Genomic DNA, 57,671 nt, shown 5'->3' on the forward strand with positions numbered 1-57,671 from the left:
TGAAACTATAACACGCCGATGATAGTCTAGCATTCGCTAGGTGAAAGTAGGTAGTCGCCATCTTTTTCCATTTAAAGCCCCTCTAAGTAATTCTTAGCGGGGCTTTCTTCGTTTTTAAGACTCTTAAACTATTGTTTGTGTTTGCTTTTTAATATAAAATTAAGTTTGGTGTTTAATAAAAGGATATTTTAAATGAGTAATTATAAGAGTATGGATGAGTCCACTACAAGTGATATTGAGAATGTTTTAGAAGGTTTAAATAAGTATTGTGACTCAGACTATTTAGTTGAGACATATTCAAATCTTTTATTGAAGTTGAAAGACTCAAAAGAAGGCTTTCCAATAAATAGGTTTGAGCATTCTTTACAGTCAGCAACATTAGCTTATAAAGATGGAAGGGAGTTGGATTATGTTATTTCAGCTCTTTTACATGATGTTGGTGAGATATTTGACCCTTTTAATCATGATCATATTATAGCTGAGCTTTTAAGAAATTATATTTCAGATAAATGTTATTTTATATTAAAATATCATACGATTTTTCAAGGTTATAATTATTGGGATAAGGTTGGCTTAAACAAGAATCTTAGAGATGAATTTAAAGATAATGAGTATTATGATGATGCTGTTGATTTTATAGCGAAATATGATGATAAAGCATTTAGTTCTACTTATGAAAATATGACTCTTGATGAATTTAAGCCATTGATGAAAAAGTTTTTTATGCTGAAGCATAAAAATGCAAATATATTTAATGTTAATCAATAGAATTAAATAAATCTTATTTTAAATTTTTATATATTCAGATGTATATTAGATAGCTAGTCACTAATAGTAATATGTATGCTAAAGGGAATAAATATCTAAAAATATTATCTATTTTAATTGCTAGCTGTTTTTTATTGTTGCGTGTTAATCTTGAAACTATTAGGCTTTCTAAAATTGTTGAAAATAGTATTATGAAAGAGATTAATAAGAAGCTATCAGTAAAAGTAAAATAATCTATTCTAGGCATTTCTCCTTCAACTAGGAATTGATAAGCAATTACAGATAGTATACCTATAAAAGAAATGTTTAGGCGATCTGATAGAGCTTCTTTATCCATCCAAAATATTGCCCACATCCCTAAGACTAGTAAGGTTAGAGGTAGTAATACTTTCCACAATATATTGCTGGGTTTGCGGTCTAGGCTAATCTCTAGGATTAGCCTAGAGATTTCTTTTGCAGGACCATAATATTCTTTTATTGGTTTATCTATGGTTAGTTTATAGTCTTTGAGGCTCCATTCAGCAATATTAATATTGGGATTATTTTTCACATATTCTTTAACCATCATTTTTGCATTAGGACTAACAGATAGCTGAACTTCATCAATATCATATCCAAAAGGGATCATGTATATTTTTAATTTCTGCTTATCAAAAGGAAACTTTTCTAATTTCATAGGAGTTTCTAGTGTGAGAGAACGATGCTCTTTTAATATAATGTGGCCATTGTAGTTTACTTTTAATTGTATAGCTTTAATTTGAGGGCTGCCTATTTCATTAATTATTGAAACTTGAGGTCGCCATCCTTGAAATACTTCAGCAAGTTGAAACTCACCTTGATAAAGTTTATAGTTAGCATTTTCTTTTTGCGGATCAAATTTTAAGCGAGGATCGTTCCATTCATATTTAAATATTGCATCAATCTGTAATTGTTCATTTAGCTCATCAACGTTTATTATGTCAGTAACAAATGCTGTAGTCTGTATATTTGTAGGGCTTGAAGGCAATGTGTTTGCATATATTTTGATAAAGCAGGCATTACTACTTAGGACAAGGAAAAATATTAGCTTTTTAAACATTGAATTCATTGTAAAAATTTTTTAGTCTTTTATAAGATTTTACTTAATCAGTATAGATTCATCAAATTTTAAGATTGTTTTGTATAGATTATATTATTTAGAAAGATAATTATAAATTAAGATTATAGATTGCGACTAGTCTCTCCTATGTATAGCTGTCTTGGTCTTCCTATTTTTTGTGAAGGATCATCAACCATCTCTATCCATTGAGAAATCCATCCTGAAGTTCTTGCTAATGCAAAGATAGCTGTAAACATCTCTTCAGGGATACCCATAGCTTTTAGAATGATACCTGAATAGAAGTCTACGTTAGGGAAAAGTTTTCTCTCTATAAAATATTCATCACTTAATGCTATTTGCTCTAGCTCTTTAGCAATTGCTAATAGAGGATTTTCACTATCTCCTAGCTTAGCTAGGATTTCTTCACAATTTTCTTTCATTGCGGTAGCTCTAGGATCCATGTTTTTATAAACTCTATGTCCAAAGCCCATCAGTCTAAATGAATCATCTTTATCTTTAGCTTTAGCAACAAATTTTTCAATATTATTTACAGAGCCAATTTCTGATAACATTTTAAGTACAGCTTCATTTGCTCCTCCATGTGCAGGACCCCAAAGAGCTGTGATTCCAGCGATAATGGCTGCATATGGCGAGTTACCTGTAGAACCAGATAATCTTACTGTAGATGTAGAAGCATTTTGTTCATGATCAGCATGTAAAATAAAGATAGTATCCATAGCTTTTACTTGTAAAGGATCTGGTGTGTAACTTTTATCCTTAGCAAACATCATGTATAAGAAATTTTCCGTATAGCTTAAGCTTTTTCTAGGTTTTAAAAACTTTAAGCCTTTGTTATGTCTATAGGCTATAGCTGCAATAGTAGCTATTTTTGCAATAATCTCTTTTGCGGTATCTTCATGAGTTTCTTTTTGCCCTGTATGGATATGTTCAGCTGCTAAAACATTTACCCCTGCTATCAGCGATGACATAGGGTGAGCAGTCTTAGGAAGAGCTGTTATAGAATCTTTGATATGTTCACAAACAGGCATTTTTTCTACAATTTCTTTGGAGAAGGCCCTGGATTCAGCATCTGTAGGAATGACATCATATATAAGAGCATGGCAAAGATTCATGTAGCTAGATTTTTGAGTCCATTCTTGTATAGGATATCCTCTATGTAAAAGAACACCTTCATCTCCGTCAATATAGGTTATAGTTGATTTACAAGCAGCTGTAGACATAAAGCCAGGATCGTAAGTAAATACACCATGCTTTACAAGTGATGAAACATCAATACAATCATTTCCTAAACTTGGAGAATAAACAGGTAAATCAATTTCAATATTTTTGTCAGAATATTTAAGAGTAGCGAACTTAGACATTATATTAAAGCCTCCAGATATTAATTAAAAAATTTAAATACAATTAAAAATCATAGGTGTTTTACAAAAAAGACGCTCCCTAACTAGTTAAATAGCTAGCATCTAATAAAATAATAAGCTAAGAGAGTTATTTTTGCAAATAAAAAGAATTTTTATCGTTGTTTAAATATGTTAAAAATAGGTATAAAAGATGTATTAAGTTTGAATTTCATTTTGCAAAAATATATCATTACAACGGTTATATACTATCAAAAATTATTTATATATAAGTTGCTTCGGAGGACAAAGAAGTGAAAAGTATTAGAAATATTGGCTTAATGTCTATAATATCCTATAAATTTCCGATAACGGCGATAAGTTCTATCTTGCATCGTATAACAGGAGTGGTTTTATTAATAGCGACTCCCTTATTAGTTATAGGGTTAGGATATTCTTTAGCAGGACCTCATGGTTATGATGATGTTACGAGTTTAGTTACTTCTACATGGGTAAGTTTCTTTTTCTGGGTGTTTTTATCATCTATAACTTATCATATATTCGCTGGTGTAAGGCACATGATTATGGATATGGGTTTTGGAGAAGGTATGGGTGTTGCTAAAGCTACATCGCTTTTAACATTAGTTTTAGGAATTTTGTTTGCAGTTCTTTGGGGGTGTTATTTATGGCTGTAATATCATTAACGTCAACTGGGCTTAAAGACTTCTTTGTACAAAGAGTTACAGCAGTAATTATAGCTCTTTATTTTGCATTTGTTTTAATAAAAGCAGTTATACTATCTTATCATGGCGAGCTTAATTATGAGAGTTGGCATGATTTGTTTATAGGCGGCTCAGCTATATCGTTTTTTAAAGTGGCTACACTTATAACTTACTTAGCAATGTTCTTACATGCATGGGTGGGTATATGGATTATCTGTGGAGACTACGTTAAGTGCGCTTGGATATCAGCGACAATAATGCTTAGTTTTATACTAGTGTATGTCGGATGTTTCTTTTGGTTATTTGCTATTTTATTTTTTTATTAAGAGGTTGGTTTTATGAGTATAGCTAAACAAGAGTTTGATGCTATTGTGGTTGGAGCGGGAGGTGCAGGTCTTCGAGCTGCGTTTCAATTATCTCAATCTGGATTCAAAACAGCGGTTGTATCAAAGGTTTTTCCTACAAGATCTCATACTGTTGCGGCACAGGGTGGTATTGCAGCAGCTTTAGGTAATATTAAATTTGATGATGATTTACCTTCAGATGATTGGAAATGGCATATGTATGATACTGTGAAGGGTTCTGATTATCTTGGAGATCAAGATGCTATTGAGTATATGTGTGAACATGCGCCACAATCTATTATAGAGTTAGAGCATATGGGTATGCCTTTTTCTCGTTTGGAAGATGGTAAAATTTATCAAAGAGCTTTTGGTGGAATGTCTAGAAACTACGATCCAGCGAATCAAGCAAAAAGAACTTGTGCAGCATCTGATAGAACGGGACATGCTCTTTTGCATACGCTTTATCAAGGTAATTTAGCTCATGATACAAACTTCTATACTGAATGGTATGCGGTTGATTTGGTGAAGGCTGATGATGGTGGCATCGCTGGTGTTATAGCTCTTTGCATAGAGACTGGGGAAACAGTTTTTCTGCAAGCAAAAATTACAATTTTAGCAACTGGTGGAGCTGGACGTATTTATGAGTCTAGTACAAATGCTTATATCAATACTGGTGATGGTTTAGGTCTTGCCTTAAGAGCAGATATACCTCTTCAAGATATGGAGTTTTGGCAATTTCACCCAACAGGTATTGCAGGCGCTGGTGTGCTTGTTACAGAAGGTTGTCGTGGAGAAGGCGGGATTCTTAGAAATAAAGATGGTGAGAGGTTTATGGAGAGATATGCTCCAATGGCTAAAGATCTTGCTTGCCGCGATGTCGTTTCTCGTGCTTCTCAACAAGAAATTATGGAAGGAAGAGGAGATACTTTCAGTGGTTCTAGCTGTGTGTGGCTAGATCTTACTCACTTAGGTGAGGATGTTATTGATGAGAGATTACCAACAGTTAGAGAGCTGGCTAGAACATTTGCTGGTGTTGATCCTGTTGAGAAACCTATTCCTGTTGTGCCAACATGTCATTATCAAATGGGTGGCGTGCCAACAAATAAGCATGGTCAAGTTATAACTCAAGTCGATGGAGAAGATAAAGTTATTGGTGGATTATATGCTGTTGGTGAGTGTGCGTCTGTATCTGTTCATGGTGCAAATAGGTTAGGAAGTAACTCATTACTTGATCTTGTTGTGTTTGGTAGAGCTGCAGGTATGCATGCTGAGGAAAGTTTAAAGCACGGCATGAAGCGTAAAGATGCTTCAGAAGAGAATATACAGAAAGCGTTAGAAAGATTAAATAGATGGGACTCTTCTGAACAGAGAGGTTGTAAAGAAAAAATAGTTGATCTTAGAAAAGAATTGCAACAAATAATGCAAAAATATTTTTCTGTATTTAGACAAGAAAGTACTATGAAAGAAGGTTTAGAAGAACTTCTTAAGTTAAGAGAAAGATTAGAAAATGCTGTATTAGAAGATAATAGTAGAATCTTCAATATGACAAGAATTGAAGCTTTAGAGCTTGATAATCTAATGTTAACAGCAGTTGCAACAGCTAAATTAGCTTTAGAAAGAAAAGAGTCTCGTGGAGCTCACTCAAGAGTGGATTATCCAAATAGAGATGATGAAAATTGGATGAAACATACTTTATACTTCCTCGATGGGGATAAAACTTCTTCAAGAAGCGTTAATATGTCGCCTACAAAAGTTAAAGCATTCCAACCAGCTGAACGTAAATACTAATAAGGGATTTTTATCATGGAAGTAAAATTTAAAATTTATAGATACAATCCAGAAGTAGATACAAAGCCATATTACGATGACTATACAGTTAAAGTAGAAAATGAAGGGGTAAAAGTATTAACTGCTTTGGAATTAATTAAAGAGCAAGATCCTACTTTAGCGATGAGAAGATCTTGTCGTGAGGGTGTTTGCGGTTCTGATGGAATGAATATAAATGGTAAAAACCGTTTGGCTTGTGTTACATCTATAGGAGAGCTTAGGCAGCCTATTAAAGTAAATCCTTTACCAGGTCTTCCTGTTGTTAGAGATTTAATTGTAGATATGAAACAGTTCTACAAGAATTATGAAAAAGTTAAACCTTATTTAATTAATGATGATGAAGCTCCTATAAAAGAGAGATTACAATCTCCAGAAGAGAGAGCTAAATTAGATGGTTTATATGAATGTATTCTTTGTGCATGTTGTACTACCTCTTGCCCATCTTTCTGGTGGAATCCTGATAAATTTATTGGACCATCAGGATTGTTGCAAGCATATAGATTTATAGCAGATTCAAGAGATACTGCGACTGATGAGAGACTAGAGGCTCTTAAAGATCCATTTAGCTTGTTCAGATGTAGAACTATTATGAACTGTGTTACTGTTTGCCCTAAAGGCTTAAATCCTACTGAAGCTATTGGTAAGATCAGATCAGCTATGCTTAAGAAGAGTGTGTAAAAAAGCAAAAAATGGAAAATCATAAGTTATGACAAAAAAACACAATGATTTTGAAGAATGGTTAGAAAGTACTCAGTTTTCTGGAGGAAATCTAGAATACCTTGAGTCGATATATGATGACTATTTAAAAGGCAATCATGATGGAATAGATCCAGAATGGTTGTCTTTTTTTGATTCAGTGGCTGAAAATACAGATACAGTACATGCTGATATTGTTGATGAATTTAAGTATCTTGCTCAAAATAGAGCTGGTTCAGTCGTTGCTTCTGGAAGTGGTGATATAGAGTTTAAAATTAAGAACTTAGTAGGTGCATATAGGTCTCATGCTTATAAATCAGCAAAGATAGATCCTCTGAAGCTATTTAAATTACCACAAGATCCTGAGCTTAGCTTAACATATCACGGATTAACAGATTCTGATTTACAAGAAGAAGTCAATTTAGGGGTTTTAACAAATAATCAGTCAAAAAAATTACAAGATGTTGTAAATAAACTTAAAGCTATTTATGAAACAAATATTGGTTTTGAGTTTATGTATATAAATAATAAAGAAGAAAAAAAATGGCTACAAGATAAGATTGAGTCACAATCTCTTTTAACTAAAGAAGAAAAAAAATGGACTTTAGAACAATTAGTCGCTGCTGAAGGTTTAGAAAAATACCTTGCTTTAAGGTATGTCGGTCAAAAAAGATTCGGTTTAGAGGGTGGGGAATCTATGATTCCTTCTCTTCAATATGTTATAGAGAAATCTATCGCTAAATATTCTACTAATTTCATTCAGTTAGGGATGGCACATAGAGGCCGTTTAAATGTTTTAGTAAACGTGCTTGGTAAAAATCCAAAGGACTTATTTGAGGAATTTGAGGGTAAGCAAAGCGAAAAGAGTTTATCTGGTGATGTTAAATACCATATGGGATATTCTAATTATCGTGGAGTTGATGGTAAAGAAGCTAAGATTGCATTAGCATTTAATCCATCTCATTTAGAAGCTGTAGATCCTGTTGTGGAAGGAGCTGCTAGAGCTATCCAAGATAAGCTTGATGATAAAAATGCGCTTAACAGAGTTTTACCTATACTTATCCACGGAGACTCAGCATTCTGTGGTCAAGGTGTTGTTATGGAAACCTTTGGACTTTCTTTAACAGAGTATTATGGCACTGGTGGTACAATTCACATAGTTGTAAATAACCAAGTTGGCTTTACGACAAGTAGTAAATTCGGAGTTAATAGAAGTAGCATATACTCAACTGACGTTGCTAAAATGATAGATGCTCCAATTTTCCATGTTAATGGAGATGATCCTGAAGCGGTTGTAAGAGTTTCTGAAATTGCTTTAGAGTACAGGATGAAATTTAACAAAGATGTTGTTATAGATATAGTCTGTTATCGTAGAAATGGTCATAATGAAACAGATGAGCCATCAGGAACTCAGCCTGAGATGTATGAGGTTATCAAAAAACTTCCATCAACTTTGACAGTTTATTCTAAGCAATTAGAAGCAGAAGGTGTTGTAACAGCAGAGCAGTTAAATGATCTTAATGCAAAATATCGTTCTAAGTTAGATAAGGGTGAGTCTACAGTAGAGGTATTAACTAAATCTTCAATATGTAACAAGTTGGGTGTTTGTGATTGGAAACCTTATATAAAAGGTAAGCCTCAAGGTGACTATAGCTATGATATTATTCCAGAGACAAAGTTACAAGAATTAGCTTTAGAGATGTGTAAAGCTCCTGATGAAATAAAAATGCAGAACCAAGTTAAAAAGGCTATTACTGATAGAGAGAAAATGGCTAATGGTGAGCTTGCTATCAATTGGGGTTTTGCAGAAATGTTAGCTTATGCGACTCTTTTAGATAAGGGACATGATATAAGAATATCTGGTGAAGATAGTGGAAGGGGTACTTTCTCACATAGACATGCTGTCCTTAAAAATATGGATGTAGCTAATAAGCTAAAAGAATATATTCCATTAGAGCATATTAATGAGAATTCAAGATTTGATGTTATAGATTCAACATTATCAGAATATGCGGTTCTTGGTTTTGAATATGGCTATAGTTGCTATAGTCCTGAGTCTTTAGTTATTTGGGAAGCTCAATTTGGAGATTTCGTAAATACTGCTCAAGTAGTGATAGATCAATTCTTAGTTTCTGCAGAAGAGAAGTGGGGTATATTATCAGGACTTACTTTGCTTTTACCTCATGGACAAGAAGGTGCCGGAGCTGAACATTCATCTGCAAGATTAGAAAGATTTTTAAACTCTTGTGCAAATAATAATATGCAAGTTTGTACACCGACTACACCTGCTCAGATTTATCATTTGTTGAGAAGACAAGTTATTAGACCATTGAGAAAACCACTTATAGTGATGACACCAAAGAGTTTATTAAGAAATCCTTTAGCGGTGTCAACTATGGAAGAGCTATCAAAAGGTCAGTTTCAGGTAGTTATTGATGATAAGAGTGTACAGGCAGATAAAGTTAAAAAACTTATTATTTGTAATGGTAAAGTATATTATGATTTGATGTTGAAAAAAGAAGATAAACATCAGGATACTGCTGTTGTAAGGATTGAAGAGCTTTATCCTTTCCCTAAAAAAGAATTATCAAAAATACTAGCTAAATATAATAAAGCAACTGATGTTGTGTGGCTTCAAGAAGAACCTGCAAATAAAGGGGCTTGGTATAATATAAGACACTCTTTAGAAGAGTTGGTTAGTGATAAACAGAAATTAAGATACGTCGGTAGAGATAGATCTTCAGCTCCAGCTGTAGGTTATCATGCACGATATGTACAACAACAAGAAGAGATTATTAAAAAAGCTCTAGATATAAAATAAGAAGATTAAAAATAACTAGGAGTAGTTAGCAATGGTAGAATTAAAAGTTCCTATGTTTCCTGAGTCTGTTGCCGATGGTACTTTGTCTGAATGGCATAAACAGGAAGGTGATTTTGTTAATGAGGGTGATATTGTAGCAGAGATAGAAACTGATAAAGTTGTTTTAGAAGTTCCTGCTGTTGCAAGTGGTGTTTTAACAGGAGTTAAAAAACAGGCTGGCGATATAGTTCTTTCAGAAGAGAGTTTAGCTTTTATATCTGAAGATGGTAAAGCGCCATCTGCAGAGTCAAAGCCAGAAGAATCTGAAGCACCTAAAGCTAAATCTGGTGCAGAGATAGATGTGAAAGCTCCTGTGTTTCCTGAGTCTGTTGCCGATGGTACAGTTTCTGAATGGCATAAGAAAGAAGGTGAGTCTGTTGCTGAAGGTGATGTTATTGCAGAGATAGAAACTGACAAAGTTGTTTTAGAAGTTCCTGCTACTACAAATGGTGTGATCTCAAAAATTCTTAAGACAGAAGGTTCTACAGTAGTTTCAGCTGAACTGATTGCTAAGATTACAGAAGGTGCTGTTGCGACTACTAATAAGGCTGAGGAGAAATCAGAAGTAGCACAAGCGGCATCTGGTACAGAGCCACACTTAATCCCTTCTGCTAGAAAAGCTTTCAATGCAAGTGGTTTAGACAGTGCTAAAGGAATTGAGGGAACAGGTAAGAAAGGTCGTATTACTTCTGGTGATGTGAAAGCTGCTCAAAAACCTCAACAAGCTATCCAGCCACAAGGTGCTAGATATGAGAAAAGAGTTAAGATGACAAGACTTCGTCAGACTATTGCTAATAGGTTGGTTGAAGTACAACATACTAATGCTATTTTAACTACTTTCAATGAAGTTGATATGACAGCTGTAATGGAGTTAAGAAAGAAATATAAAGATCTTTTTGCTAAAGAGCATGATACTAAGCTTGGTTTTATGTCTTTCTTTATTAAAGCAGCTACTGAAGCACTTAAAAAATTCCCAGATGTTAATGCATCTATAGATGGTGATGAAATTGTTTATCATAACTATTTTGATATTGGTATCGCTGTTGGAACAGATAGAGGTCTTGTTGTACCAGTTTTAAGAGATACAGATACTAAAGGTCTTGCTCAAATAGAAAAAGATGTCTTAGAAATGGCTTTAAAAGGTAGAGATGGTAAGTTAAGTTTAGAGGATATGAAAGGCGGTACTTTCACTATCACAAATGGTGGTACTTATGGTTCTATGCTTTCTACACCAATTATAAACTCTCCACAAAGTGCTATTTTAGGAATGCACAATATAGTGGATAGACCTATGGTTGTAAATGGTGAAATTAAAATAAGACCTATAATGTATCTAGCAATGTCTTATGATCATAGAATTATAGATGGTAGTACATCTGTTAAGTTCTTAAAAATGATTAAAGAACTTTTAGAAGATCCTGCAAGAATTTTACTTCAAGTATAATTTTTCCTCCTTTTTAATACTCATTTTCTTTCAAGGAGATTTATCAATGAGTCTAGAGTTTATATCAAGTAAAGTAGCGGCTGTCCAAGATTTTCCTAAAAAAGGGATAGTATTTAGAGATATTACTCCTTTATTAGCTGATCCTAATGGCCTCAAAGAAGTTTCTCTTTGTTTGGTTGGAGAGATAAAAAAGAGAGGTCTTCAACCAACGATTATTGCTGGCGCTGAAAGCAGAGGTTTTATATTTGGGGTGGCTTTAGCAGAGATGCTTGGGTTAGGATTTGTTCCAATTAGAAAACCAGGAAAGCTACCTAGAGAAACTTATAGTGTTAGCTATGAGTTAGAATATGGTAAAGATACTTTAGAAATTCATAAAGATGCTTTTAAAAAAGACGATAGAGTATTAATAATAGATGATTTATTAGCTACTGGCGGAACTGCAAAAGCAGCAGCCGAGCTTGTAGAAAAAGCACAAGCTAAAGTTGAAGCGCTGATGTTTGTTATAGAGCTAGATGGACTAAATGGAAGGAAAAAATTAGGAAACTATAACATTGCTTCATTATTAAGCTTTTAGGATAAATCTAGTAGGAGATCTATTGTGAGAAAATACTTTGGAACAGATGGTATTAGAGGTTTAGTTGGTAAATTCCCCATAACAGCAGAGTTTGCTCAAAAATTAGGTAATGCTGTTGGTCAAATTATTGATGAGTACAAAGAGCGTAATCTCGTTATTATAGGTCAAGATACTAGAGGGTCATCAGATTTTATAAAATATGCTTTGGTTTCAGGTCTTACAGCAGCTGGTGTAGATGTGATAGATTTAGGGGTTGTGCCGACTCCTATAGTTGCATTTATGGCGGTTGAAAAGCAGGCTGGAGCAGGTTTCGTTGTTACAGCATCTCACAACAAATTTACTGATAATGGTATAAAGCTTTTTTCATCTAAAGGATTTAAATTAAGAGATGAGATTGAGCTTGAGGTTGAATCAAAAATAGATGGACCATTTTTTTACAATAAAGATTGTAAATTTGGAACTTATACAAAATTAGAAAATCCATTAGATGATTATGTAAAAGATTGTAAAGCTAAGTTCTCTCATTTTATTAAGTATAATGGAAAAGTTGTTGTTGATTGCGCTAATGGTGCAGGATCTAACAACTTAGAAAAATTATTAGCAGAATTTAATATAAATACTATAACGATTGCATCAAAGCCAAATGGGCTTAATATTAATGAAAAGTGTGGTGCGACATATATCAAAAATATTAGCGAAGCTGTGTTAAAAAATAAGGCTGATCTAGGGATAGCTTTAGATGGTGATGGTGATAGGATAATTATAGTTGACGAGAAAGGTCAAGAAATAGATGGAGATGCTATTTTATATATTCTTTCAAACTATACTAAAGTTTCTGGAAATACAGCGGGTGTCGTGGGAACAGCTATGACTAATATGTCATATGAAAATGAGTATAAGAAGCAAAATATTCCTTTTATTCGAGCTAAAGTTGGTGATAGATATGTTATCGAAGAGTTAGTTAAGAATAATTATAAGCTAGGCGGAGAGTCTTCTGGTCATATTATTAATTTAAACTATGGGACAACTGGAGATGGCTTACTTACAGCTTTACAGTTGCTAGCAATTCTGTCATTAGAAAATAAAGCAGTTTCTGAACTTTACTCAGGCGTAGAGTTGATGCAACAGACTATGATAAATGTTCCTTTAAAAAGCAAAGTTGGAGCAGATGAGCTAAGTACTCTTATAGAAGATGTATCAACAGTTGAGAAGAGGTTAGGTGATAATGGAAGAGTTTTGTTAAGACCATCTGGAACTGAGCCTGTATTAAGAGTAATGGTAGAAGCTACTGACAAAGAAACGGCTACTAAAGAAGCAGAATTTTTAGTAGAAAAAGTAAAATCAAAATTGGCGGTGTAGTATGAAAAAACTAATAATGGGTAATTGGAAGATGAATGGTAATAGTGCTTCGATAAAAGCTTTATGCCAAGAAATCTCTAAAGCTAAATATGACAATGTTGATGTTGCTGTTTTTCCTACAAGTGTTTATGTAAAAGAAGTTAGAGCTCAACTGCCATCAAAAGTAGGTGTTGGTTTACAAAACATTACTTTTTATGATGATGGTGCTTATACTGGCGAAATCTCTAAGGCAATGTTAGAAGATGTCGGTTGTGATTATGTTCTTATTGGACATTCTGAAAGAAGATCTTTATTTGGTGAAACAAACGAAGATGTATTTAAAAAGTTAAAAAAAGTAATTGATACAAATGTTGTTCCAGTTGTGTGTATTGGCGAATCTTTAGCTGATAGAAATGGGGGTAAACTTCAGTCAGTATTATCTGGGCAGTTGGAATTAATACTAAATGGTTTGTCTAAAGAGCAACTAGCTAAAGTTGTATTAGCATATGAGCCTGTTTGGGCAATAGGCACTGGAGTTGTAGCAACTCTTGATCAAGTGCAAGAAACTCATAGTTTTGTTAGATCATTAGTAGCGAAAGTTGATGCTGAAATAGCTAAAAATATAAAAATAGTTTACGGCGGTAGTTTAAAGGCTAGTAATGCTGAAGAAATATTAAAGCTTCCAGATGTTGATGGTGGTCTGATTGGTGGAGCATCACTTGTCGGAGAAGAGTTTAATAAAATAATTAAGTACGCTTCAGCTTGTTAGTTGTAGAGCTTCAATAAGGCTGAAACTACTCCATTAGTCCAGCCAAATCCATCTTGAATGATATATTCTCCACCAGAAGCATCAATATGAGCATTAGAAACATTATATTTTTCTTTTAGCTTTCCTGTTTCTTTATATCTAAGTTTAATTGTATTGAGAAATCTATCAGCTATATCTTTAGCTAGATCATTATAGCCATAGTTTCTTAAACCAATAATTACCTGCCAATGAAGTGGAGTCCAGCCATTAGGGTAATCCCATTGTTGAGAAGTATCTATTAAGGTTGTTGATACGCCACCTTCAAAAACAAACTTATTTAAAGTATTAACTAGTTCACTTGCTTGCTCTTTAGTGGCTATATTAAAGAATAAAGGAGTAGCTCCAGCTAAGCTGAGTACATTTGTGTGATAGTTTTCTTTATGATTAATGTCACAAAAGAAATTTTGCTCCTCTGACCAGAAATCTTTTTGGATTTTACTTTTCCTTTTATTAGCGAGATCTCTATATTTAGATGATTTTTCTAAATCACTAGAGTCTTTAAACCAAGTAGATAATCTTTCTTCAAGGCCAAATAGATAGCAATTTAGATCTATTGGTAGAATATCTGTAGTACAAATTGTTTCAAATTTGCTTACATCATGAAACCAGCGGCTGCTAAAATCCCAGCCTGATTCACAAGCTGCTCTAATATTACGATAAAAATCAGCTTTGTTTGATGCATCTTTAGCGCTATGGATATCTTCCCTATATGACTCTGGTCTTGGTTCAGAAGCTTCATCCCAGTATCTATTTAACCCACCAATACTCCTATTTGTATTCATCCAGAAAGAATATTCTTTTTCAAGCACAGGTAGATATTTGCTGATTCTGCTTATTCCATAATGTTTATATAGAATATCAACTATTAAAAAGAATAGAGGAGGCTGAGATCTTGTTAAATAATAAGTTCTATTTCCATTAGGAATAAACCCAAATTGCTCTACTAAGTATTTGAAGTTATCAGCGATATTTTCTACCATATCTAGCTTATTATCAGCGGCTAAGCCTTCTGCTGTAAAGTAGCAATCCCAGTAATAAATCTCTCTAAAACGACCTCCTGGAATAATGTAAGAATTCGGTAGTTCTAATAAAGAACTTTGAGGATTTTCTTCATCAGCACTCTTTGTTAGAAAATCCCACATTTGTATTATATGTTCATGGAGACTTAGACCTTTTTCTATATCGCTATACTCCTCAGCTTTAGGTAGATGAAAGTTCTCTAAAATAAAATCTTTTAAGTTAAAGTTGTTTTGATTTTTTAAAGCTTTGAAGTCTTTTAGTATTTCTTGAGAATCCCTTTTAGGAGTCATGTCGACAAAAGTTTTGGAGTCAGGAAAACATGGCTCTAACTGTACAGCCTCAAAAAGCTCTCCCGATGTTTGGATTAGATTATTATTTTTAGCTGGCATTTGCTTTTTTATGTAGTCTTGCATAGGGGATAACTAATAAAATTAATAAGCTGATAGGTACTAATATTATATAGAAAGCTACCTCTCCGCCAAGTATAGTAAACAGTTCACTTACAACTCTTGAGCCAATAGTACCTCCAAGAGCCGAGAAAATAATAATTAATCCAGCCATAGAGCTTTGTAAATGTGCAGGCTGACTACTTAGGATGCTTGAGCATAGAGTGGGATATATTGGAGCTATGAAAAAGCCTATCAATGGTAGTAGAGATGCGGTTAGTATAGATAGGTATGACCAGCTATCGCCAGATATATTTTGTGCCATTGGCATAATGATTAATATTAAAACAGCACAGCAGATAAGACCTATAATTACTACTTTCTCCCAGTAAACTTTTTTCATGATAAAACCAGAGGCTATCCTTCCTGTAGCAATGCTAAGTGCAAAAATACTAGCAAATATAACACTAGCATAATCTGAGAGATGTAAAACAGAGTTGTTAAAAGTTGGTAGCCAAGACTGTATACCTTGCTCTATAAATACATAAATAAATATACTTAAGATAAAAACTAATACTATAGGAAGTTTTACTAACCCTAGCATGTGTAAGAAGTCTCTAGTGATTTTAGGTTCTATGGAGGCTTCAATTCTAGATTCATCAAGATTTGTGAAAATAAGTAATATGATAGTTAATAGAGAAATAGCAGCTATGATCCAGTATGTGGTTAACCAAGTGCCACGCTCTATAAAAAAGCTAAAAACAAAATAACAAAGAACTACTCCTATTTGGAAAGTGCCTTCTAACCAGCTTATTAGACTAGCATGTTCTTGGGGACTATTTGTGATAATACCAACTGTAGAGTAGACAGAGACTTTTATTAAAGCAAAAGCTATCCCTACGCAGACAAACATTAGTTTTGTCATCCAAAAACTGTCTAATAAAGGCATAGCAATACAAGCTAGAGTTATAAGAGTTAATCCAATAATCATTGATTTTTTATATCCGAAATGAGGGATAAGAGAAGCTACAAAGAACGAGACTATAGCGATAGTTAGATCTTTACAAGCTTCTAAAATACTTGCTGATACATTTGTGATTCCGTAGTTATTTATCGACTGCAATATAACTATGCCGACGCTATTAAGAAGTATTGCACAAACGAAAAAACACAGGAATAAAGAGAGTTTTATTTGGAAAAATTTCATATTCAAAAAACTTACTAAATAAATTAAGAATAATTCAAAGTGAGCTGGAAATAAACTTTAGCTTATAAATAATAGGTATTTAATAACAAATATATATGGCTGACATAGCTCTGTCTAAGTTGAGATAGTAGTCTATTTCTTTTTGAGTATAATATTTTTTATTTTTCTGAGTGATAAACCATTGCTTAAGAACAGAGAAATAAGTAGTACGAATAAGGCTATAAATGTAGATGGCTCTAACTTATCATCTAAGAAAGTAACGCCTAAAAACAATCCAACAGCAGGGATTAAAAAATTACTAAAAGAAGTAAATACAGCACCAGCTTTTTTGATTAGCTCTATATAGAGTAAGTAAACTATCCCAGCAGCAAAAATTCCTAGAGCTAAGATTGCTAAAATGCTCTTTAGTGATAAGTTGACATTGCTATATACAAAATCATGTTTTATCAAAGCTAGTATAGCGAGCTGTATTGATGCTGAAGTTAGGATTATTTTAGAGCTTCTGATTGGTGGGATGTGAGAGATATTTTTAATAAGGATAAGAGCTATAGCAAAGCTAAAAGCACCTGATAATACAGCTAGGTTAGATATCAGACTCATATTTCCTATATCAACATTAGCAAGTTTGGGTCCAAGTAGTATTACAATAGCTATAAAGCCAAGAATAACTCCAAAAACTTTATTTATAGACATTTCTTCTAATTTTAGAATAGCGACTAATACAATCACAAATAAAGGAACAGTTGAGGTTAGAATAGCGGCAATACTGCTATCTACTTCTTGTTGTCCCCAGATTATAAGAAAAAGAGGAATGGTGGCTTCAAAAAGACCAACTAAAAACAAAATAAAGTAGGTTTTGAAATCTATAGAGGTTTTCTCTTCTTTAGAAAAATACAAAATTATAGAAAGAGTTATTGCTCCAATAATAGACCTAGACATAGCAATTATCACAGGGCTAATATTACTCTCAAGAGCAATGTCATTAAACATAAACTGAGAGCCCCATATCAAAGCTATACTAAATAAGAGAATATAATTAGTTATACTTTTAGATTTCAATTTTTATAATCCTCTTTCTATCATTTAAGTAGCAGTATATAACCATTATAAAAGAGATAAAGCAATAAATAACAGCGTGTTATATGTTAAAATTAATATATAAAGCTTATAGGTAATGTCTAGTCGTATGCATGAATTTTCTTTGTGTCAGAATATAGCAAATATAGTTATAGATAATGCTCAAAAAGAAAATAGGCTAGTTAAAGAAATAGTTTTAAAAGTCGGTGAGCTTGCTGGTGTAGATGTGGAGTCTTTAAGTTTCTGGTTTCCTGTAGCTGTAAAAGATACTGATATAAAGGATGCTAAACTAAGACTTGAGTATCAGAAAGGCAAAGCGCAGTGTAATAATTGTTCAGAAATATATGGTTTATCTCAGCTATATCAGTCGTGTCCTAAGTGTGAAAGTTATGATAAAAAAATCTTAAAAGGGCAAGAGCTATTAGTTGAGTCAATAATTTATAAATAAGAGGGGTGTAATATGTGTACAACTTGTGGCTGTGGTACGAATGATACTCATCATGATCACGATCATCACCATCATAATCATGATCATCATCATGGGCATGATATAGCAAAGCTAGAAAAATCGATACTTGATGAAAATGATAAGTATGCACAGAGTAATAGAGAGTATTTAGCAAATTATAATAGTCTAGCAATTAACTTTGTTTCTAGTCCAGGATCAGGTAAAACATCCCTGTTAGAGAAAACAATCGCAAAATTAAAAGATAGCTTCCCAGTAGTAGTTATAGAGGGAGATCAGCATACAGAGATTGATGCAGATAGGATAAGAAAAGCTGGAGCTCAGGCATATCAGATAAATACGGGCAAAGCGTGCCACCTTGATGCGCATATGGTTGGTCATGCATTTGAGCATTTGGATATTGCAGATAATGGATTTGTGATGATTGAAAATGTTGGGAATCTGATTTGCCCAGCGATGTTTGATTTAGGTGAAAAGCATCGCGTGGCTATTATCTCTACTACTGAAGGTGCTGATAAGCCTTTAAAATATCCAGATATGTTTTTCTATGCGGATACGGTAATAATAAATAAGATTGATCTATCGCCATATGTTGATTTTGATATTGAAGCATGTGAGGCAAATATTAGAAAAATTCGACCAGATGCAAAGATCTTTAAACTTTCTGTAAAAACAGAAGAAGGTTTTGATAGCTGGTTGGATTGGTTGAGATCGTTAAAACAATAATGAATATAAAACTTTCTTATACTTGTGTCTTCTGCTAACTGATAAAACATATAGGAATTTTTAATAATGCATTTTAAAAACATTAATATTAGATGCTGGCAGCAGTTTGAATATATAGATATCTCTTTTCATGATAGATTAACTATCATAACTGGTGCAAATGGAAGTGGCAAAACAACTATTCTTAATTTACTTGCTGAACACGACAATTGGGATTCACTGAAACTTTCCACTCCAAAAAAAGAGGAAGAAACAGGTATTATTAATAGTTCATATAAAAGCAATTCGACTAATTTAGGACAAATAGAATATTCAAATAATAATATCTGTAATATAGAGATGCCAAATTCTAATAGTGTGCAATATCAATTACACCTTAAAAAGCAACAACAAATAAAATGTTTTTACATCCCTTCTCACAGATCTATATTTAGGTACCAACCTTTGGTAAACATTCCAACGGCTAAAAAAAATAAGCAAATGGCTTTCAAGGAAGTCAACAGTTTGAGCAAACAACAATACTCAGGTGGAAAAAATCATTCAGTTAGTTTTATTATGAAAAATACATTAATTGGATGGGCTATCAATGGTTATGGTGTTAATAATAATTATAAAACAATTATGCCTAGAGATTCTGAACAAAGTGATTTTTTTGAAGGTTTTCAAAAAGTATTAAAAGAAATACTTCCTGATACTTTAGGATTTGAAGAAATAGAAATAAGAAACATGGAAATTGTTTTTGTATGTAATGATGGAAAAGATGAGTTTTTGTTAGAAACTGTATCTGGAGGGATAACTGCACTAATAGATATTGCTTGGCAAATATTCATGTTCTCCACAAAAGAAAATGCTGAGTTTACTGTAATAATTGATGAGATAGAAAACCATCTTCACCCAATAATGCAAAGATCTATACTACAAAATCTACTAAATGCTTTTCCAGGAGTAAGGTTTATTGTATCTACCCATAGCCCTTTAGTTGTGGGATCAGTAAAAGACTCTAGTATTTATGCACTAGTATATGATAATAATAGAAAGATATGTTCTAAAAAATTAGACCTACTTGGTGAAGCGAAAACAGCTTCTGAAATCTTAGATGAAGTCCTAGGTGTTTCATTTACAATGCCTATATGGGTAGAAGAAGATCTAAAAGAAATAATTTCTCGTTATAGTAGTACAGCTATAGATAAAAATAGCATGAATCAATTAAGAAAAGACTTATCTGAAATTGGTTTAGAAAAATTATTACCATATGCAATTCAATGCATTGCGGAGGGTATAGATGATTAAAATAGATAGAAAGTTCTGTCCATACCCCAAAGCACTAAAAAATAAAAACTATAAACACCCTACAAACAAGCAAGCTTTAAAAGAGTCTAATTCAGACAAATGTATGTATTGCGAAAGTAAAATATCACATATAGATTATGCACATGTAGAACATATTAAGCCTAAATCTAAATATCAAAATTTAGAGTTTGATTGGAATAACCTAGGATATGCATGTCCTAAATGTAATGTTGAAAAAAATGATAAGTACTATGAAGACTTACCATATATTAATCCATATGAAGAGGAGCCAGCAGACTTTTTCTATGCCTTTGGCAAAATGCTGTTTAAGAAAGATGGTTCAGAAAGAGCAGAAATTACAATTAAAGATATTAATTTAAATAGGCCAGAATTACTTGAGAAACGATTTGAAAAAATAAATAGCATAGAGCGTGCAATAACATCTTGTTATAGAATTAAAAATGCTAGTTATAGAAAAGTAATGCTTGATGAACTTAAAAATGAAGCAAGTAAAGATAAAGAATATTCTCTTTTTATCAAGTCATTTTTTAAACATCATAATTTGGAAGAGTAATTTTTGTGAAGAATAAAAGATAAAAAAGGAGAATCCATGAAAACACTAGAACAAGGGCAGATAGCTCCAAATTTTAAACTAGAAAATCAAAATAATGAACAAGTATCACTTAGTGATTTTAAAGGTAAAAAGAATGTCTTAATTTACTTCTACCCAAAAGCTATGACTCCTGGTTGTACGGTGCAATCTATAGGTTTAAGTGGTATCAGTAAGAAGCTAGAAAAGCTTAATACAGTAGTTCTTGGAATTAGTCCCGATGATACAAAGCGCTTAAAAAAGTTTGAAGAAAGAGATAACTTATCAATACAACTTCTAAGTGATGAAGATCATAAAGTGGCTGAGCTATATGGTGTATGGGGTGAGAAGAAGTTTATGGGTAAAGTGTATGATGGTATCCATAGAATCAGCTTTTTTATTAATAAAGAAGGTAAAATACAACATGTGTTTGATAAGTTTAAAACCAAAGATCATCATGAGATTGTATTAGACTATATTGAAAACTTATAAAGGTTTGTAGTCTTAAGATTAAAGAAAATACTTAATGAGCTATGTTACAAAAATTCTTGTCAACGGTATAGTCCAAGGGGTTGGATTTAGACCCTTTATATATGCTTTAGCTAAAGAACGAGGATTAAATGGCTCTGTGCAAAATACTCCAAATGGTGTCGAGATAGTTCTACAATGTGATGAGCAGGATGCAGATAGCTTTATAAATGAAATGAAAGCTAAACTACCGCCTCTAGCTAATATAGAAACTATTGAGAAGATAGTTTGCCAAACTGAGAATAATTTTACAGATTTTAATATTTTAGAAACTCAGCAAGGTAGCTCTGCTACTAGAATACCTGCTGATACAGCTATTTGTGATTCGTGTTTAGATGATATTTTTAATCCGCAAAGTCGCTATTACTTATATCCATATACAAGCTGCACTCATTGTGGCCCAAGATATAGCGTTATCGAAGATTTACCATACGATAGAGCAAATACTACTTATATTGATTTCCCACTTTGTAATGACTGTCAAAAAGCTTATAGCAATCCTTTAGATAGGAGGTTTCATGCTCAAGCGATAGCATGTCAAAAGTGTGGGCCTGAATTATCAAGCTCATTTGCTGATATTGCATTGGCAATGAACTCATCAAAAATAGTGGCTTTAAAAAGTCAAAATGGTTTTCGCTTAGTAGTGAATGCTTTTGATAATGAGGCTGTACAAAATTTAAGGTTGAGAAAACATCGACCAAATAAGCCTTTTGCTCTGATGGCTTTAAATACTGAGAGTATAAAGAAATATGTTTATGTTAATGAAGTTGAGCAGGAATTATTAGAATCCCAAGAAAGACCTATTGTTATATTAGAGGATAAAAAGAGTTCTAAACTTAGTGAGCAGATAGCGCCAAATCTAAATAAACTTGGGTTTATGCTGCCAGCAACAGGGATGGATTATTTACTTTTTTATAATCTTCTAGGTAGACCCAAAGGCGTTGATTGGTTAAAAGAGGCAAATAATATAGTCCTTGTGGTTACTAGTGCTAATATCTCAGGTGATAGTATTATTGCTGAAAATGAAGAAGCTATAGAAAAGCTGAAAAATATAGCGGATGTTATAGTTACGGATAACCGTAGAATAGCTATGAAAAGTGATGATAGCGTATTACATGTAATATCTGATAAGCCTTTGATGATTAGGCGAGCGAGAGGGTTTGTTCCAAAAGCCATAAAGCTAGCAGAAAACTTAGATAATGTTTTAGCAACTGGGACATTCTTAAAAAATACTTTTTGTTTGATTAATGGTTCACAAGCTTATTTATCGCAATATATCGGAGATATGGCCAGTCAAGACAATATAGATTATTATCATGAGGTTTTAACGCATTATCAGAAGCTATTTAATACAGATATAAAAGCTATGGCTTGTGATATGCATCCTGATATTTATACATCTCAATTTGCTCAAAACTTTGATTTACCGATATATAAAATACAGCATCACCAAGCTCATTTAGCAGCAGTAATAGCGGAGCATGGCTTACAAGGTCAGGCAATAGGTTTAGTTTTAGATGGTTTTGGCTTGGGTGAGGATGGTGTTGCTAGAGGTGGAGAGTTATATTCTTGTGATATTGATAATATAAATTTCAAAAGAGTGGGTGAGTTAGCACCTGTACCATATTTAGGTGGAGATAATGTAGCAAAAGAGCCGTGGAGAATAGCTTTAGCGTTGTGTAAGTTTTATAATATAAGTATACCCACTAGCATTAAAAAGTATAAAGGTTCAGAAGCCTTGGAAAAAGCCCTTGTTAGTAATGATAGCTTACCGGTAACTACAAGTATGGGGCGCATTTTTGATGCTGTATCTAGCCTATTAGATATTTGTCATATAAATACTTATGAAGCAGAGGCAGCAATGCGCTTGGAAGCATTAGCATCAGAGCCTGTATGTAGAAAAGAGTTAGTTAGTATAACTAAGGATAATAAACTGGATTTATCCCTTTTAATAAAAGAAGTTTTACAGGTGGGAGACAAAGCTCAGGCGAGTGATTTATGGCATGGGACATTGGCGCTTGCTATGGCTGAATGGATAGGTAGAGCTAGTGATGAGCAGAGAACATCTACAGTAATTTTAAGTGGTGGATGTTTTCAAAATAAAATATTGTTGAGCCAAGTAATAAAATATCTAAAGCTACTGAATTTAAAGGTCTACATATCTGAAAAAGTACCAGTTAATGACGGTGGAGTTAGTTTAGGGCAAGCATGGTTGGCAGCTAAACTTTTACAAAAGGAAAACAAATTATGTGCTTAGCGATTCCAGCAAAGATTATAGAGCTTAAAGAAGATAATAAAGCTACGGTAAACGTTGGTGGGGTGCATAAAGAAATCTCACTAGCCATAATGCCAGAGAAAGTAGATATAGGCGACTTTGTGATTATGCATGTTGGTTTTGCTTTAAGTAAATTAGACCAAGAAGTTGCAAGGCAAACATTGGCTGACTTTGAAGAAATGCTTGCTAAGGAGTAGGTATAATATGGATTATATTAAAGAGTTTCGAGATCCTAAAGTTGCTGCAAGTTTATTGGCACAAATAAAAGCAGAGGTTAATCCAGAAACTAATTATAATCTTATGGAATTCTGTGGTGGGCATACTCATGCTCTACACCGTTATGGAATACCTGGTTTATTACCAAAAAATATAAAAATGATACATGGACCTGGTTGCCCAGTTTGTGTATTACCTATCGCAAGAGTCGATCAAGCAATATTCTTAGCTAGCCAAGAGGATGTTATATTTTGTAGCTATGCTGATATGCTAAGAGTTCCAGGAAGTCATCAAGATAGTTTGATAAAGGCCAAAGCAAGAGGCGCTGATATCAGAATGATTTATTCTGTAGAAGATGCTTTAAAATTAGCAGAAGAAAATAAAACCAAGAAAGTGATATTTTTTGCTATTGGCTTTGAAACCACAACCCCGCCAACTGTCGTGGCAATAGATATGGCTATTAAGAAAAATTTAGATAATTTTTATATATTTTGTAACCATGTATTAACTCCTGTTGCGATGGAAGCAATCCTAACAGAAGAAGTCAAAATTGATGGTTTTATAGGGCCGTCTCATGTGAGTGTTGTCATAGGAAGTAATGCCTATCATAAGGTAGCTAAGCAATATAATAAGCCAATAGTTATAGCAGGTTTTGAGCCTCTTGATGTTTTACAATCAATCTTAATGCTTGTGAAAATGATTAATAAAAATGAGACAGGTGTTGAAAACCAATATACAAGAGCAGTTGTTCCTGATGGGAATGTATTGGCCCAAGATTTGATATCTAAATATTTACAAGTCAGAAAAGATTTTGAATGGCGAGGTTTGGGTAGTATTGCTAATAGTGCTATGGAGCTAAAGCCTGAATTTTCTAGATTTGATGCAGAGGTTGCATTTGATATTCCTAAGGTTGAGGGGCTAGAGCATAAAGAGTGTGCTTGTCCAGATATTATCAGAGGCTTAAAAGAGCCAAAAGATTGTAAACTATTTGGTGTGGTTTGTACCCCAGAGCAGCCTATGGGAGCTTGTATGGTGTCATCAGAGGGTGCTTGTGCAGCACATTATCAATATGGAGGATAGTTGTGGCTGTAAAGTTGAACTTTAAAAGTGGAGTTGTAGATCTATCAATGGGGTCTGGTGGGAGATCCACTCATAAATTGATAGAGCAGTTGATGAAAAAATATTTTGATAATGAGTATTTGGGTCAATCAGAAGATCAGGCTATTTTGCCGCAGATAAATGGTAAAGTTGCGATGACTACAGATAGTTATGTAATAACTCCATATATATTCCCTGGTGGTAATATAGGTGAGCTAGCTGTGAATGGAACTGTAAATGATTTGGTTGTTGGTGGAGCTAAGCCTTTATATATATCTGTTGGATTGATTTTAGAAGAGGGATTGCCTCTAAAAGATTTAAAAGAGATTGTTATATCTATAGCAAAAGCTGCAGAAAATGCTGGAGTATTTCTAGTAACAGGTGATACAAAAGTAGTCGAAAAAGGTAAGGGAGATGGGATTTTTATAAATACTACAGGTATAGGTGTGGTAAATGAGAATTTCGTTACTCGAGAAATATTGGCTCCTGGAGATAAAATAATTATAAATGGATCAATTGGCGATCATGGTGTGGCAGTGATGTCAAAAAGGCCGGGATTGAGCTTTGACTGTGATGTTAAAAGCGATACAGCTTCGCTAAGTGATCTTATAGATTCGTTATATAAAAATGACTGTAGTATAAAAGCTATGCGTGACCCTACACGCGGTGGGATTGGAGCTACACTAAATGAGTGGGCTGATAAATATAAGATTGGTATAAATATACAAGAAGAATCATTGCCTATTTCTGAAGAGGTAAGTTCAGCTTGTGAATTGTTGGGGTTAGATCCTCTATTTATCGCTAATGAGGGTAAAGTCTTGATTGCTTGTAAATCAGACCAAGCAGAGAAGATTTTAGATTGTCTTAAGAAGCACCCTTTGGGTAGTCAAGCACAAATTATAGCAACTGTTGAAGAGGCTAACTCTCAAGTGGTTATGACGACAGCTTTTGGTGGAAGAAGACGAGTGGATTGGTTAAGTGGCGAACAGCTACCTAGAATTTGTTAGGAGGAAATTATGAGTCACTATTATTTTTTAGCACATGAGAAGCTAGATGATTTAATAGATTATTTTAATAAACAAGGGTATCAGGTGAAGGCGCCAGCTGTACGAGATGATGCTATTGTTTATGATGATATTGATAGCGCTAAAGAGCTGCCGTGGGGATATGTTGATGAACAATCACCTGCTCACTATAAGGTGAGTAAAACAGATAGAAAAGAGGCTTTTGCTTGGAGTGTGCCAGTACAATCAGTTAAGCCAATGCTTTTTGAAGAGAAAGAGCCTCTATGGAAAGTGACGCGTGATGATAGTGGAAAGTTAGCTTTTAAGCAGTGTTTGAGTAATAAAAAATATGCTGTATTAGGCGTAAGACCTTGTGACTTAAGAGCTATAGAAATTCAAGATAGAGTGTTTATAGAAAATGCTTATCAAGATGTGCGCTATAAAGCTAGAAGAGAAGAGATGTTTATAGTTGCTGCAAATTGTACAACAGCTCACAGTAACTGTTTTTGTATCTCTCTAGGCGATGGACCTTATGCAGATAAAGGTTTTGACTTGGCTATGACAGAAGTTGAGGGCGGTTTTGTTGTTGAGTCTGGCAGTGATAAAGGTAGGGATGCGGTTCTAAACTTACAGTTGTTACCAGCTACAGGAGCTCAGACTTATAAAGCAGAACAAAGGGTAAAAGCCGTATATTCAATGCAGGAAAAAAGTATTCCACCTATTGCTACAGTTGAAAAGGCTTTATTTGAAGCACATGATCATCCACAGTGGGATGATGTTGCAGAAAGATGTTTATCTTGTGGTAGTTGTACTCAGGCTTGTCCAACATGTTTCTGCCATACAGAAAAAGAAGCTCCGTCATTAGATGGTAAAGAAAGTGTACATACTAGAGAGTGGGATTCTTGCTTTGGTTTAGATCATAGTTATACTCATGGAGAGCTATATAGAGAAGAACCAAAGCATCGTTATCGCCAATGGCTAACGCATAAGTTCTCTACGTGGCAAGAACAGTTTAGAACAAAAGGATGTGTTGGTTGTGGTCGCTGTATAACTTGGTGTCCTGTCAAAATTGATGTGACTGAAGAAATTAACACTATCTGTGGAGGGAAATAATCATGATTTATCCGCAAGATGCATATCTACCACATGAGGCAGAAATTATAGAATTTATCCAAGATGCGCCAGATATTTTTACATTAAGGTTGCAGTTTGTTGATGAAGATTTGCGTAAAACTTATCAGTTTCAACCAGGTCAATTTAATATGCTCTATTTGTATGGGGTAGGAGAAGTAGCGATCTCAATAGTAAATGATAGAGATTTTAAAACTGATGTCTTTGAACATACTATACAGGTTGTTGGTCGAGTTACAAAAGGCATGGCTAAGCTAAAAGCTGGTGAAAGGATTGGTGTGAGAGGCCCTTATGGTAGCTCTTGGCCAGTTGAACAAGCAAAAGGTAAAGATGTAGTAATCATGACAGGCGGTTTAGGAAATGCGCCACTAGTTGCCGCTACTGAAGAGATATTAAAAGATCGTAATGCTTATGGTAAAGTCTATGTGGTGCAAGGGATTCGCCATTCGGATGGACTAATTTATCAAGATAAATATACACGTTGGAATAATCAGCCAAATACAGAAGTTCTATTAGCAGCAACAGAGGGCGAAGCTCATGGTCCATGGAAATGGTATAAGGGTTTTGTTACAGCAGCAGTAGAGGATCTAAATCTAGATTATAAAAACACTTATGTTATGAGTGTTGGTCCTGAGATTATGATGAAAAATGTAGCCAAATCATTCGCTGATGTAGGAGTTCCTGAGGAGCAAATATTTGTTAGCTTAGAAAGAAGTATGAAATGTGCTATAGGTCATTGTGGTCATTGCCAAATGGGTAAAGAGTTTGTGTGTAAAGATGGTGCGGTATATGCATATCCTGCTGTTAAAGAATTATTATCAATAAAAGGAGTGTAGTTATGTCAGCTCAAGATAAATTAGCAACAATATCTCCTAGACCAAAGATTGCAGTACATAAATTTAGCTCATGTGATGGTTGTCAGTTAGCTTTACTAAATGATGCTGGTTCAGTATTGGTTTTATCACAAATGGTTGATATCGTGCATTTTGCAGAGGCGGGACCTCTAGATGAATTTGCAGACGTTGATATAGCATTTATTGAAGGTAGTGTTAATACAAAGCATGACATTCATCGCCTAGAAAAAATTAGAGAGAAATCTAAATATTTGGTTTGTATAGGTGCTTGTGCTTTAACAGGCGGTGTTCAGTCTCTAAGAAACTATACTGACGCAAAAGAGTTACTTAGATGGCAGCATGATGTTTATCCTCAAGCAACTCAAGTAATAATAGATGAAGATTTACCAACTGCGAAAGCTATCAAAGAATATGTTAACGTTGATTTTGAAATTTCAGGATGCCCAATTAATACGGCCCAAATTTTAAAAGCAATTAGACAATTGCTATTTGGCGTAGAGCCTGAAAAAGTGGTCGATCCTGTTTGTACTACTTGTAAACATGCAGGTGTTGCTTGTGTGATGGTTACAAAAGGTGAGCCTTGTCTTGGACCTGTAACAGCAGATGGCTGTGATGCAATTTGTCCTAAACTTGGTAGAGCATGTTATGGTTGTTATGGAACTTCTAAGTATGGAAACCTTAAAGCTATGACTAGTAAGTTAAAAGAACTAGGTTTATCAGATAAGCAAATTCAAGATAAATACAGATTTATAAATAGCCAAGCTGAGCTATTTAAAGGAGTATAGTTATGTCACAAGAAACTATAATTGAAGTCCCTATATTGGCTCGTGTAGAGGGAGAAGGTGCTTTAGATTTAAGAATTAAAGACGGTAAAGTTGATAAATGCGAATTGAGAGTTTATGAGCCGCCTCGCTATTTTGAAAAATTCCTAGAAGGAAGAGAGCCAAATGCTGTGATCGATGCGGTGGCTCGTATATGTGGTATATGCCCTTTAGCATACCAAGCAGGGTTTTCTAGAGCTTATGAAAGAGCTTTTGATATTACATTGACTCCGTGGATTGAGGAAATGAGACTTTTAATGTTTTTAGGTGAATGGATAGAGTCTCATTATTTGCATGTCCACCTTTTAGCAGCTCCTGATTTTTTAGGATATAGATCAGCAATTGAAATGGCTAAAGACTATCCATTAGAGGTTACACGAGGTGTGAAACTACAACATTTAGGTAATGAAATTCTTAAACTTTTAGGTGGACGTTCTGTACATCCAAATGGTATGAAAGTTGGTGGATTTTATAAAGCTCCATTAGTTAAAGATGTAAAGGCTTTAATACCAAAATTACAAGATGCTTTAAAAGATGCTAAGGATATTATTAATTGGGTTTCTACACTAGATTTTCCAGAGCAAGAGATACCTTTTAAAATGGTAAGTCTAAGACATGAGTCAGAGTATCCAGTATTTTCTAATTATGTGACAACAAGTGATGGTGAATATTTCCATATAGATGATTATGATGATCATTTTAGAGAGTTTCATGCGCCTCAATCTACTGCATTACATTCAACAACTCATGATGGTCAGCCAATATTGCTTGGCCCACTGTCTAGATTAAATCTTAATTTTGATAGACTTCCAAAAGAGATCCAAGATATCGCAAATGCAACAGGTGTGAAGTGGCCAAGTAGAAATATGTTTCATTCTGTAATCGCAAGATCTATAGAGGGGTATTGGGCAATTCAAAGAGCGCTTAAAATCTGTGAGAACTATACATATCCAGAAAAGCCAGATGTTGAGTATACTACAAAAGCAGCTGATGCTTGGGGTGCTGTTGAGGCTCCTAGAGGAATACAAATAGATCATATAAAAGTTGATGAAAATGGCTTAGCTGAGAAGATTAGAATTTCTGCGCCAACTTCACAGAACTTACCTTGTATGGAAGCAAACTTAGTTATGTCTCTAGAAGCTTTTGGTTTAGATAAGCCAAAAGATGAGTTAAGGCTACATGCTGAGATGGTTGTACGAAATTATGATCCTTGTATTTCTTGTTCAGCGCATTTTCTAACTTTAAATCTTGAAGAGGTTTAAGTTTTCTTATGATTTCTAAGATGTCGACAAAGCTGTTTTTTGTTTTAATATCTTTAATAGGGGTGGTTTTCTTATTTGCTGTTTCTAGTAATGTAGGTATTTTAGGAACAATAGCTATCGCTTTTATGCTAGGTCTAAGGCACGGTTTTGATGCAGATCACATAGTGGCTATAGATAATGTGACTAGGCAGCTGGTTAATGAGAATAAAGCTAGTTTTAAGACGGGACTGTTTTTTGCTCTTGGTCACTCAACAATAGTTTTCTTGTTAACACTATTTATAGCTTTAGGTTTTAGTTTTTCTCATATGGAAAATGCTAGCTTTTTAAATATTGGGGCTGTATTTGGTACTCTCATGTCTGTTTGCTTTTTGTTTATAACAGGTAGTATGAGTCTTATTTCTTTGACAAAATTGATTTCTGCAGACTCATCAGAAGTTCACGGACATCAGCATCAGGCAACATCTTTATTATCTAAATTATTTAGACCCGTTGTCAAAACTATTGATAGACCATATAAGATGTATTTTGTTGGATTTTTATTTGGCTTAGGGTTTGATACAGCAACAGAAGTTGCTCTTTTGGGTATGGCAGCGGTTAGTGCAATTAATAATTTATCTATATGGTATATTATGCTTTTACCTATAGCTTTTGCTACGGGAATGATTATTGTTGATTCAGTGGATGCAGCGATGATGTCAAAAGTTTTGAACTTAAATATCAAAGAGAATAAATATAAGCATTATAACATTATCGTTCTATGTATAGTTGTTGTGGCAGCTTATGTTATTGCATCAGTAGAAATGTTTAGCTTATTTAGTGTCGATTCTGTAAAAATGAATGAGATCTTAGGTTTCTTTGATGAAAACTCTTCAGCTATAGGTTTATCAATAGTAATTATATTCTTAATTTTGTTCTTCATGAAAATGAGTTATCAAAAGGTTAAACGCTAGTTAGATGATGTTTTTTGCTTTTATATTAATATTTATTTTAGTAAGTATAGTAAGCTTAAAAACGCAGAGAAAAACAAACTCATCACAAACATACTTTGTCGCAAATAAAGAGATAGGAATGTTTGCACTTATCGCTACACTTGTGATGACTGAATTAAATACATCAACGCTATTGGGCTTTACATCCTTAGGTGCTATCTATGGTAGTTCAGCAGTCTCTTTAGCATTGGTATTTTTAGTAGGTTTACTGTTTTATGCTATTAGTGTTGCAAAAAAGTGGAAGGGGTTTGATGGGGTATCAGTAACTACTTTCTTTAAAAGAAGATATAACAATACTATAGGCTATATTGCAGCTAGTATTTTACTTGTGGCGATGATTGGCTTTAGTGCTAATTATATAAAGTCACTCACACTTATTTTTATGCCTCTTTTTCCTAGTTTAAATGAATGGGTTCTAAGTGGTATTTTTTGTATTGTAATGTTGGTTATTAGTCTAAGAGGTGGTATTAGAACAATCATTCGTTTAGATATATTAAGCTTTTTAATAACTATAGTTGTGGTGCCGTTATGGTTATATTATGCGGTATCTTTTGAGGAAGTCTCAGATGTCGTCGTTCATACAGAGAGTTTTTCTACTTCGGTGTTAATATCTTTAGTTATCATAACAATGTTTACTTATATTCTTGCACCATGGTATGGTCAGAAAATGTTTACAGCTAAAACCTCAAAGGTGGCATTTCTATCAGTTATAGTTGCAGCTATATTAATAACTCTAATCTATGGGATAGCTATTTTATCGGTTAGTTTAGTGGCTAAGAAGATTGCTATAAACATTCAGGCACAAGAGGTTTTTCCTTATTTAATTAATCATCAACTGCCAAAATTCTTACAGGGCATAACATACGCAGTTTTATTCTTTATAGCCACGACTACAATTGTGGGAATATGGAATACTATCAGTTCTATTGTTGTCGCACATAATCATAAGGCTATTCACAACACTTCTTTAAAAAGGAGTATATTTATTACTCTTGGAGTGGCTTTACTAACATATCTTTTAGCAAATCTTTTTATTGATCAAATCTTTGAGAAAATGGTTTTGATGAATATTCCTATTTCAGCTTTAGCCTTTTCATTATTAGGAGGATTCTTTTGGAAGAGGGTTAATGTATTAGCAAGCTTGATTAGTATTGTAGTAGGTGTAGCTGGAGGAGTTTTTTGCTATTTCTATTTTGGCGAGCAAAATTATATGTGGTACTGGGCGATGTATGTTATCCCAAGTAGTTTTCTAAGTGGAGTTGTTTTTACATTTATAGGACAGCCCTTTTTTAATAAGGAACGTATTTAATGGGTAGGGTACTTGTTTTAGGGATAGGCTCACCATTTGCAGATGACCAATTTGGTTGGTTAGTAGCAGATCAGTTAGTACAAGAGTTAGAATCTTGTAATGATTTGGTTATTGAAAGTGTAGATAGGCCCGGTTTAAATTTGTTGAATTATCTAAATAATGGCTATGAAAGAATTCTGTTAGTAGATGCGGTATATGCAAAAACAAAACCAGGAACTTTTTATCATTTTAAAGCGGAGCAAATATTGAGTTTTGATGGGTTTCTATCGTCTCATAGCATTGGTGTTGCACCATCATTAGCTTTAGCACAGGCTTTAGGTATGAATATTAGTAACGTTGAGTTTTTTGGGGTAGAAATTGAGAGGATTTATCAAAAAGATGAGGAGATTTCTGAGGTAGTAAAAGAAGCTATACCATCTATGGCTACTCTTATTAAAGAGAAGCTTGGTAAATAAAGTCTTAGGCGATGAAGACCTTGCCAAAAATATAAAAATAGTGTATTTTCTTAGCTTACAGTTTAGTATTCTAAATGTATCTTACTTAGCAATGAAGTAAGATGTTTTATAAAAAAAGAATTAATTAGGCAAATAAATTATGTACGAAATTGTTTTAACTATAGACATTATTGCTGCAATTGCGATTGTTGCGCTAGTATTATTACAACAAGGAAAGGGCGCTAATATGGGCGTTTCTTTTGGTGCTGGATCATCAAATACAGTATTTGGTAGTAAAGGTGCAGCATCATTTTTATTTAAACTAACAATATTTTTCACAGCTTTATTTTTTGTATGTAGTCTTGGGTTAGGTTATTTAGGGAAAAGCTCTAAAGCAGAAGCACCTGTAGATGATGCTGGTCAAATAGCTTCACAATATGACTATAGCCAATATCAAGACAAATATGGTCAAAAAGATACTACAAAAACTCCAGATAAAAAGGCTGACTCAGCATCTAAATAATTTTCTGCACTGGTGGTGGAATTGGTAGACACGCCATCTTGAGGGGGTGGTGTCCGCAGGACGTGCGAGTTCGAGTCTCGCTCAGTGCACCATGGATTAATTTCTCAAAGTTTCATATAGTCTTATAAATCCTTTAAAACAAAGTGTTTTAGCTTTTTAATAGTTTTATAAAGTCTTATTTGGTTTCATTGAAGCCAAATTTAAGTTGTAAGGCTAGTTGTAAGGCTGAGAAAATATTTTGTTTTTTCTTGGTATGTTTAAAAGCTAAGATATATTTAGTATTAGAGCGATTTTGGTAAGTACAAGTTACCAAATTGGCATCTATTAACTTTTAGTCATGTGTTTAAAATTTATTGTTACCCGAAGAGTTATGTTAAAAAAACAAAGGAGTAATAATAAAATGGGCAAATTGACTAAAAAAGAAATAGATAGTATTAAACACTCAGGCTCAATCAAAAGCATTGAAAGATATAAAGATATCAATAATCTTTATTTAGAGGTAAAACCAAGTAATGCTAAGAGTTGGTTATATAGGTATCAATTTAATGGAAAGCCAAAGAGTATAGGGTTAGGAGGTTATCCGAATATATCTTTATCTCAGGCTAGAGAATTAACTAATGAATATAATAAAGTTAAAGCTCGAGGTGTAGACCCTAAGATACAATTACAACAATCAAAATATGAGAATACTAAGGAGTTTCAGGAAGTCGCTGATAAATGGTTAGAAAAGAAACAAAAAGAGTGGTCAACAGCCACCTATAAGAAATCTAGAGGTTATTTATATAATGATATATTGCCTATATTTAAAACTAGAAATATAAATGAAATAGAATATATAGAAATAGCTAATTTTTTAAAAAGATTTAAAGATACACCAACTAAGCAAAATAAGATCAAAATAGTATTATCTGGAATATATCAATTAGCAAAAGCATACGGATTATGTGAGGTAAACCATATAAATAGTGATTTAGGTATAGTCATGGAAAGGCAAAGAGCAGAAAGCTATCCCTTTATTCATCCAATAGATGATAAAGAAAACTTATCTAAATTATTAAATGATATTGATAATTATCATGGTAATTACATAGTGAAGAAAGCTTTACAACTAGCTCCATATTTAGCTTTTAGACCTAATATGATAGTTAGCCTTAAATGGAGTGATTTTAGAGAAAAAGAAGGGTTATTAGTAATAGAAGCTGAAAATATGAAAATGAGAAAAGAGTTTAAGCAACCACTAAGTGACCAAGCATTTAATATACTAATGGAATTAAAAGAATATACAGGTACAAGCGAATACATATTTAGTAATAGAAATGGTAAGCATATAACACCAGATAGTTTAAGAGTTGCTATACAAAGGGGTTTGGGATATATAGGCAAAGATAAGCCAAAATTTACTACTCACGGTTGGAGACATGTAACAAGTACAGGACTATATAATTTACAACGTAAATATAGGTGGCAAACAGAAGCTATAGAAATGGTATTAGACCACCAAGAAAGAAATAAAGTCAAAGCAGTATATAACAATTATGACTACTTAGATGAAAGAAAAGAAATATTATCTGTTTGGGCAAGTTTTATAGATGATATAAAACAGAATGGTAACATTATAGACTTTGAGAAAGTGAGTTAGTATATTTATATTATATTTAAATCTTAAATTAATACTTCAAAGATGACTGTTTCAAATAGATTTAAATTCTTAAAAAATCAAGAATATCTTACAATTGCAGAAGTTGCAGAAATCCTTACAGTGCTTAAGATTCAAAATGAGCCAACATATAACGAATCTATAATCCTTTTAAAAGATGCTCATGATAGAGGTTTTAATATAGAGGTTATAGGAAAAGTTATAAATAAGTATATAGTTCAATGGGTAGGAGATAATAATGATTATAATCGTGATTATAGGTTACAATCAGAAACTAATCAGATATATGATTTAGAAGAGCTACATGTAGCAGATACTCAGTACTATAAAATAAAAGAATTTTTTATTAAGTATTATGATGGTTGCGGTGAACCATATTTTTATGGATTCTTTTATAAAAAATCAAATTTAGATGAAGCTATAAAAAATGATTTCTATGTAAAAGTAATTAATTTAAGTAGTCAGTTTCCAATTTTAATTGATATATTATTAGGTCCTAAGTCTGACTATATTAGAATAAAGACAAAGGATTTTTTCTCCATATTAGAAAGTAAATATAATTGTAATGAAGAATTGTTAAATAGTGAACAAAGTACAGAAGAGATAATAGGTAAGATTGTAGAGCCTATAGATTGCTTGAATTTTATAAAACAAGTTATAAATCTTTGTGAACCAAAATATAACGAATCTGAAAATACAAGAAAAACAGAAAAAAGTGATGTAAAGGGTAATATAATAAGTTTAAGTAAGATTGATATTAATACGTGGGTAAAAAATATTATTAAAATTAACAACACTATAGATGAAAAATTACGTGATGAATCCAAGAAAATCCAGTCTGGAAAAAAGACAACTCCTATATATACTAATTTCACAAAATATGTTTTAGAAAAATATTATAAAGAAGGTGATAAATTAGTATTAATTAATTTAAGTAAATTTATTGTTGCATATAAGCAAGATAAAAGTTCAAGACTAACAACTATAGATAGTGTCCAACGTAGTATTCAAAATGGAGATGGTTTAGAAATATCAAAAAAATATGATCTTAAATTAGATAAAAATTTTTTCAATAAAGATAAATCAAATGTTTTATCAAAAATTATTTTAAATAAATTCTAAATTTTTTTAGTAATTTTAAAGTCCTTTATACATCTTGTTTTCCATGCTTTTTAGTAAGTCGTTTTTACTAATTTCGCCAATTTTCTTCCTATGTTATTGATGAGAGAATCCCACTTAGATCCAAGATAGTTTTACTTGGATCTAAGTGGCTTTGTAATTATTACAGGGCTTAAATTTAACATCCTAAAAATTAAGGAGAATAGAATGCTGATGCTAAAAATAAAAGAAGTAATAAAGCAAACTAGTTTATCTAAATCATCTATTTATAGATTGATTAAGAATGGAAGCTTCCCTAAACAAATTAAGCTATCTCAACATTGCTCAGCTTGGTTAGAAAGTGAAATTAATGACTGGTTACTAGATAGAGTTAAACAATCAAGAAATAAGGAGGTTAAATAATGGATTGGGAAACATTAAATAACCATAGATGTAGTATATCACAAGGCAAGATAGTTAGGTATGCAGACAAAGCTAAATCTAAAAATAATAAAGATATTTGGATTGCCAGAACATCTATTAATGCTTATGTTATTGGTAATTGGCGAACTGGTGAGAAGCAAATTATCACAGAAGATAAAACTTATAGTTATCAAGATGAATATGATTATAAGTTAGAACTTGAAAAAAGTAAGTTACAAAGAATGTTATTGGCTAATGATATTGCTAAACAGTCTAAAAGATATTTTGAAAGTTTGTCGGAAGCTGATGAAAATCATTCATATTTGCTTAAAAAGAATATTAAACCAGTAGATATTAAGCAAGATGGCAAAAGGCTTGTAATACCAATTTATAGTATTGGTAAATACGTTCCAGTAGGTGAATTACAAAGCATCCAGTTTATATATCCAAATGGCTTTAAGCAATTCATTAAAGGTGGTGCATCAAAAGGCTATATGGCTTTAGATAATGGTAGTACAGAACTATTAATACTTTGTGAGGGTTATGCTACTGGTGTAAGTATTTTAGAGTATTTAAAAGCTAACAATATTGCAGCAACTATAGTCGTAGCCTTTAACTGTCATAACTTATCAGATATTGGCTTATTTCTTAGAGAAAATTATCCATTATCTCAAATAGAAATATGGGCTGATAATGATTTAAGCGGTATTGGTGAAACTAAAGCAAGACAAGTAGCTGAAAGAGTAGGGGCAATAGTAAAGTTACCACATTTAACAAAAGAGCAACAAGAAAGAGGATTAACAGATTTTAATGATTATTTGAATTTAAAGGGGAAAATATAATGGCTAATTTAACTAATAAAGAAAATATAAGTATAAAACCATTACCAGAATATAAAGAGTATAAATCACCTAAGATAACTAAAGAGATGTTGCCAGAAGTGTTATATAACTATGCTGAGATGATTTCTGAAAAGTATCAACAACCATTTAACTTTGTGGCTATATCATCAATAACAGCTTTGGCAGGTTTGATAGGTAATAGAGTTGAGGTATCTTACAATGGTAGAAAAAATATACCAATAGTTTGGAGTTTATTAATAGCTGAAAGTGGTATTGGAAAAACGCCAAGTATTAATTATGCTATTGAGCCTATAAGGGATATACAAAAAAATAATAAATATAAAAGTATTGAGCAATCTGAGTCGCTTGATAGAAAGAATAACCTAATAAATATACAAATAAAGGCAAGAGAGAGAGAATTATCTAGAGCAAAGGAAAAAGAAGATATAAGTAAGTTTTCAGAAGAGATTAATAGTTTAAAAGATGGATTGTTAAAGCAACCATATCCAAGACAGATTATTGAAAATTCGACAACTTGGCAAGCTTTGATTAAATCTATGAAAGATAATAATCCAAATGGTTTACTTTATGTAAATGATGAAATATCAGGCTTCTTTGAGAAGTTAGATAAAAAAGATAATGAAGAAGAAAAATCATTCTTTAATACTATTTATAACGGTTATGACTATAGCTATAAAACCGTTGGTCGAGGTTGTGACTATGTCGAGAATCCTACGCTTTCTATAATTGGTGGGATACAACCAAGTAAATTGAATAAAATAGTTAGGAATTATGATAATTCAGGTTTTTTGGCTAGATTTCAGCTTATAACATTTGAAAGACCTTTTAAGAGGTATATAAAAAAGGTAGATACTAGTAATCTGTTTAATGGTATTAATGAAATTGTAATTGAAGATAATTATAAGCAAGTATTTATACGATTAAATAATATACCTTATAGTATTGATGTATTGGATGGTCAACACATTACAAATGAACCTTTAGTATATGAGTATAGTAAAGAAGCACAAAATAGATTTGAAGAGTGGTTTATTAGTAACGAAGATTTAAAACATGATAAGTATACTAGTCAAAATATACGTGAGTATTTATGTAAGGCTGAAAATACTATACATTCGCTAGCTTTGATATTTCATTTGTCTGAAAATTCTATAGAAGATAAGATTATAAATATTAAGTATATTAATATGGCTATTAATCTAATAGAGTTCTCTACAGAACAAGCTAAATATATGTATGGAGAACTTGCATATAATACTAGTGAATTAGCATCAGCGTTGTTATTAAGAATGGATAAACTGAAAGAAATGCAGCAAAAAAATAGCTATATAGATAGAAGGTTAATAAAGCAAAGAGGTTGGACTAGCTTAAAAGATTATTCAATTATTGATGAAGTTTTAGAGCACCTATATGAGTATGGTTATTTAAAGAAACTTAGTGAAACAACTAGGAAAACTACAAGGTATATTTTAAATTTAGATATGTCTGAAAAGTACCTACAAAACCTACATTAAAAATTATAAGACTAGTTTAGACTATATAGTTCTTGTAAGAACATTTTTTATTGTTGGTTACTGAAAGCTTACAGCTAACCAACAGATACTTATAAGTTCAATATAATTAGGTATGGCTAGAATATTTAATGTCTTCAGAATCAATATGTTCTATAGTTAAACAAATTACAGTGTAATTGCGAAAATTGAGAAAATTATAATAAAGGGCATTATGAGAATAATGGTTGAAAAAATCAATATGTTAAAAAAAGAATTTATCTTAATATTAAAGACCTTATAGATAAATTTTTCAATAAAAGACGCGTACAGATCTATATAAAAATCATAGTCATTTTTTTTCCAATACTTTTTATTGGTTATGTGGTTATCATATTGCATTTTTTCATTGTATATTTTCCTAGACATATTGTTTGATCTTTCTTTTGTCTTGCTATATAAATCATGTTATAAAAATGACTCTAAGGAATCAATAAAGAAGATAATTTTTGAAATAAATATTTATTTATCTTTTATAATATATCTAAGCTGAAATCGTTATAGGAATTGTTTATAAATAATCATGAGCGAAGAACAAAAAAAGATATTAGAGCAACAGCTTTGGAATATTGCTAATACTCTTAGGGGTAAAATGGATGCAGATGAATTTAGGGATTATATTCTTGGGTTTATCTTTTATAAATATCTATCAGAAAAGATGGAAGCATTTGCAAATGCTCTAGAGGATGATCTAGTTTATAGTGAAGTTACAGATGAAGAAATACTAGAGGCTGTAAAAGAAGCTAGTATTGAAGAATTAGGCTACTTTCTAAAACCAGATGAACTTTTTCATAATATTGCCAAAAAAGGTGTTCAAAAAGAAGATAACTTTATATTAGAAGATTTAGAAAAAATTCTTACTAATATAGAGCAAACTACAATGGGTTCAGCTAGTGAAGATGATTTTATACATCTTTTTGAAGATTTGGATTTAACATCTACTAAGCTAGGTAAATCAACCAATGCTCGTAATCAGGTAGTAGCTCAAGTACTTAGTCATTTAGATAATATTGATTTTAATGTGGCTGATAGAAATAGAGATATTCTAGGCGATGCCTATGAGTATCTAATCGGACAATTTGCCGCTGGTGCTGGTAAGAAGGCAGGGGAGTTCTATACTCCTCAACAAGTATCTAAGATATTAGCTAAACTAGTGACAGTTGGTAAGACTCGTTTGAAGTCAGTTTATGATCCTACTTGTGGTTCAGGTTCTTTACTACTAAGAGTAGCTACAGAGGTAGAAGATGTTACAAACTTCTATGGGCAAGAGCTAAATAGAACTACATATAACCTAGCTCGTATGAATATGATAATGCACGATGTTCATTATGCTAAGTTTGATATCAAACAAGATGATACGCTAGAACATCCACAACATTTAGACAAAAGATTTGAGGCTATTGTAGCTAATCCGCCATTTAGTGCTAAATGGTCAGCTAATAAGCTATTTTTAGATGATGATAGATTTAGTCAGTATGGTAAATTAGCACCTAGCTCTAAAGCTGACTTTGCTTTTGTGCAACACATGATTCATCAGTTAGATGATAATGGTACTATGGCTATAGTTTTACCGCATGGAGTTTTGTTTAGAGGGTCAGCCGAAGGGCATATTAGAAAGTATCTGATTGAAAATAGAAACTACTTAGATGCTGTAATAGGCCTACCAGCTAATATATTTTATGGTACTTCGATTCCTACATGTGTTTTAGTATTTAAAAAATGTCGTGAAGATAGTGAGCATATATTATTTATAGATGCTTCAAATGACTTTGAGAAAGCTAAAAATCAAAACTATTTAACAGATAAGCATGTAGAGAAAATCATAGGTACTTATGCAAATAGAAAAGCTTTAAATAAATACTCATATCTTGCAAAGATGTCAGAAGTCAAAGAAAATGACTATAATTTAAATATTTCTAGATATGTAGATACTTTTGAAGAGGAAGAGCCTATTGATATAGATAGTGTTTGCACTCAACTAAAAGATATTGATACTGAAATAGCAAACAATGATCAAACCATTAAGCAGTACTGTGATGAGCTTGGTATAGCTACACCATTTTAATTGAGAATTGAAAATGATTACAAAAATAAAAATTAAAGAATTAAGGTCAAAAATAGCAAATTCTAAGCTATTGAAGTTGTCATTTATATTATTGCTGATTCCAATGTTACTTTTTATTGATATTTTTGTAGAAAATTTATTTTCTACTTTATTAGTTTTTGGAATTAAAGGAATAGTTGTTGGTTTAGGAATTGGATTTTTAAATAAAAAACTTATTAAAAAAATATTAAATAATGAGAAGTTCCTTTATGTTTTTTTCATTACTTGGATGTTTATTTTCTTATTTAGTTTTAGTTTATTAATTCTTGAAAGAACTCATAGAGGTTGGTTATTTGATATAGCAGCAATTGGGTTTATTCTATCTGTATTTTTGTATTTTCAATACTTGTATATGATGTTTGAGTCTTTATTAAAAACAATAATTACAAAGAGATACTATATACAGGCTATCTATGGAATCATTAAACATTTTAACAAAAAATATAAATTAATGAGTACAGGATATAACATAACTAAGTTAGTGAGAAGATAATGAAAAAAAATAACTCTCAATTATCAACTCTCAACTCTCAACTAAATAAACCAAAGCTAAGATTTAAAGAATTTAGTGGTGAGTGGGAAAAATCCCCTTTAGGGCACTATTTTTCGTTCAAGAATGGAATAAATGCGACTAAAGAACAATATGGAAAAGGATATAAGTTTATTAATGTCTTGGACATAATAAATAATAATATTATTACTCATGAAAAAATTATTGGTAGTGTCGGTGTTAGCGAGAGTATTTTTAACAAAAATATTGTTGAATATGGCGATATTCTTTTTCAAAGAAGTTCAGAAGTTAGGGAAGAAGCTGGACAGTCAAATGTTTATTTAGATAAAGAAAAACCAGCCACATTCGGTGGCTTTGTTATTAGGGGTAAGGCAAAACGAAAGTATTACCCTGAGTTTGTGCATTATATGCTTAAAACTAACATTGCTAGAAAAGAAATAACTACTAAAAGTAATGGAAGCACTAGATATAATGTTGGTCAAGAAACATTATCAGAAGTAAATATTTATATCCCTAGTATTTCAGAACAACAAAAAATAGCTTCATTTTTAACATCGGTAGATAAAAAGATAGAGCTACTAACTCAAAAAGAAAAGCTACTTAAAGAGTATAAAAAAGGCATTATGCAGAAAATTTTTAGTCAAAAGATTAGATTTAAAGCTGATGATAGTAGTGAGTTTCCTGAGTGGGTTGAGAAGAAGTTGGGGGATTATTTAATACATAAAAGTGATAGGAATAAGAATTTTGGCGATAGTTTGGTGTTAAGTGTCAGCAATAAGAAAGGTTTTATTACACAAGGAGAGCAGTTTGATGGTTACGAAGTAGCCAGTAAAGATTTATCAAACTATAAAATAGTTAATAAAGACGATTATGCTTATAATCCCTCAAGAATAAATGTTGGTTCAATAGCAAGGTTAAAAAATATAGATCAAGGCGTTGTTAGCCCTATGTATGTGGTATTTAAAGCTAAAGAGACTCTCAATAATATTTTCTTTGATAACTTAATACAAACACATCTATTTAAGCACTTAGTTATAGTTAATTGTTCAGGAAGTGTGCGAGACAGTTTAGGCTTTGATGATATGTGTAGCTTTAAAATCAAGTTACCTTGCCTAGAAGAACAAACCAAAATAGCTAGCTTTTTATCTGCTATTGATAGCAAAGTTGAGCAAGTAACTAAACAGTTAGAGCATACTAAAGAATTTAAAAAAGGACTGCTTCAGCAGATGTTTGTGTAGGAGGTATATAGTTTGGACTTTTTTAATGATGAGCTTGAGAACTTGAATGATTTCGATTCCGTAGAGGCATTTAAAAATTTATTAATTAGTTTAGCTACTGGCGGTGATGGATTTACTGACTATAAATATCTTAGAAAGAAAATACTTAATATTAGTAAGGTTAATAAAAAACTTCCTCAATGGGTTAGAACTAATAGAGATTCTCAACAGTTTTGGGGATTCATAAAAAACAAATTTGGTACTTACCAAGAAAGAAGAAATTTTTTGCATAGTGAATTTTCAGAAGCTTTAGACTATCTTGAATTTACATTAGATTCCCCAGTCGATGAGTATGTAGTATTTGACGTTGATTATATTAATGAGCAATGGCAAAAAGCATTGAATAGGAAATATGAAGATCCTGAAGGTGCTATAACTATTGCTAGAACTCTGATAGAAACAGTTTTAAAGACAATCCTTGAAGAACAAGAAATACCTTATGAAAATAAAGATCTGTCAGAGCTTTATAAAGAGGTAGCGAAGTTACTTAATTTAGCACCAGAGAATCATCAAGAAAGAATATTTAAACAGATATTGGGTGGAGCAAATGGCATTATTAGTGGCTTGGGAACTTTAAGAAATAAAATAAGTGACTCCCATGGAATAGGGTTAGCAAGAGTAAAACCTAAAGAAAGACATAGCGAGCTAGCAGTAAATATAGCAGGCTCTATGGCATTGTTTATTTACAAAACATATAAAGAAACAAAATAGTTATGTGCACAGAATCAGAACTACAATTAGAAAATAAACTAATCAAACAGCTTGTTGATATGGGCTATGAAAAAGTCCATATTACCAATGAAGAGCAATTAATAGCTAACCTTAAATCACGACTAGAAAAACATAATAAATTTGTTTTTAGTGACTCAGAATTTTCTAAGATTCTAAACGAACTTAGAAAAGGTTCTATTATTGAGAAAGCTCAAAAGCTTCGTGAAAAATATTCTCTAATTAGGGATGATGGCACAGTCAAATATATTGAGTTTTTAGATGTTGTAAACTGGTGTCAAAACCTCTTTCAAGTTACTCATCAGATTAGCCAAGAAGGCAAATACAAAAATAGATACGATATTACTTTATTAATTAATGGCTTTCCTTTGGTTCAAATAGAACTTAAAAAAAGAGGCTTAGAAATCAAAGAAGCTTTTAATCAAGTAAACCGTTATCAAAGACATTCATTTGGTTTTAATAGTGCTTTGTTTAACTATGTACAGATATTTGTAATTAGTAATGGTGTAAATACAAAATACTACGCTAATAACAAAAAACAAAGCTTTAAACAAACATTCTACTGGGCTGATGAAAATAATAAGCTAATGACTAATTTAGCTCAGTTTACTAAGTATTTCTTAGAGAAATGTCATATCTCTAAAATGATCTGTAAATATATAGTTATTTCAGAAGTTGAAAAATGTATGATGGTTTTACGACCGTATCAGTATTATGCGGTTGAGAAAATTATAGATAGAGTTAAGAACTCTAATAAAAATGGCTATATATGGCATACAACTGGTTCAGGTAAGACTTTAACATCATTCAAAGCAGCTCAAATATTAGTCGGCTTAGAAGAAGTTGATAAAGTTGTCTTTGTGGTTGATAGAAATGATTTAGATTCTCAAACTAATATAGAGTTTAATAAATTTGTAGAAGGTTCAGTAGATAGTACAGATAATACTAAAATATTAGTTGATCAGTTTTTAGGCAAATACAAAGACAAAAAAGGAACTCATAAAACTACTGACCTAATTGTTACAACTATCCAAAAGCTTAATAATGCTATTAACAAGTCAAGATATTTAAGTAGTATGGAAACGATCAAGGATAAAAAAATAGTATTTATCTTTGATGAATGTCATAGAAGCCAATTTGGATTAACTCATAAAAATATTACTAAATTCTTTACTAATTGCCAGCTTATCGGCTTTACAGGTACGCCAATCCTTGAGGAGAATGCAACTGTAAATCAGTACGGTAAACGTACAACAGTAGAGCTCTTTGATGAGAGGTTACATAAGTATGTAATTACCGATGCTATATCAGATGGTAATGTTCTCAAGTTTGCAATTGAGTATATCCAAACATTTAAAGAAAAAGATACTGATAGTGATGAACAAGTAGAAAACATTGATACTCAAGAAGTTTATGAAAGTGATGAGAGAATATCTAAAGTTGTAGACTATATTATTGCTAACCATAGTCGCAAGACTCATTCAAAGAAATTTAATGCAATATTCTGTGTTGGTGGTAGCAAGAAGAGTACTGATGTTTTAATCAAATACTATGAGCAGTTCAAAGCAAAGAAACACGATCTTAAAGTAGCAACTATATTTAGTTTTAGTGCAAATGAAGATGATAAGGATGCTAATGGTATTAATGAAGAAGGCGTAGATATAGATCCAAAAAACATTAATGTTCACACCCGAGAAAAGCTTGATGAGTATATCGAAGATTTTAATAAAATGTTTAATACTAAACATAGCACCAAAGATAGCAAATCTTTCCAAGCCTATTACAATGATATATCCAAAAAAACAAAGAGAAGAGAAATTGATATTTTACTAGTGGTTAATATGTTTTTGACTGGCTTTGACAGTAAAACAATTAATACTATTTATGTCGATAAGAACTTAAAATATCATGGCTTAATACAAGCATTTAGTAGAACTAATCGCATATTAGATGAAACTAAATCACATGGTAATGTGGTTTGCTTTAGAAATCTTAAACCTAATACAGATGAGGCTATAGCTTTATTCTCAAATAAAGAAGCTGAAGATGTTATTTTGATGAAGCCTTATCATGAATATATTAAAGATATCAATGAACAGTATGAAGAGCTTAATCAAATAGCACAGAAGCCTGATGATATTAATACACTAGTTACAGATGAAGAAAGGCTAGAGTTTATCAAAGCATTTAGAAATATGATTAGAACCATGAATATCCTAACTGGCTTTACCGACTTTGATTGGCAAGATGTTAAAATACCTGCTCAACTATATGAAGATTTCAAATCTAAATATTATGATCTGTATGATGATGTTAGAAGTACAAAAGATGAAGCCAGTAAGGTTTCAATTCTTAAAGAAATTTCTTTTGATTTAGAGCTTATCCAAAGAGATGAGATAACAATTAGTTATATCTTACAACTATTAGCAAAATCTCAAGAAAGTGCCACTCAGCAAGAGCAGAAAGACAAGCAAGATAAGATTCTAAAAGATATCGCAAATACTCCTCAGCTAAGAAGTAAAAAAGAGCTTATTCGTAAGTTTATGGAAACTGCTATGCAAGGTTTAAGTCCAGAAGCTATCGAAGATGCTTACGATGAGTTTATGGAGCAAGAAAGACAAAAAGAAGTATCTCAACTTGTTGCAGATGAAAAACTAAAAACAGATGCTCTTAAAAACCTTATAGATAACTATTTGTATGAAGAACGTAAACCTCGTAATCAAGAAGTAGTAGATATTTTGGAAATTAAACCTACATTGAAAGAAAGAAAATCTGTAGTTGAGAGAGTTTTTGGTAAGGTACAAGATTTAGTTGAGAGGTTTTATAAATGATATTAGTTTACTAAAGAGACTATTGAAAATATAAGAATCAGTTTTAAAATAAAATTTGCTCTCTTAGGTAGCCACTAGATTCAATAGTCCAAACTCAGAATTAGCCTGTATATATTGTATGTATTATGTAGATGAGTATATCTTACAAATATTAGAACCTTATGAGAAACTATGATACTTTTATAGACAATATTTTTCTGTTTGTAGGTATTGTAGGGTTATTTCTTAGGTAAATTAATATTTTATATAGCTTAAACTCTATATCCTATATTCTCTTTATGTTAAAATCTTAAGTGTAAGGCTACTTGGGTGGCTGATAAATTTAAGCAGAATTAAAAGCTAGATTATATAAGCTTTGAGTGAATTAATTCGAGTCTCGCTCAGGCACCAAAAAATGGCTTGATACGATCTCATAATATTCACTATTTTCATACAACTGCTGAGTTTTATGTCCTCTTTTATATAAACTCCAAGTGCTATTTATTGCTTATTCTCTATATAAAGAGCATAATCAATTATACAAGATTCTTTTTATCTTCTTATCATTTAGTTTTATCTTTAACAAAGTTGGATCTATAAGTCTTTAAAATGTTTCTAGAAATACTTTGTTTAAATTATTTAAATGGTAAAAAGTTACATGAAAATACAAATTGGTTATGAAATTGTTTATGATTGCGCTAAAACAACTCCAATGATTTTAGCCTTACACCCTTATCCTAACTTAGAAGCTCCAGATTGTTTGATAACTATACCTGCAATATCTCAAATAACTAATTATATCGATAGTTATGGGAATAAATTAAGCAGACTAGTCCTTCCAGAAGGAGAGACTAAAATTTTCTCAAATTTGATAGTTAATGATTCTGGAATTTCTGACCTAGAAAATATTTCAGCTGGTCAGGTTCCCGTAGAAGAATTACCAGATGAAATATTGATTTATTTGTTAGGAAGTAGATATTGTGAAACAGATTTGTTTTATGATTTGGCATGGGATCTCTTTGGAAAATTACCAGCTGGTTGGGAGTGTGTTCAAGGCATATGTGACTTTGTAAATAAGCATATTAAGTTTGACTATTATGAGGCTTGTGCAACAAGGACAGCATGGGATGCATACAATGAAAAAATTGGTGTTTGTCGTGATTATGCTCATCTTGCTATAGCTTTTTGTCGAGCTTTAAATATTCCAGCACGTTATTGTACAGGCTATTTGAGTGATATAGGTGAGCCTAAACCTCATGGAATTATGGATTTTGCCGCATGGATTGAGGTATATCTTGATGGTGGTTGGTATATTTTTGATCCCAGAAATAATAAAAGACGAATAGGAAGAATACCTCTTGCAAAAGGTAGAGATGCTGCGGATGTTCCAATAAGCAATTCTTTTGGGCTAAATAAACTTAAAGAATTTAAGGTGTGGGCGGATGAGTATATTGAAAATTAGTTATATAAAAAAATATGGAGTTATATATGCGTAATTTTAAAAAACAAAATAGTTGGTATGGTATGCAACATAGCTCATATGGTGATGTTATAGTTGTATACGATAAAAGAATTATTCCTAAAAATCCATCAAGAATCTATTTATATCATACGCAAAGAGATATGTTTATAGAATATGATGAAACAATAGTTATGAAAACTTTATTAGAATTAAGTTTAGATGACACTTTAAAAGCCGAAAAAGATTATAAAGAAAAATTAACGGCAGCTGCAATTAAACAAAGTTTGATTTTTACTAAAAAAACTATGAAGAAGTAAGTTTAATCCAACTCTAGAGAACTAATATATAAACTCTTCGCCTTCTAGCTTGGTTTTATATCTTCTATGTTGCCATAGATATTAATTCAGGTGCTTGTCAAAAGGCTTAAGCATCTTGCCTATAATTATAGCTGTTTTCATTTGGGTTTTATAAGGTAAACGAATATATAATCTATCGATAAACCAAACGGGTCAATTTTTAACTTATAACCTTAACTTTAATAGCTGATTTTCTTCCTCTATTCTCTTCAGTATCAAATGTTACTTTTTCACCTTCTTGTAGAGTTGAGCCAGAACCTTCTACATTATTGATATGAACAAATATCTCTTTGCCACCATCTTGAGGTTCTATAAAGCCAAATCCTCTCTCAGCATTAAAAAATTTTATTTTTCCTTGTCTCATATTATGTTTCCTTTAAGTTTATTTATATATAAATAATTTATATTTATTTTAAGCTTAGCGATCTGCTTTAATAATGAACAAGGATATGTGAATAAACTGTTTAAATATTTAGTTTGATATCAGATTATAAAATAAGTTTAATTATAAATGTAGTTTTAGTAAGTATAAGTTAAAAACAGAGGTCTTACAAGAATGTTGATTATTTTAATCGTTGATTTACTATCGCTTTAGGATTTAGTTATTTAACCTCTTCTGGCTCTTTTGGGTCACAACATCCAGAATCATTGCAGTCACAATTATTACAACAAGACTTTTTAAAATGTCTACGAGTAGCAACTAAAACAATAATAGAAGCAGTTACTACTAGAGCAGTGTTTTCAGCTATATTTCCAGGGAATATGCATAAAATAATGGTTACAAGTTTAAGAACTAGAGCTATACCAGCTATAGCTAAAATCCCGCAAAGAATACATAAGCCTATTTTTTTACTACAATTTTCAGAATTTTTGAAAGGGCAGTTCATAATCATTCTCCTATAGGTATTGTTAATTTCTACACTATTCTAAGATAATTATATAAGTTGATTTATATAGTGTGAATACATTTTTATATTACGGTATCGAAATTTAATAAATATCTAATATTAATCTTTTAGATAAATAAAGCTTTTATTGGGTATGTATTGATAAATATTTCTTGTAAAAAAGTGAGAAGATATTATAATTTCCTCAAATGAAATTGATAATGGTTATCATTTACAGGATGTCTGTTTATAAATCAAACACTAAGTATAAAATAAAAGGCTACCGTGAAGAGTGCCCCATTTCTTATAAGAACAAACTCCTTTCTCTGGGTTTATTGCCGGGCAAGGTATTAGAGATAAAACGTAAAGCTCTTTTTGGAGGGCCATGCCAAGTTAGTGTAAGAAATGCTGATATTTCTATACGCATCAAAGAATTGAACTTACTAGAGCTAGAGGAGATAAATTAATGAGATATGCATTAGTAGGTAATCCAAACTGTGGTAAAACAACTATCTTTAATATTCTTACTGGACTTAATCAAAAGGTAGGTAACTGGTCAGGTGTTACAGTTGATAAGAAAACTGGTACTTTTAATATTAACGGAGAAACTATAGAGATAGTTGATATTCCTGGAATATATAGCCTTTCAGCTTCAGATAATAGTTCTATAGATGAGCAAATTGCTTATAACTATGTAATACAAGAAAAGCCTGATGCAATAATTAATGTTTTAGATGCTTCAAATCTTGAAAGAAGCATGTATCTAACTATTCAGCTTTTAGAGCTTAATGTCCCAATGGTTTTAGCAGTTAATATGATAGATGTTGCTAATAGTAGCGGGGTAGTAATAGACTTTGACAAACTTTCAAAAGTGCTTGGTATCAATGTATTTCCTGTAATAGCAGCCAAAGGAATTGGGATAAAAGAATTAAAGCAGTCTTTAGCCTCTGCGCAAAAAGAGCCTTCATATAATATAGTTAATTTTTATCCAAAAGAAGTTTTACAAATACAGGATCAGTTAAAAGAAACTCGTCAATCTTCTGTAGCAAATTTATGGTTAGCAGCTGAGGTTTATGAGGGTCGTACTTTACAGTTAGAGCAAGATACTAGAGATATAAATATTGAAGAATTAATGGAGAAAAATGCTTCTCTATTAAATCATTCGGGGCATAAAATACCAGAGGTTCGTTACCATGTGGTAGATGAAATTCTTAAAGAAGCTGTTAAATATACAGTGTCAGAATCTAAGAAAAGTATAACTCATATATTAGATGCTGTTTGTATGAATCGCTTTTTAGGGGTACCTATATTCTTAATGATGATGTATCTAATGTTCTTTTTCTCTATAACATTTGGATCAGCTGTTCAGCCGGTGTTTGATGATTTTACAGCATCAGTGTTTATTGATGGGGTTGCTTATTATACAAATATGCTTGGTTTTCCTCATCAATTGGTAATGATACTTTCTCAAGGCTTTGGGACAGGTATTAATACAGTATTAGCATTTATTCCACAGATAGGGTTCTTATTCATATTTTTATCAATACTTGAAGACTCAGGTTATATGGCAAGAGCAGCTTTCGTAATTGATCGCTTTATGCAATCAATAGGTCTATCTGGTAAGGCTTTTGTTCCGATGATAGTTGGCTTTGGTTGTAATGTAGCTTCTGTAATGGCTGCTAGAACTTTAGAAACTAGAGAAGATCGCCTAATGACAATTATGATGTCGCCATTTATGTCATGTGGAGCAAGATTAGCAATATTCTCTGTATTCGCTACGGCATTCTTCCCAAGTAATGGAGCTTCGGTCATATTCCTACTTTATATAATTGGTATTTTAGGGGCTATTTTAACTGGATATGTAATTAAGTTTACATTCTTAAGAAGGGAGGCAACTCCGTTTGTATTAGACATTCCTAAATATCACTTGCCACGCTTTGGCAATATTATGTTATACAGTTGGAATCGTCTAAAGTCATTCCTACTTAAAGCAGGTAAGATAATTATTCCTATAGCAGTTATTATAGGTAGTATGAACAGTATTAATATAACTAAAGATGAGTCTATTCTTAGCTATGCGGGTAAAGAAATCACACCTGTGTTTTCTCCTATAGGCATTGAGCAGGATAACTGGCAGGCTACAGTGGGATTGATTACTGGAGTTTTGGCAAAAGAGGTTGTTGTAGGAACACTTAATACTCTTTATACCCAAGATGACAGTACAGGAATACCAGAAAGCTATAGTATTGTAGAAAATTTTAAGAATGCGATGAGTAGCACGTGGGAAAATTTGCATAATATGGATTTTAATCCAATAACTTCTAATGAGGCTGATGCTAGCATGGACTCATCTGCTATGGGTAATATGGTTAGTAAGTTTAGTACAGGTGTTTCGGCTTTTGCATATATGCTATTTGTTTTATTATATATACCATGCATTTCAGTGATTGGTGCGATGGTTAGAGAGTCTACTCGTGGCTGGGCCATATTATCTATAGTTTGGAGTTCAACTATGGCTTATGTTTCAGCTCTAATAGTGTATCAAACAGGCAATATACTAAATACCCCAATGAAGTCAGTAGCTTATATTGTTATAGCATTGATAGCTCTGGCTATCGTTATTTATATTATGAGATATCTTTCAACTAAGTTTAGATTTGTTGCTAATTTAACAGGTTGTAGTACTTGTGAGATTAAGCATTAAGCTTTTGAAATAAAATAAAAATTATGGATAATTGATAGTTATGGAAGATCAGAAAAATACGAATCTTAAAGAATTTGGTTTTAAAATCACGCAGCCACGCATTGAGATATTACAACTATTTGAAGAAAATAAAGATAAGCATTTAAGTCCTGATGATATATACACAAGACTAAAATTAGATGGTAGTAGTATTGGGATAGCAACTGTATATAGAATTCTAAGTCAATTTGAGTCAGCAGGACTAATTAATCGCTTAAAATTTAATAATGACCAAGTAATGTATGAGCTAAATCAAGGTGATCATCATGATCATATGATCTGTGTTAAATGTAATGTAATACAAGAGTTTTATGATGAAGAGCTTGAGAAGATACAGAATCAAATAGTAAAAGCTATGGGAGCTAAAATGGTTGATCATAGTTTAAATATTTATGTCGAATGTAAATCTTGCTTAAGTAAAAATATATAAAAAATAATTTAATTTTAATAAAAATCTTTATTAATTATAAATTTAGAGCCTCTATTAATTGTGGATAAAAAAATAAATTCAAATTTATTCCCAATGTTTACAACGAGGAGCGCTATTTAGATAAATTTTCAAGATGTTTATTTTTGATTTTTACATATAGAATTACTTTCATATCTTCTAAGGAAGTTATTTTTTACGACAAATTTTTTAAACTAAATAGTTTTATGTGTATGGGAGGAATAAACAAATGATGAATCTAAGTGTAGCCTCTACATACTGTTTTAATAACTGTGTAAAAAGGAGTTAATAATATGTCTAGAAAATACTGTGTACTTAAAGATGATAATATAACTAAAACATTAGTAGATCTTATTAATAAAAGCTATAAGACTGAGAATGTTAACTCTATACAAGAAGTTAATTTAGGTCATGTATTAAATCATATAGATAATGATGATGCAAAAGCTGTGATTAAAAGCTTATGGTGTGACTTGGAAATATTAGTTGGACATCCAGTGATGCTATTAGATAACAGCTCACAGAAAGGTATTATAGGTAAACTTTATAAGAAAACTGGTGATAGAAATTTAATCTTAAACTTAAGAACGGATGATTCAGAAGCTATTTTCCAATCAATATATAATGCTTCAGGCATAAGGGTAGAAATTAAAGATCTATCTATCTAACTATCTTATCTATTAATTTTCTTGTTAAAGTAATATTTAAATTTTAAAACTTTTTATTTAATATATTAAAAATGTTCCCGTAGCTCAGCAGGATAGAGCGATTGCCTCCTAAGCGATAGGTCGGATGTTCGAATCATCTCGGGAACGCCAGATTAATAAAAATATTAAAAAGCTAAAGAATTTAAATAATAAAGTAAGTAAGGGCTTTATAGATTTAACTTAACTCTTGCTTGAGCCTAGCAGTATCTAATTTACCTTGCCATTTAGATATAACTATTGTGCCGACTGTATTTCCTATCATATTTGTGATAGCACGACCTTCTGACATAAATCTATCAATACCTAGTATTATGACTATCCCTGCAACAGGAACAGTTCCTAAGGCACTTAGTGTACTTGCTAGGATAATAAATCCACTACCTGTAACACCTGCTGCACCTTTTGAGCTAACTATCATAATAGCTAACATAAATATTTGTTGCTGAATGGTTAGATCAACATTTAAAGCTTGGGCTATAAATATAGCGGCTAATGATAAATAGATAGCAGTTCCATCTAAATTAAATGAATAGCCTGTTGGTATTACTAGACCTACCACGGATTCATCACAGCCGAGATTCTCAAGTTTTTCTATCAAATTCGGTAAAACAGTTTCAGAAGATGAGGTTCCTAATACAATAAAGATTTCTGTTTTGATATATCCAAGTAGTTTAAAGATACTAATGCCACAAAATAGGCGTAAAACTATTCCTAAAAGAACTAATATAAATATAAGGCAAGTGATATAAAAACATAATAATAGCCCAACTAATCCAAGTAGAGTTCCAGCCCCATACATCCCAACTGTATATCCCATAGCAGCACAGGCTGCTAATGGTGAATAGTACATAATCACATGAATTATTTTAAAAAATACTTTTGATAAACTCTGTATCCCAGCAAGTATTGGTTTACCTTGGTCACCATACATCACAAGACCAACTGCAAATAGTATTGCTACAAATAGAACCTGTAATATATCTCCCTTTGTGAAAGCTCCCACAAATGTATTAGGAATAATGTTCATAAAGAAATCTTGAACATTTTCAACGTGCTCTACATTTCCCATATAGGCTTTTGCAGAATCTATATTTAAAGAGTTTGGATCTATATTTAAACCATGTCCAGGAGTAAATAAGTTTGCTACAACCATTCCGACAATTAGAGCCATAATTGTCATTATAAAGAAGTAGATTAGGGCAATACCACCGATTTTGCCGACTGCTTTTAGGTCACTCATAGCGGCTATACCAGAAACTAGAGTTAAAAATATAATCGGAGCGATGAGTAACTTTATGAGTTTGACAAAAACATCAGCAAAAGGCTTAAGGGAGATAGCTATATGCGGTGCAAGGAAACCTAATATAATACCTATAAAGATACCTAGTAGAACCTGTGCATATAAGTGTTTGAATACTTTCATTATTAGTTAACATTTTTATATATGCTAAATTTAATATAGCTCATAACAAAGCTATAAAGCTAGATAATTTTGATAATACACAGTAAAGAAGAAATATTTTTTGATTAGTCTAAGTATGTTTTTTGAGTAACCATTAGTATATAAAAGATAATAGATATTGGAATAAATATTGTATAGAAAAGCCCATAAGCTGAAATATTATCATGAATTATAGCTGCAAGTAGCTCAAAAGCTATATATGCAAATATACTCCATGATGATGCAAATGCTTTGATGATTTTATTAAGCTGATGTTTAGAGTTTACATAGGCATATATCACAAAGAAGCCTATATGAAGGATTAAAGCTATAACTAGATTAAGTACCCCAGCGATCATTAATAAATATGTCAAAACTAGATACACACAGAATGCTACTAACTGAGGAAGAGGAAGGTAGCTAATCGGTAAAGGGTCAGATTTGTTAGCTTTAAGCTTGGTATATGAAACAGGTAAGGCCACACACGACACGAGAATGAAAGTCGTAGTTAATGAGGCAATCATCTGCCAATTACGGAAAAATAGGATTAGTAACATTGAGCAAATTAATGTGAAGATCAAAGAAGTACGAGAGACATTCACAGTGGGGTTTACTCTATTAAAATACTCAGGCATTTGCTCTGATTTTGCCATTTCATTAAGCATACGAGTAGAGCCACCTAGATAAACTATCCCAGTACCAGAAGGGCTAACTAAAGCATCTGCATAAAGAACTATAGTTAAAGCATTTAAGCCTAATATGCCAGCAAGTTGAGCAAGAGGAGATTCAAAATTTAAAGCACCCCAACCATTTTTAACCATCTCTGTAGGCACTGCGCCAATGAATGAGATTTGTAAAAGTAGGTAAATCATTAAGACTATAACAACACTACTTATAAGAGCAATAGGAATATTACGTTTGGGATTTTCTAGCTCAGCTGAGAAGCTTGCTGCCATTTGAAAGCCAAAGAAAGAGTAAAAAATACCGCAAGAAACTATAGCACTAAAAATACTTCCAACTCCATTTGGCATAAAGCTAACATATTCGCCACTAAAGTTACTACTATGAAAAGCTGTGATCATTACGATAATAGCTGTAGCAATAGGTATTACTATTTTTAGTAGAGTTAGCCAGTTATTTATTTTTGAAAGTGATTTTATACCCCAGTAGTTGATTAAGGTGTAAATTATCATAAATAAGGCAACAATAATTACTCCACTAAAAGTTAGTGCACCATTAGCAAATATATAAGGTGTAGATGGTGGATAAATAGATGCTATATATTGTGTTGTAGCCATAGCTTCTGATGGGACAATTATAAGGCCTAGCATCCAGTTTGATAATCCTGTAACAAAACCAAAATGTTTATTGTGAGATATAGTCGTTAGTTGTGTGAAAACACCATTATTTGGATATTTAACTGCAATCTCTGATAAAAGAAATGCCATAGCTAATACGATAATTGCACCAATAATCCAAGAAAGTATAGAAGCTGCCCCAGCTGCTTGAGATGCATAGTATGAGGCATAAAGCCATCCACTACCAACCATTGTTCCAACGCTTAGCGCAATTGCAGTAAATAAACTTGGTTTTTTAGTTTTCATTCTTCTTCCCTTTTAAAAGCTTTATTTAGCGATTTTATTAGCTGATTTAATTTAGTAAGTAATATTATATAATGGTGCTTCATAACGATATATATTTTTAATTAAAGAATTTTAATCATGTTATGGCTGTTGTCTATTATTGAAATTGGTCAAATTAATTTATAATTTACTTCCAACCTGTTGGGCCATCATTTATCCTTTAAGTACTCATGTGGGATGAGGTTTATTTTATCTATGGATCAAAAAAAAATTATTGCTTATACGATAGGGGTGATTATGCTAATGGAGCTTATTGATGGATCTGCTCTAAATACAGCTTTACCTCAGATAGCTATTAGCTTACAAGTTAATGCTATTACATTAAAAGTTGCTATAACAGTTTATTTATTAACTTTAGGGTTATTTATACCAGCATCAGCATGGTTTGCAGATAAATTTGGAAATAAAAATTTATTATTTATCTCTATAAGTGGTTTTGTAATTTCTTCAATGGCTTGTGGCTTATCAACTAGCATTACCTCGTTAATCATTTTTAGAGCATTTCAGGGAGTATTTGGTGCCTTTACTATGCCTGTGGCTAGATTGACTATGGTTAGGATATTTAAAGGAAATATGTTAGCAGCAATGTCAGTAGTAGCGGTGATTGCTACAATAGGACCTATGATTGGGCCATTAGTCGGAGGAGTTATCACGACATATATTGGCTGGAGAATGATATTTTTCATAAATTTACCTATAGGGATTGTCGCTATAATATTAGTCTATTTTTATTTACCAAGAACTAAGTTGGAGAAAGTTCAAGCAAAGTTTGATTTAAAGGGGTTTTTAATTATAGGAAGTTCTATAGCATTTTTAATGCTTTTTGTTGACTTGATGATTGATCAAGATATTTCTTTATTGTGGAAAGGGCTATCTTTTGCTTTATCTCTTATTTTGGGATTTATTTATTTAGGGCATGCAAAAAAATTAAAAGATGATGCTGTTATTAACTTAAGCGTGTTTAAAAACGAATGTTTTAGATATTTTATAGTTATTAGTACGCTTTCTCGTTTGGTTATTATGGGGATGATGTTCATATTTCCTTTATATTTACAGACTAAGCAAGGCTTTAGCGCTTTTTACTCTGGATTATCTCTTATGGCTTTTATTATTCCTGTATGGCTAGTAAAAAAAATAGTTAAGCCAATATTAGCAAAACTTCATTTTTATAAATTTTTTATTATAAATATAGGTCTTATGGCTTTAATTTATATAGCTATTGCTTATGTGTTTCTATATTTTAATTTTATTGAGTTTCTTGTTTTGTTAACTTTGTTAGGCTGTTGCTTTGGTACTTTCACCATCATAATTAATGCAGCAATTTATAACTCTTTAGATAATAACGATCACATGGGTGTAGCAACAATTATTAATAGTACAATAATTCAACTTACTAGTGCTTTTGCTATTTCTTGGGTAGGAATAGTTTTAGCTACCTTATCAGGAGTGACAAATTTAAACTTTCACTCAATAATATCTTTTTCATCGTACGCATGGACTCAGATAATCTATTCAGTGGGACTTTTTATAATAATGCTTTATATTTTTATTTTTAAGCCTAAAAATTTAGATAGCGTTCCGACGACATAATATAATCTGCTTAAGTCTTATTTGGATTTAAAATTCTAATCATTTATCATGTAAAGGTATAACTTATTATTTAAAAGAGATATTAACTTTTGTTATTAAGCTCAGTAGCAAGAACTTTGAAAAGTTCTTTTGGTAATATTATAGAGTGGTATGATTTCTCGTTATATGGGTATTTTGCTACTATAATAGCAACCCAATTTTTTCCCTCTAATAATCATTGGATGTCTTTAATGGCAGCTTTTGGAGCATTTGGTGTTGGCTTTATTGCTAGACCAGTTGGTTCTATATTATTTGGATATATAGGAGATAAGGTTGGTAGGCATTATGCTATGAATATCTCTATAACTTTA

At 32.1% G+C, this 57,671-nt stretch carries 54 protein-coding genes and 2 tRNA genes (1 of these 56 running past the window's edge); 47 read left to right on the plus strand and 9 right to left on the minus strand.

Going from position 1 to position 57,671, the window contains the following annotated elements:
- Positions 1-192 precede the first annotated feature (192 nt).
- Positions 193-768 carry an HD domain-containing protein gene (locus DNK87_RS03980; RefSeq protein WP_119329627.1) on the plus strand — a complete coding sequence of 192 codons (576 nt, stop codon included), beginning with the start codon at positions 193-195 and terminating at the stop codon, positions 766-768.
- 34 nt (positions 769-802) lie between these two features.
- On the opposite strand, the gene DNK87_RS03985 is transcribed toward DNK87_RS03980, so the two are convergent.
- The gene (locus DNK87_RS03985) at positions 803-1,855 is read right to left on the minus strand and encodes a ligand-gated ion channel (RefSeq protein WP_119329628.1); all 1,053 of its coding nucleotides are present in this window, start codon (positions 1,853-1,855) and stop codon (positions 803-805) included.
- A gap of 113 nt (positions 1,856-1,968) precedes the next feature.
- Positions 1,969-3,228 (minus strand): citrate synthase, encoded by a 1,260-nt coding sequence (locus DNK87_RS03990; RefSeq protein ID WP_119329629.1) that lies wholly within the window; start codon positions 3,226-3,228, stop codon positions 1,969-1,971.
- A gap of 290 nt (positions 3,229-3,518) precedes the next feature.
- Between DNK87_RS03990 and sdhC the strand changes: the two genes are divergently transcribed.
- From sdhC to tpiA, 9 genes are read left to right on the plus strand one after another with little or no spacing between them, the layout of a single operon-like run.
- Positions 3,519-3,899 carry a succinate dehydrogenase, cytochrome b556 subunit gene (gene sdhC, locus DNK87_RS03995; RefSeq protein ID WP_119329630.1) on the plus strand — a complete coding sequence of 127 codons (381 nt, stop codon included), beginning with the start codon at positions 3,519-3,521 and terminating at the stop codon, positions 3,897-3,899.
- On the plus strand, positions 3,875-4,252 hold the full coding sequence (gene sdhD / locus DNK87_RS04000; protein WP_211360945.1) for a succinate dehydrogenase, hydrophobic membrane anchor protein: 378 nt from the start codon (positions 3,875-3,877) through the stop codon (positions 4,250-4,252). Before sdhC ends, sdhD begins: the two co-directional genes overlap by 25 nt.
- A gap of 12 nt (positions 4,253-4,264) precedes the next feature.
- Positions 4,265-6,058 carry a succinate dehydrogenase flavoprotein subunit gene (gene sdhA / locus DNK87_RS04005; RefSeq protein ID WP_119329632.1) on the plus strand — a complete coding sequence of 598 codons (1,794 nt, stop codon included), beginning with the start codon at positions 4,265-4,267 and terminating at the stop codon, positions 6,056-6,058.
- Positions 6,059-6,073: 15 nt separating this feature from the next.
- Positions 6,074-6,775 carry a succinate dehydrogenase iron-sulfur subunit gene (locus DNK87_RS04010; protein WP_119329633.1) on the plus strand — a complete coding sequence of 234 codons (702 nt, stop codon included), beginning with the start codon at positions 6,074-6,076 and terminating at the stop codon, positions 6,773-6,775.
- A 28-nt stretch (positions 6,776-6,803) separates the two neighbouring features.
- Complete coding sequence (locus DNK87_RS04015) at positions 6,804-9,614, plus strand: 2-oxoglutarate dehydrogenase E1 component (RefSeq protein WP_119329634.1); 2,811 nt, start codon at positions 6,804-6,806, stop codon at positions 9,612-9,614.
- A gap of 31 nt (positions 9,615-9,645) precedes the next feature.
- Positions 9,646-11,097 (plus strand): 2-oxoglutarate dehydrogenase complex dihydrolipoyllysine-residue succinyltransferase, encoded by a 1,452-nt coding sequence (odhB, locus tag DNK87_RS04020; RefSeq protein WP_119329635.1) that lies wholly within the window; start codon positions 9,646-9,648, stop codon positions 11,095-11,097.
- Positions 11,098-11,143: 46 nt separating this feature from the next.
- Positions 11,144-11,671, plus strand: a complete 528-nt coding sequence (locus DNK87_RS04025) for an adenine phosphoribosyltransferase (RefSeq protein ID WP_119329636.1) — start codon at positions 11,144-11,146, stop codon at positions 11,669-11,671.
- Between the two features lie 24 nt (positions 11,672-11,695).
- Complete coding sequence (gene glmM, locus DNK87_RS04030; RefSeq protein ID WP_119329637.1) at positions 11,696-13,030, plus strand: phosphoglucosamine mutase; 1,335 nt, start codon at positions 11,696-11,698, stop codon at positions 13,028-13,030.
- Between the two features lies 1 nt (position 13,031).
- Positions 13,032-13,778, plus strand: coding sequence for a triose-phosphate isomerase (gene tpiA / locus DNK87_RS04035; RefSeq protein ID WP_119329638.1), 747 nt, complete (start codon positions 13,032-13,034; stop codon positions 13,776-13,778).
- Here the strand turns inward: tpiA and DNK87_RS04040 are convergent.
- The 3 genes from DNK87_RS04040 to DNK87_RS04050 form a co-directional block, all read right to left on the minus strand.
- Positions 13,775-15,250, minus strand: a complete 1,476-nt coding sequence (locus tag DNK87_RS04040) for a trehalase family glycosidase (protein ID WP_244614608.1) — start codon at positions 15,248-15,250, stop codon at positions 13,775-13,777. The genes tpiA and DNK87_RS04040 overlap by 4 nt on opposite strands.
- Entirely contained in the window at positions 15,216-16,430 is a 1,215-nt protein-coding gene (locus DNK87_RS04045) for an MFS transporter (protein WP_119329639.1), read from the minus strand. The genes DNK87_RS04040 and DNK87_RS04045 overlap by 35 nt, the downstream gene beginning before the upstream one ends.
- 132 nt (positions 16,431-16,562) lie before the next feature.
- On the minus strand, positions 16,563-17,489 hold the full coding sequence (locus tag DNK87_RS04050) for a DMT family transporter (protein ID WP_119329640.1): 927 nt from the start codon (positions 17,487-17,489) through the stop codon (positions 16,563-16,565).
- 115 nt (positions 17,490-17,604) lie between these two features.
- On the opposite strand from DNK87_RS04050, the gene hypA reads away from it, so the two are divergent.
- From hypA to DNK87_RS04200, 30 genes are all read left to right on the plus strand, one after another.
- On the plus strand, positions 17,605-17,955 hold the full coding sequence (hypA, locus tag DNK87_RS04055; protein ID WP_119329641.1) for a hydrogenase maturation nickel metallochaperone HypA: 351 nt from the start codon (positions 17,605-17,607) through the stop codon (positions 17,953-17,955).
- A 12-nt stretch (positions 17,956-17,967) separates the two neighbouring features.
- Positions 17,968-18,699, plus strand: coding sequence for a hydrogenase nickel incorporation protein HypB (gene hypB, locus DNK87_RS04060; RefSeq protein WP_119329642.1), 732 nt, complete (start codon positions 17,968-17,970; stop codon positions 18,697-18,699).
- 66 nt (positions 18,700-18,765) lie between these two features.
- Positions 18,766-19,989 (plus strand): AAA family ATPase, encoded by a 1,224-nt coding sequence (locus DNK87_RS04065; protein ID WP_119329643.1) that lies wholly within the window; start codon positions 18,766-18,768, stop codon positions 19,987-19,989.
- Complete coding sequence (locus DNK87_RS04070) at positions 19,982-20,563, plus strand: HNH endonuclease (RefSeq protein ID WP_119329644.1); 582 nt, start codon at positions 19,982-19,984, stop codon at positions 20,561-20,563. Before DNK87_RS04065 ends, DNK87_RS04070 begins: the two co-directional genes overlap by 8 nt.
- A 36-nt stretch (positions 20,564-20,599) precedes the next feature.
- Positions 20,600-21,070, plus strand: coding sequence for a thioredoxin-dependent thiol peroxidase (gene bcp, locus DNK87_RS04075; RefSeq protein WP_119329645.1), 471 nt, complete (start codon positions 20,600-20,602; stop codon positions 21,068-21,070).
- A 34-nt stretch (positions 21,071-21,104) separates the two neighbouring features.
- Positions 21,105-23,363, plus strand: a complete 2,259-nt coding sequence (gene hypF, locus DNK87_RS04080; protein WP_119329646.1) for a carbamoyltransferase HypF — start codon at positions 21,105-21,107, stop codon at positions 23,361-23,363.
- Positions 23,354-23,578, plus strand: coding sequence for a HypC/HybG/HupF family hydrogenase formation chaperone (locus DNK87_RS04085; protein ID WP_119329647.1), 225 nt, complete (start codon positions 23,354-23,356; stop codon positions 23,576-23,578). Before hypF ends, DNK87_RS04085 begins: the two co-directional genes overlap by 10 nt.
- Positions 23,579-23,585: 7 nt before the next feature.
- Positions 23,586-24,677 (plus strand): hydrogenase formation protein HypD, encoded by a 1,092-nt coding sequence (gene hypD, locus DNK87_RS04090; protein ID WP_119329648.1) that lies wholly within the window; start codon positions 23,586-23,588, stop codon positions 24,675-24,677.
- A 2-nt stretch (positions 24,678-24,679) separates the two neighbouring features.
- Positions 24,680-25,702 carry a hydrogenase expression/formation protein HypE gene (hypE, locus tag DNK87_RS04095; protein WP_119329649.1) on the plus strand — a complete coding sequence of 341 codons (1,023 nt, stop codon included), beginning with the start codon at positions 24,680-24,682 and terminating at the stop codon, positions 25,700-25,702.
- 9 nt (positions 25,703-25,711) lie between these two features.
- Complete coding sequence (locus tag DNK87_RS04100) at positions 25,712-26,812, plus strand: 4Fe-4S dicluster domain-containing protein (RefSeq protein ID WP_119329650.1); 1,101 nt, start codon at positions 25,712-25,714, stop codon at positions 26,810-26,812.
- Between the two features lie 2 nt (positions 26,813-26,814).
- A complete protein-coding gene (locus DNK87_RS04105; RefSeq protein WP_119329651.1) occupies positions 26,815-27,666 on the plus strand; it encodes an FAD/NAD(P)-binding protein in 852 nt (283 codons plus the stop codon).
- 2 nt (positions 27,667-27,668) lie between these two features.
- Positions 27,669-28,469, plus strand: a complete 801-nt coding sequence (locus tag DNK87_RS04110; protein ID WP_119329652.1) for an NADH-quinone oxidoreductase subunit B family protein — start codon at positions 27,669-27,671, stop codon at positions 28,467-28,469.
- 2 nt (positions 28,470-28,471) lie between these two features.
- The gene (locus DNK87_RS04115; protein ID WP_071663352.1) at positions 28,472-29,767 is read left to right on the plus strand and encodes a Ni/Fe hydrogenase subunit alpha; all 1,296 of its coding nucleotides are present in this window, start codon (positions 28,472-28,474) and stop codon (positions 29,765-29,767) included.
- Positions 29,768-29,775: 8 nt separating this feature from the next.
- The gene (locus tag DNK87_RS04120) at positions 29,776-30,717 is read left to right on the plus strand and encodes a HoxN/HupN/NixA family nickel/cobalt transporter (RefSeq protein ID WP_244614610.1); all 942 of its coding nucleotides are present in this window, start codon (positions 29,776-29,778) and stop codon (positions 30,715-30,717) included.
- A gap of 7 nt (positions 30,718-30,724) precedes the next feature.
- Positions 30,725-32,065: a sodium:solute symporter family protein gene (locus tag DNK87_RS04125; protein WP_159240212.1), complete on the plus strand. Its 1,341-nt coding sequence runs from the start codon at positions 30,725-30,727 to the stop codon at positions 32,063-32,065.
- Positions 32,065-32,520 carry a hydrogenase maturation protease gene (locus DNK87_RS04130; protein WP_119329655.1) on the plus strand — a complete coding sequence of 152 codons (456 nt, stop codon included), beginning with the start codon at positions 32,065-32,067 and terminating at the stop codon, positions 32,518-32,520. Before DNK87_RS04125 ends, DNK87_RS04130 begins: the two co-directional genes overlap by 1 nt.
- Positions 32,521-32,659: 139 nt before the next feature.
- Positions 32,660-33,022, plus strand: coding sequence for a preprotein translocase subunit SecG (gene secG, locus DNK87_RS04135; RefSeq protein WP_119329656.1), 363 nt, complete (start codon positions 32,660-32,662; stop codon positions 33,020-33,022).
- A gap of 6 nt (positions 33,023-33,028) precedes the next feature.
- Positions 33,029-33,114 (plus strand) — tRNA-Leu (locus tag DNK87_RS04140).
- Positions 33,115-33,422: 308 nt separating this feature from the next.
- Entirely contained in the window at positions 33,423-34,661 is a 1,239-nt protein-coding gene (locus tag DNK87_RS04145; RefSeq protein WP_159240214.1) for a tyrosine-type recombinase/integrase, read from the plus strand.
- 42 nt (positions 34,662-34,703) lie between these two features.
- Positions 34,704-35,801, plus strand: a complete 1,098-nt coding sequence (locus DNK87_RS04150; protein WP_119329658.1) for a hypothetical protein — start codon at positions 34,704-34,706, stop codon at positions 35,799-35,801.
- A gap of 210 nt (positions 35,802-36,011) precedes the next feature.
- Positions 36,012-36,200 (plus strand): helix-turn-helix transcriptional regulator, encoded by a 189-nt coding sequence (locus DNK87_RS04155; protein ID WP_244614611.1) that lies wholly within the window; start codon positions 36,012-36,014, stop codon positions 36,198-36,200.
- Positions 36,200-37,042, plus strand: a complete 843-nt coding sequence (locus tag DNK87_RS04160) for a toprim domain-containing protein (RefSeq protein WP_119329660.1) — start codon at positions 36,200-36,202, stop codon at positions 37,040-37,042. Before DNK87_RS04155 ends, DNK87_RS04160 begins: the two co-directional genes overlap by 1 nt.
- Positions 37,042-38,577 (plus strand): DUF3987 domain-containing protein, encoded by a 1,536-nt coding sequence (locus DNK87_RS04165; RefSeq protein WP_119329661.1) that lies wholly within the window; start codon positions 37,042-37,044, stop codon positions 38,575-38,577. The genes DNK87_RS04160 and DNK87_RS04165 overlap by 1 nt, the downstream gene beginning before the upstream one ends.
- A 559-nt stretch (positions 38,578-39,136) precedes the next feature.
- Positions 39,137-40,678, plus strand: coding sequence for a type I restriction-modification system subunit M (locus DNK87_RS04170; RefSeq protein WP_119329662.1), 1,542 nt, complete (start codon positions 39,137-39,139; stop codon positions 40,676-40,678).
- 13 nt (positions 40,679-40,691) lie between these two features.
- Positions 40,692-41,210 (plus strand): hypothetical protein, encoded by a 519-nt coding sequence (locus tag DNK87_RS04175; RefSeq protein ID WP_119329663.1) that lies wholly within the window; start codon positions 40,692-40,694, stop codon positions 41,208-41,210.
- The gene (locus DNK87_RS04180; protein ID WP_119329664.1) at positions 41,210-42,466 is read left to right on the plus strand and encodes a restriction endonuclease subunit S; all 1,257 of its coding nucleotides are present in this window, start codon (positions 41,210-41,212) and stop codon (positions 42,464-42,466) included. The genes DNK87_RS04175 and DNK87_RS04180 overlap by 1 nt, the downstream gene beginning before the upstream one ends.
- A gap of 12 nt (positions 42,467-42,478) precedes the next feature.
- Entirely contained in the window at positions 42,479-43,216 is a 738-nt protein-coding gene (locus DNK87_RS04185) for an abortive infection family protein (protein WP_211360946.1), read from the plus strand.
- Positions 43,217-43,218: 2 nt separating this feature from the next.
- Positions 43,219-46,065: a type I restriction endonuclease subunit R gene (locus tag DNK87_RS04190; RefSeq protein WP_119329665.1), complete on the plus strand. Its 2,847-nt coding sequence runs from the start codon at positions 43,219-43,221 to the stop codon at positions 46,063-46,065.
- A gap of 637 nt (positions 46,066-46,702) precedes the next feature.
- Positions 46,703-47,506 (plus strand): transglutaminase-like domain-containing protein, encoded by an 804-nt coding sequence (locus tag DNK87_RS04195; RefSeq protein ID WP_119329666.1) that lies wholly within the window; start codon positions 46,703-46,705, stop codon positions 47,504-47,506.
- A gap of 26 nt (positions 47,507-47,532) precedes the next feature.
- Positions 47,533-47,823 (plus strand): hypothetical protein, encoded by a 291-nt coding sequence (locus tag DNK87_RS04200; RefSeq protein WP_119329667.1) that lies wholly within the window; start codon positions 47,533-47,535, stop codon positions 47,821-47,823.
- Positions 47,824-48,022: 199 nt separating this feature from the next.
- On the opposite strand, the gene DNK87_RS04205 is transcribed toward DNK87_RS04200, so the two are convergent.
- Positions 48,023-48,226, minus strand: a complete 204-nt coding sequence (locus DNK87_RS04205; protein ID WP_071663336.1) for a cold-shock protein — start codon at positions 48,224-48,226, stop codon at positions 48,023-48,025.
- 238 nt (positions 48,227-48,464) lie between these two features.
- Positions 48,465-48,749 carry a hypothetical protein gene (locus DNK87_RS04210; RefSeq protein WP_119329668.1) on the minus strand — a complete coding sequence of 95 codons (285 nt, stop codon included), beginning with the start codon at positions 48,747-48,749 and terminating at the stop codon, positions 48,465-48,467.
- A 221-nt stretch (positions 48,750-48,970) separates the two neighbouring features.
- Here DNK87_RS04210 and DNK87_RS04215 point away from each other — a divergent pair, with 221 nt between their 5' ends.
- From DNK87_RS04215 to DNK87_RS04235, 5 genes are all read left to right on the plus strand, one after another.
- Complete coding sequence (locus DNK87_RS04215; protein WP_244614612.1) at positions 48,971-49,216, plus strand: FeoA family protein; 246 nt, start codon at positions 48,971-48,973, stop codon at positions 49,214-49,216.
- Entirely contained in the window at positions 49,216-51,453 is a 2,238-nt protein-coding gene (gene feoB, locus DNK87_RS04220) for a Fe(2+) transporter permease subunit FeoB (protein ID WP_119329669.1), read from the plus strand. The genes DNK87_RS04215 and feoB overlap by 1 nt, the downstream gene beginning before the upstream one ends.
- Positions 51,454-51,493: 40 nt before the next feature.
- The gene (locus tag DNK87_RS04225) at positions 51,494-51,922 is read left to right on the plus strand and encodes a Fur family transcriptional regulator (RefSeq protein WP_119329670.1); all 429 of its coding nucleotides are present in this window, start codon (positions 51,494-51,496) and stop codon (positions 51,920-51,922) included.
- 311 nt (positions 51,923-52,233) lie between these two features.
- The gene (locus DNK87_RS04230; protein WP_119329671.1) at positions 52,234-52,608 is read left to right on the plus strand and encodes a normocyte binding protein 2b; all 375 of its coding nucleotides are present in this window, start codon (positions 52,234-52,236) and stop codon (positions 52,606-52,608) included.
- Between the two features lie 73 nt (positions 52,609-52,681).
- Positions 52,682-52,758: transfer RNA gene (locus DNK87_RS04235), tRNA-Arg, on the plus strand.
- Positions 52,759-52,822: 64 nt separating this feature from the next.
- Here the strand turns inward: DNK87_RS04235 and dctA are convergent.
- Complete coding sequence (gene dctA / locus DNK87_RS04240) at positions 52,823-54,070, minus strand: C4-dicarboxylate transporter DctA (protein WP_119329672.1); 1,248 nt, start codon at positions 54,068-54,070, stop codon at positions 52,823-52,825.
- A gap of 104 nt (positions 54,071-54,174) precedes the next feature.
- Positions 54,175-55,692 carry an APC family permease gene (locus DNK87_RS04245; protein WP_119329673.1) on the minus strand — a complete coding sequence of 506 codons (1,518 nt, stop codon included), beginning with the start codon at positions 55,690-55,692 and terminating at the stop codon, positions 54,175-54,177.
- 234 nt (positions 55,693-55,926) lie between these two features.
- On the opposite strand from DNK87_RS04245, the gene DNK87_RS04250 reads away from it, so the two are divergent.
- Both DNK87_RS04250 and DNK87_RS04255 read left to right on the plus strand, forming a co-directional pair.
- Positions 55,927-57,321, plus strand: a complete 1,395-nt coding sequence (locus DNK87_RS04250; RefSeq protein ID WP_119329674.1) for an MFS transporter — start codon at positions 55,927-55,929, stop codon at positions 57,319-57,321.
- Between the two features lie 89 nt (positions 57,322-57,410).
- Positions 57,411-57,671 carry the start of an MFS transporter gene (locus tag DNK87_RS04255; protein ID WP_119329675.1) on the plus strand. The gene runs 1,002 nt beyond the window's last position, so the window shows 261 of its 1,263 coding nt (coding positions 1-261); it begins with the start codon at positions 57,411-57,413; its stop codon lies beyond the right edge, outside the window.

The sequence above is a fragment of the Pseudofrancisella aestuarii genome, from assembly GCF_003574475.2.
GTDB lineage: Bacteria > Pseudomonadota > Gammaproteobacteria > Francisellales > Francisellaceae > Francisella > Francisella aestuarii.

What these genes read in the sequence shown, in the direction of transcription:
- DNK87_RS03980 (WP_119329627.1), top strand. Translation starts at nt 193, where the DNA reads ATGAGTAATTATAAGAGTATGGATGAGTCCACTACAAGTGATATTGAG.
- DNK87_RS03985 (WP_119329628.1), bottom strand. Translation starts at nt 1,855, where the DNA reads ATGAATTCAATGTTTAAAAAGCTAATATTTTTCCTTGTCCTAAGTAGT.
- DNK87_RS03990 (WP_119329629.1), bottom strand. Translation starts at nt 3,228, where the DNA reads ATGTCTAAGTTCGCTACTCTTAAATATTCTGACAAAAATATTGAAATT.
- sdhA (WP_119329632.1), top strand. Translation starts at nt 4,265, where the DNA reads ATGAGTATAGCTAAACAAGAGTTTGATGCTATTGTGGTTGGAGCGGGA.
- DNK87_RS04010 (WP_119329633.1), top strand. Translation starts at nt 6,074, where the DNA reads ATGGAAGTAAAATTTAAAATTTATAGATACAATCCAGAAGTAGATACA.
- DNK87_RS04015 (WP_119329634.1), top strand. Translation starts at nt 6,804, where the DNA reads ATGACAAAAAAACACAATGATTTTGAAGAATGGTTAGAAAGTACTCAG.
- odhB (WP_119329635.1), top strand. Translation starts at nt 9,646, where the DNA reads ATGGTAGAATTAAAAGTTCCTATGTTTCCTGAGTCTGTTGCCGATGGT.
- DNK87_RS04025 (WP_119329636.1), top strand. Translation starts at nt 11,144, where the DNA reads ATGAGTCTAGAGTTTATATCAAGTAAAGTAGCGGCTGTCCAAGATTTT.
- tpiA (WP_119329638.1), top strand. Translation starts at nt 13,032, where the DNA reads ATGAAAAAACTAATAATGGGTAATTGGAAGATGAATGGTAATAGTGCT.
- DNK87_RS04040 (WP_244614608.1), bottom strand. Translation starts at nt 15,250, where the DNA reads ATGCAAGACTACATAAAAAAGCAAATGCCAGCTAAAAATAATAATCTA.
- DNK87_RS04045 (WP_119329639.1), bottom strand. Translation starts at nt 16,430, where the DNA reads ATGAAATTTTTCCAAATAAAACTCTCTTTATTCCTGTGTTTTTTCGTT.
- hypA (WP_119329641.1), top strand. Translation starts at nt 17,605, where the DNA reads ATGTCTAGTCGTATGCATGAATTTTCTTTGTGTCAGAATATAGCAAAT.
- hypB (WP_119329642.1), top strand. Translation starts at nt 17,968, where the DNA reads ATGTGTACAACTTGTGGCTGTGGTACGAATGATACTCATCATGATCAC.
- DNK87_RS04065 (WP_119329643.1), top strand. Translation starts at nt 18,766, where the DNA reads ATGCATTTTAAAAACATTAATATTAGATGCTGGCAGCAGTTTGAATAT.
- DNK87_RS04070 (WP_119329644.1), top strand. Translation starts at nt 19,982, where the DNA reads ATGATTAAAATAGATAGAAAGTTCTGTCCATACCCCAAAGCACTAAAA.
- bcp (WP_119329645.1), top strand. Translation starts at nt 20,600, where the DNA reads ATGAAAACACTAGAACAAGGGCAGATAGCTCCAAATTTTAAACTAGAA.
- hypF (WP_119329646.1), top strand. Translation starts at nt 21,105, where the DNA reads ATGAGCTATGTTACAAAAATTCTTGTCAACGGTATAGTCCAAGGGGTT.
- DNK87_RS04085 (WP_119329647.1), top strand. Translation starts at nt 23,354, where the DNA reads ATGTGCTTAGCGATTCCAGCAAAGATTATAGAGCTTAAAGAAGATAAT.
- hypD (WP_119329648.1), top strand. Translation starts at nt 23,586, where the DNA reads ATGGATTATATTAAAGAGTTTCGAGATCCTAAAGTTGCTGCAAGTTTA.
- DNK87_RS04100 (WP_119329650.1), top strand. Translation starts at nt 25,712, where the DNA reads ATGAGTCACTATTATTTTTTAGCACATGAGAAGCTAGATGATTTAATA.
- DNK87_RS04105 (WP_119329651.1), top strand. Translation starts at nt 26,815, where the DNA reads ATGATTTATCCGCAAGATGCATATCTACCACATGAGGCAGAAATTATA.
- DNK87_RS04110 (WP_119329652.1), top strand. Translation starts at nt 27,669, where the DNA reads ATGTCAGCTCAAGATAAATTAGCAACAATATCTCCTAGACCAAAGATT.
- DNK87_RS04115 (WP_071663352.1), top strand. Translation starts at nt 28,472, where the DNA reads ATGTCACAAGAAACTATAATTGAAGTCCCTATATTGGCTCGTGTAGAG.
- DNK87_RS04120 (WP_244614610.1), top strand. Translation starts at nt 29,776, where the DNA reads ATGATTTCTAAGATGTCGACAAAGCTGTTTTTTGTTTTAATATCTTTA.
- DNK87_RS04125 (WP_159240212.1), top strand. Translation starts at nt 30,725, where the DNA reads ATGTTTTTTGCTTTTATATTAATATTTATTTTAGTAAGTATAGTAAGC.
- DNK87_RS04130 (WP_119329655.1), top strand. Translation starts at nt 32,065, where the DNA reads ATGGGTAGGGTACTTGTTTTAGGGATAGGCTCACCATTTGCAGATGAC.
- secG (WP_119329656.1), top strand. Translation starts at nt 32,660, where the DNA reads ATGTACGAAATTGTTTTAACTATAGACATTATTGCTGCAATTGCGATT.
- DNK87_RS04145 (WP_159240214.1), top strand. Translation starts at nt 33,423, where the DNA reads ATGGGCAAATTGACTAAAAAAGAAATAGATAGTATTAAACACTCAGGC.
- DNK87_RS04150 (WP_119329658.1), top strand. Translation starts at nt 34,704, where the DNA reads ATGACTGTTTCAAATAGATTTAAATTCTTAAAAAATCAAGAATATCTT.
- DNK87_RS04155 (WP_244614611.1), top strand. Translation starts at nt 36,012, where the DNA reads ATGCTAAAAATAAAAGAAGTAATAAAGCAAACTAGTTTATCTAAATCA.
- DNK87_RS04160 (WP_119329660.1), top strand. Translation starts at nt 36,200, where the DNA reads ATGGATTGGGAAACATTAAATAACCATAGATGTAGTATATCACAAGGC.
- DNK87_RS04165 (WP_119329661.1), top strand. Translation starts at nt 37,042, where the DNA reads ATGGCTAATTTAACTAATAAAGAAAATATAAGTATAAAACCATTACCA.
- DNK87_RS04170 (WP_119329662.1), top strand. Translation starts at nt 39,137, where the DNA reads ATGAGCGAAGAACAAAAAAAGATATTAGAGCAACAGCTTTGGAATATT.
- DNK87_RS04175 (WP_119329663.1), top strand. Translation starts at nt 40,692, where the DNA reads ATGATTACAAAAATAAAAATTAAAGAATTAAGGTCAAAAATAGCAAAT.
- DNK87_RS04180 (WP_119329664.1), top strand. Translation starts at nt 41,210, where the DNA reads ATGAAAAAAAATAACTCTCAATTATCAACTCTCAACTCTCAACTAAAT.
- DNK87_RS04190 (WP_119329665.1), top strand. Translation starts at nt 43,219, where the DNA reads ATGTGCACAGAATCAGAACTACAATTAGAAAATAAACTAATCAAACAG.
- DNK87_RS04195 (WP_119329666.1), top strand. Translation starts at nt 46,703, where the DNA reads ATGAAAATACAAATTGGTTATGAAATTGTTTATGATTGCGCTAAAACA.
- DNK87_RS04200 (WP_119329667.1), top strand. Translation starts at nt 47,533, where the DNA reads ATGCGTAATTTTAAAAAACAAAATAGTTGGTATGGTATGCAACATAGC.
- DNK87_RS04205 (WP_071663336.1), bottom strand. Translation starts at nt 48,226, where the DNA reads ATGAGACAAGGAAAAATAAAATTTTTTAATGCTGAGAGAGGATTTGGC.
- DNK87_RS04210 (WP_119329668.1), bottom strand. Translation starts at nt 48,749, where the DNA reads ATGAACTGCCCTTTCAAAAATTCTGAAAATTGTAGTAAAAAAATAGGC.
- DNK87_RS04215 (WP_244614612.1), top strand. Translation starts at nt 48,971, where the DNA reads ATGGTTATCATTTACAGGATGTCTGTTTATAAATCAAACACTAAGTAT.
- feoB (WP_119329669.1), top strand. Translation starts at nt 49,216, where the DNA reads ATGAGATATGCATTAGTAGGTAATCCAAACTGTGGTAAAACAACTATC.
- DNK87_RS04225 (WP_119329670.1), top strand. Translation starts at nt 51,494, where the DNA reads ATGGAAGATCAGAAAAATACGAATCTTAAAGAATTTGGTTTTAAAATC.
- DNK87_RS04230 (WP_119329671.1), top strand. Translation starts at nt 52,234, where the DNA reads ATGTCTAGAAAATACTGTGTACTTAAAGATGATAATATAACTAAAACA.
- dctA (WP_119329672.1), bottom strand. Translation starts at nt 54,070, where the DNA reads ATGAAAGTATTCAAACACTTATATGCACAGGTTCTACTAGGTATCTTT.
- DNK87_RS04245 (WP_119329673.1), bottom strand. Translation starts at nt 55,692, where the DNA reads ATGAAAACTAAAAAACCAAGTTTATTTACTGCAATTGCGCTAAGCGTT.
- DNK87_RS04250 (WP_119329674.1), top strand. Translation starts at nt 55,927, where the DNA reads ATGGATCAAAAAAAAATTATTGCTTATACGATAGGGGTGATTATGCTA.